40 protein-coding genes and 1 other annotated feature (1 of these 41 running past the window's edge) are annotated in these 49,845 nt (G+C 50.3%); of the genes, 3 read left to right on the forward strand and 37 right to left on the reverse strand.

Annotation, left to right across the window (positions count from 1 at the left end):
* The 20 genes from glmM to H569_RS0104160 form a co-directional block, all read right to left on the reverse strand.
* Positions 1–1,139: the 5' portion of a phosphoglucosamine mutase gene (glmM, locus tag H569_RS0104060; protein WP_027363953.1), read on the reverse strand. It extends 196 nt beyond the left edge of the window; 1,139 of the gene's 1,335 nt are visible here — the first part of the coding sequence; it begins with the start codon at positions 1,137–1,139; its stop codon lies off the left edge, out of view.
* A 282-nt stretch (positions 1,140–1,421) separates the two neighbouring features.
* Positions 1,422–4,616: an AAA family ATPase gene (locus tag H569_RS22705; protein WP_027363954.1), complete on the reverse strand. Its 3,195-nt coding sequence runs from the start codon at positions 4,614–4,616 to the stop codon at positions 1,422–1,424.
* Positions 4,613–5,899, reverse strand: coding sequence for a metallophosphoesterase family protein (locus H569_RS0104070; protein ID WP_169726446.1), 1,287 nt, complete (start codon positions 5,897–5,899; stop codon positions 4,613–4,615). Before H569_RS0104070 ends, H569_RS22705 begins: the two co-directional genes overlap by 4 nt.
* Positions 5,900–6,206: 307 nt before the next feature.
* On the reverse strand, positions 6,207–7,232 hold the full coding sequence (gene gap, locus H569_RS0104080; protein WP_027363956.1) for a type I glyceraldehyde-3-phosphate dehydrogenase: 1,026 nt from the start codon (positions 7,230–7,232) through the stop codon (positions 6,207–6,209).
* Positions 7,233–7,396: 164 nt separating this feature from the next.
* Entirely contained in the window at positions 7,397–9,133 is a 1,737-nt protein-coding gene (gene pyk, locus H569_RS0104085; protein ID WP_027363957.1) for a pyruvate kinase, read from the reverse strand.
* 143 nt (positions 9,134–9,276) lie between these two features.
* Positions 9,277–9,840 carry a glycerol-3-phosphate responsive antiterminator gene (locus tag H569_RS0104090; protein WP_407638022.1) on the reverse strand — a complete coding sequence of 188 codons (564 nt, stop codon included), beginning with the start codon at positions 9,838–9,840 and terminating at the stop codon, positions 9,277–9,279.
* A 38-nt stretch (positions 9,841–9,878) separates the two neighbouring features.
* A complete protein-coding gene (locus H569_RS0104095) occupies positions 9,879–10,538 on the reverse strand; it encodes a bifunctional 2-keto-4-hydroxyglutarate aldolase/2-keto-3-deoxy-6-phosphogluconate aldolase (RefSeq protein WP_027363959.1) in 660 nt (219 codons plus the stop codon).
* A gap of 27 nt (positions 10,539–10,565) precedes the next feature.
* Positions 10,566–11,594: a sugar kinase gene (locus H569_RS0104100; protein WP_027363960.1), complete on the reverse strand. Its 1,029-nt coding sequence runs from the start codon at positions 11,592–11,594 to the stop codon at positions 10,566–10,568.
* A 50-nt stretch (positions 11,595–11,644) separates the two neighbouring features.
* Positions 11,645–13,357 (reverse strand): FAD-binding protein, encoded by a 1,713-nt coding sequence (locus H569_RS19125; protein ID WP_081410870.1) that lies wholly within the window; start codon positions 13,355–13,357, stop codon positions 11,645–11,647.
* 76 nt (positions 13,358–13,433) lie between these two features.
* Positions 13,434–14,996 carry an acyl CoA:acetate/3-ketoacid CoA transferase gene (locus tag H569_RS0104110; RefSeq protein WP_027363961.1) on the reverse strand — a complete coding sequence of 521 codons (1,563 nt, stop codon included), beginning with the start codon at positions 14,994–14,996 and terminating at the stop codon, positions 13,434–13,436.
* A 71-nt stretch (positions 14,997–15,067) separates the two neighbouring features.
* Positions 15,068–16,363 carry a TRAP transporter large permease gene (locus tag H569_RS0104115; protein ID WP_027363962.1) on the reverse strand — a complete coding sequence of 432 codons (1,296 nt, stop codon included), beginning with the start codon at positions 16,361–16,363 and terminating at the stop codon, positions 15,068–15,070.
* A gap of 2 nt (positions 16,364–16,365) precedes the next feature.
* Positions 16,366–16,878, reverse strand: a complete 513-nt coding sequence (locus tag H569_RS0104120) for a TRAP transporter small permease (protein WP_027363963.1) — start codon at positions 16,876–16,878, stop codon at positions 16,366–16,368.
* Between the two features lie 91 nt (positions 16,879–16,969).
* Positions 16,970–18,007: a TRAP transporter substrate-binding protein gene (locus H569_RS0104125; RefSeq protein ID WP_027363964.1), complete on the reverse strand. Its 1,038-nt coding sequence runs from the start codon at positions 18,005–18,007 to the stop codon at positions 16,970–16,972.
* Between the two features lie 157 nt (positions 18,008–18,164).
* Positions 18,165–18,608, reverse strand: a complete 444-nt coding sequence (locus H569_RS0104130; RefSeq protein ID WP_051273229.1) for a MaoC family dehydratase — start codon at positions 18,606–18,608, stop codon at positions 18,165–18,167.
* A gap of 5 nt (positions 18,609–18,613) precedes the next feature.
* A complete protein-coding gene (locus H569_RS0104135) occupies positions 18,614–19,756 on the reverse strand; it encodes an acyl-CoA dehydrogenase family protein (protein WP_027363966.1) in 1,143 nt (380 codons plus the stop codon).
* 273 nt (positions 19,757–20,029) lie between these two features.
* Positions 20,030–20,482 carry a MaoC/PaaZ C-terminal domain-containing protein gene (locus H569_RS0104140; RefSeq protein ID WP_027363967.1) on the reverse strand — a complete coding sequence of 151 codons (453 nt, stop codon included), beginning with the start codon at positions 20,480–20,482 and terminating at the stop codon, positions 20,030–20,032.
* An 89-nt stretch (positions 20,483–20,571) separates the two neighbouring features.
* The gene (locus H569_RS0104145) at positions 20,572–21,753 is read right to left on the reverse strand and encodes an MFS transporter (protein WP_027363968.1); all 1,182 of its coding nucleotides are present in this window, start codon (positions 21,751–21,753) and stop codon (positions 20,572–20,574) included.
* A gap of 64 nt (positions 21,754–21,817) precedes the next feature.
* Positions 21,818–22,585 (reverse strand): enoyl-CoA hydratase/isomerase family protein, encoded by a 768-nt coding sequence (locus H569_RS0104150; protein WP_027363969.1) that lies wholly within the window; start codon positions 22,583–22,585, stop codon positions 21,818–21,820.
* Positions 22,586–22,670: 85 nt separating this feature from the next.
* Positions 22,671–23,462, reverse strand: coding sequence for an IclR family transcriptional regulator (locus H569_RS0104155; RefSeq protein WP_027363970.1), 792 nt, complete (start codon positions 23,460–23,462; stop codon positions 22,671–22,673).
* 408 nt (positions 23,463–23,870) lie between these two features.
* Positions 23,871–25,448, reverse strand: a complete 1,578-nt coding sequence (locus H569_RS0104160) for an FGGY-family carbohydrate kinase (protein WP_027363971.1) — start codon at positions 25,446–25,448, stop codon at positions 23,871–23,873.
* Positions 25,449–25,555: 107 nt separating this feature from the next.
* Between H569_RS0104160 and H569_RS0104165 the strand changes: the two genes are divergently transcribed.
* Positions 25,556–26,278: an AAA family ATPase gene (locus H569_RS0104165; RefSeq protein WP_027363972.1), complete on the forward strand. Its 723-nt coding sequence runs from the start codon at positions 25,556–25,558 to the stop codon at positions 26,276–26,278.
* Positions 26,279–26,356: 78 nt separating this feature from the next.
* On the opposite strand, the gene H569_RS19130 is transcribed toward H569_RS0104165, so the two are convergent.
* From H569_RS19130 to argH, 16 genes are all read right to left on the reverse strand, one after another.
* Complete coding sequence (locus H569_RS19130) at positions 26,357–27,349, reverse strand: CdaR family protein (RefSeq protein WP_051273231.1); 993 nt, start codon at positions 27,347–27,349, stop codon at positions 26,357–26,359.
* Between the two features lie 6 nt (positions 27,350–27,355).
* A complete protein-coding gene (gene cdaA, locus H569_RS0104175) occupies positions 27,356–28,183 on the reverse strand; it encodes a diadenylate cyclase CdaA (protein WP_027363973.1) in 828 nt (275 codons plus the stop codon).
* Between the two features lie 292 nt (positions 28,184–28,475).
* Positions 28,476–29,345 carry an ATP-dependent sacrificial sulfur transferase LarE gene (gene larE, locus H569_RS0104180; protein WP_207637517.1) on the reverse strand — a complete coding sequence of 290 codons (870 nt, stop codon included), beginning with the start codon at positions 29,343–29,345 and terminating at the stop codon, positions 28,476–28,478.
* Positions 29,290–30,909 (reverse strand): citramalate synthase, encoded by a 1,620-nt coding sequence (gene cimA / locus H569_RS0104185; RefSeq protein ID WP_027363975.1) that lies wholly within the window; start codon positions 30,907–30,909, stop codon positions 29,290–29,292. The genes larE and cimA overlap by 56 nt, the downstream gene beginning before the upstream one ends.
* A gap of 35 nt (positions 30,910–30,944) precedes the next feature.
* Positions 30,945–32,024 carry a 3-isopropylmalate dehydrogenase gene (gene leuB, locus H569_RS0104190; RefSeq protein WP_027363976.1) on the reverse strand — a complete coding sequence of 360 codons (1,080 nt, stop codon included), beginning with the start codon at positions 32,022–32,024 and terminating at the stop codon, positions 30,945–30,947.
* A 119-nt stretch (positions 32,025–32,143) separates the two neighbouring features.
* The gene (gene leuD / locus H569_RS0104195; RefSeq protein ID WP_027363977.1) at positions 32,144–32,638 is read right to left on the reverse strand and encodes a 3-isopropylmalate dehydratase small subunit; all 495 of its coding nucleotides are present in this window, start codon (positions 32,636–32,638) and stop codon (positions 32,144–32,146) included.
* Positions 32,638–33,900 carry a 3-isopropylmalate dehydratase large subunit gene (leuC, locus tag H569_RS0104200; RefSeq protein WP_027363978.1) on the reverse strand — a complete coding sequence of 421 codons (1,263 nt, stop codon included), beginning with the start codon at positions 33,898–33,900 and terminating at the stop codon, positions 32,638–32,640. Before leuC ends, leuD begins: the two co-directional genes overlap by 1 nt.
* A gap of 143 nt (positions 33,901–34,043) precedes the next feature.
* Positions 34,044–35,576: a 2-isopropylmalate synthase gene (locus H569_RS0104205; RefSeq protein ID WP_027363979.1), complete on the reverse strand. Its 1,533-nt coding sequence runs from the start codon at positions 35,574–35,576 to the stop codon at positions 34,044–34,046.
* A 16-nt stretch (positions 35,577–35,592) separates the two neighbouring features.
* On the reverse strand, positions 35,593–37,260 hold the full coding sequence (gene ilvB / locus H569_RS0104210; RefSeq protein WP_027363980.1) for a biosynthetic-type acetolactate synthase large subunit: 1,668 nt from the start codon (positions 37,258–37,260) through the stop codon (positions 35,593–35,595).
* 125 nt (positions 37,261–37,385) lie between these two features.
* On the reverse strand, positions 37,386–37,892 hold the full coding sequence (ilvN, locus tag H569_RS0104215) for an acetolactate synthase small subunit (protein WP_027363981.1): 507 nt from the start codon (positions 37,890–37,892) through the stop codon (positions 37,386–37,388).
* Between the two features lie 11 nt (positions 37,893–37,903).
* On the reverse strand, positions 37,904–39,562 hold the full coding sequence (ilvB, locus tag H569_RS0104220) for a biosynthetic-type acetolactate synthase large subunit (protein WP_027363982.1): 1,659 nt from the start codon (positions 39,560–39,562) through the stop codon (positions 37,904–37,906).
* A 106-nt stretch (positions 39,563–39,668) separates the two neighbouring features.
* Positions 39,669–41,339, reverse strand: a complete 1,671-nt coding sequence (gene ilvD, locus H569_RS0104225) for a dihydroxy-acid dehydratase (protein ID WP_027363983.1) — start codon at positions 41,337–41,339, stop codon at positions 39,669–39,671.
* 36 nt (positions 41,340–41,375) lie between these two features.
* Complete coding sequence (gene ilvE, locus H569_RS0104230; RefSeq protein ID WP_027363984.1) at positions 41,376–42,254, reverse strand: branched-chain-amino-acid transaminase; 879 nt, start codon at positions 42,252–42,254, stop codon at positions 41,376–41,378.
* Positions 42,255–42,266: 12 nt separating this feature from the next.
* A complete protein-coding gene (locus H569_RS0104235; protein WP_027363985.1) occupies positions 42,267–42,665 on the reverse strand; it encodes a hypothetical protein in 399 nt (132 codons plus the stop codon).
* Positions 42,627–42,873: a binding site (T-box leader), on the reverse strand. It overlaps the preceding gene by 39 nt.
* A gap of 169 nt (positions 42,874–43,042) precedes the next feature.
* On the reverse strand, positions 43,043–44,623 hold the full coding sequence (locus H569_RS0104240; RefSeq protein WP_027363986.1) for a DUF445 family protein: 1,581 nt from the start codon (positions 44,621–44,623) through the stop codon (positions 43,043–43,045).
* Positions 44,584–45,963, reverse strand: coding sequence for an argininosuccinate lyase (argH, locus tag H569_RS0104245; RefSeq protein WP_027363987.1), 1,380 nt, complete (start codon positions 45,961–45,963; stop codon positions 44,584–44,586). The genes H569_RS0104240 and argH overlap by 40 nt, the downstream gene beginning before the upstream one ends.
* A 328-nt stretch (positions 45,964–46,291) precedes the next feature.
* Between argH and glpX the strand changes: the two genes are divergently transcribed.
* A complete protein-coding gene (gene glpX, locus H569_RS0104250) occupies positions 46,292–47,269 on the forward strand; it encodes a class II fructose-bisphosphatase (protein WP_027363988.1) in 978 nt (325 codons plus the stop codon).
* A 30-nt stretch (positions 47,270–47,299) separates the two neighbouring features.
* Here glpX and H569_RS23785 read toward each other — a convergent pair whose 3' ends face one another.
* Entirely contained in the window at positions 47,300–47,443 is a 144-nt protein-coding gene (locus H569_RS23785; protein ID WP_456072953.1) for a zinc ribbon domain-containing protein, read from the reverse strand.
* Between the two features lie 230 nt (positions 47,444–47,673).
* On the opposite strand from H569_RS23785, the gene H569_RS0104255 reads away from it, so the two are divergent.
* Entirely contained in the window at positions 47,674–49,287 is a 1,614-nt protein-coding gene (locus H569_RS0104255) for an Eco57I restriction-modification methylase domain-containing protein (RefSeq protein ID WP_027363989.1), read from the forward strand.
* Positions 49,288–49,845 lie beyond the last annotated feature (558 nt).

Below are 49,845 nucleotides of genomic sequence, written 5' to 3' on the forward strand. Positions count from 1 at the left end.
TCTGCAACCCGCACATTTTCCAGCAGCTGCGGCAGCCGTTCCATCCGGGCGGCCAGTTCGGCCAGGCTTTGCCCGGTGGCTTTTACCACGGAGAGCAGCTGCAGCGCGGTTAAAACACCGTCGCCGGAAGGGCTGTGCTCCAGGAATAAGATGTGCCCGGATTGCTCCCCGCCGAAAACGGCACCGGTGCGCAATAGTTCCTCCACCACATACCGGTCTCCCACCTTGGTCTGCAGCACCTCGATGCCGGACTCGCGCATAGCCAGGTGCAGCCCCAAATTGCTCATCACTGTTACCACCACGGTGTTTTTGGGCAGGCGGTTTTGGGCCTTTAAATGGTTGGCGCAGATGACCATGATCTGGTCACCGTCCACCAGGTTGCCTTGGTGGTCGACAGCTATCAGCCGGTCGGCGTCTCCGTCATTGGCCAGGCCAAGGTCGGCTCCCTCGCGCACTACCGTTTCCCGCAGCTTGTCAGGGTGGGTGGAACCGCACTTTTCATTAATGTTGACCCCGTCAGGGGTGTGGTTTATCGGTATAACCTCGGCGCCAAGTTCCCTTAACACCCGGGGCGCCACCCGGTAGGAGGAGCCGTTGGCGCAGTCCACCACGATTTTCAAGCCTTTAAGGTCCACTGAAATGGTGCTTTTGAGGAAGTTGACATAGCAGTCTTCAGCGTCCTCCACCCGGTTAATCCTGCCGACAGCCGGCCCCACCGGGGATGGAATTTCGGCACCGGCGCCGGTAACCAGCTGTTCGATCTGCATTTCTTTTTCGTCAGGCAGCTTATAGCCGCTGGGCCCGAAAAATTTGATCCCGTTGTCCTCCACCGGGTTGTGGGAAGCGGAAATAACCACGCCGCCGGCGGCGCCCAATTCCCTGGTCAAATAGGCCACGGCCGGGGTTGGTAGAAAACCGACACTGAGTACATCCACACCGGCGGAGCAGATACCCGCGGAAAGCGCCGCCTCCAGCATATCACCGGATATCCTGGTATCACGGCCCACCACCAACCTTTTACTGCCGCCGTTTTGCGCCAGCACGTGCGCCCCTGCGCGGCCCAGTTTAAAGGCCAGTTCCGGGGTAAGGTCTTTGTTGGCTACGCCGCGTACGCCATCGGTGCCGAATAACCGTGTCATTTGCCTAATACCTCCTGCCTGGTTTAACCAGATAAATTATAGCTTTTATTGACCGGCAATGTCAATTTTCTTGGTTACTATTCAGGTATTCAGAATTCGTAAATGCGGATAAACGATAAACCGCAAGCACGAACAAATGCGCCTTCTGCCATACCAGTAAGTCTTCAAATGTTTTCGCCGGTTTTCTTATTCTGACTCCTGTCTCCTGTGTAGTTACTTTTCTTGTTTCTATTCCATATTATGCCCCGGCCCGCGCCGCGGTTAATAAACCGTCATATGCAATTATTGACTTGGGGCCGTTTTCCTGCCGCCGTCCATCAATACCAGGTTTAATCCGGTTACAATTTCTTTGGCGGCTTCAACGATATGGTTGTGGCAGGTGAACAGCAGCACCTGGTGCTCCCGGGCAATCCGGCCCAGCGCTTGTAACGAGCCCCGCAGCCGGTGGCTGTCGAAATCCACCATGACATCATCCAGTATTACCGGCATGGGGACTGCCACCGAACAAAAGTGACAGGCCAGGGCCAGCCTTAAAGCCAGGTACAGTTGGCCGGCCGCACCCCTGCTTAACGCGGAGGCGCCGACCCGGCGACCGGCCGGCTCTTCCACCTCCAGGGCCGCCGGTGAACCCACCGGGGACAATACCCGGTTATAGCGCCGGCCGGTCAACGGGCTGATTAACCGGGAAGCGTGGGCCAGCACGGCAGGCTGGCGCTCCCGCTCGTGCTTTTCCCGGGCCAGGTCCAGCAAGGTGGAGCAAAGCACGGCAACCTGCCATTCCCTGGCCCCTGTCGCCAGGCTTTCACGCAGCATTTCCCTCTTTTGCCTGGCCCGGGCCAGTTCTTCGCCGCTCTCCAGTATTTTCATCTCCTGTTTGACGGCCGCCAGTTCATCGCCCAAAACTGCCAGCTGCTTTTCCCCGCTTTCCAGCTCAGCTTTGATTCTGTCATACTCTTCTTCGTGACTTGATTTTTTGGTTTGTTCCAGCTCTCGCTCCAATTCGGCCAGTTCCGCCGCCGTGCCGGCAATATTGAGCAGGTGCCCGCGCAGGTCCTCCGCCTTTCCGGCCAGCTCTCGGCGCTCACGGTAGGCCGCGGCGCGATGACGGAAGTCTTCATGGTCCACGGCGCCGCCCATATCCAGCAGCTCTTTGATTTTTGCCCGCACCAGCTGCAGTCCCTCACCGGCGGTTTTCTGACCGGCCAGCGCCAGTTCCAGGTCTGCACGGCACCTGTCCAGTTCCGCCTTCATTTTTTGCTGCTCCCGTAGATATTCCACCATTCCGGCCACGCGCCCCGCCACTTCCTCCCTTGGCACCATACCACGTCCAAGGGCCGCGGCCAGCCCGTTAACCCGGTCCTCGTAATCTGTTACATAGCGCCTGGTCTGCTCTGCGGCCCGCCTTTCCAGCCGTAATTTTTTCAGTTCATCCGCCGCCTTTTCGGCCAGGGACAAAAAGCCGGCCGCCCCGGAGAGGGTCAGCCCGGACAATCCCATGCCGTTAAGCCATTTTTCCCATTCTATTTGCACCTGGTGCAGATTTCTTGTTATTTGTTCCAAATCGGTTTCCGCCTGCCGCAGTTCCCTTTCTGCCGCGGCCAGGCCTTTTTCGTTATTTTCCAGCCGGGCTGCCAGTTCCAGTTTCCGGCGCAGGTTGTCCCGTTCTTCCATAAAGCGGCGCCTGAGGGCGGGAATCTCCTCCCTTTGCAGCTTTTTCCCGCCTTTAAAAACCGCCTCGGCCCGGCTTAATTGTTCTGAGGCCGTTTTGATGCTCCGGTCCAAACGCTCTATTGCCCTGGCCAGGTTTTCTCTCGTTCTTCCCAGTTCCTCCGCTTCCACACTTAGTTCTTTCAACTTATCCCGGCGTTCTTTGGCCTGCATCCAGTTCAGGCCGCCCAGCAGCAGGAGGGCGCACAGGCCGGCACTACCGACCCATAGGCCATAGGGCAAATTGGAGTAAATCATCCAAAACCCCGAGCAGCCCATCAGTACAGCCGCAATCACGGCCACGACAAGCACTTTGTTTTGTGCGGCCTGTTTTTGCTGCAGCAAATTGCGCTCCAGGCGGTGATAAATTTCCTGCAGCCTGTTTTGCTGTATTTCCCTCAATTCCTGCCCGTGGTTGAGCTGTTCCAGCCCGGCAACCGCCTGATCCAGGAGTTCCATTTTCTCTTCAATTTTAACCTTGTTCCCGGATGCCGGCGGCAAGCCGGCCAGCTGAGCGGCAGTATTTTCCTGCTCCAGTCTGGTGCGGTCATATTCCTTTCGGCAGGTTTCCAGGCGGTTGGCGGCAATTGCTTTCTGTTGCTCCAGTGCCGCAGACCGCACCGCCAGATCCTCAACCCGCCGCCTAGCCGCCAGGGATGTGTCCAGTGCCAGCACCCTTGCCTCATCCCAGCCCGGGCCCAGCATCGCCATCCTTTCCCGGGCCGTTTTCTCTATTTCAGCAATACGGGCGTCCAGTTCAATCAGACTCTGTTTCTTTTCCAGGTAAAGGGACCGCTCCTTGTCAAGTTCATCAATGCTATGGGCGGCGGCAACGATCTGTTCTTCCACCGTAATTGAAGCCAGCTTTTTCTGCAGGGCCTGGATTTTACCGGACCAGCCGAGGACTTCTTCCTGCTTGGCGTTAAGCCTGGCCTCAAGCTCGCCAAGCCTTTCCGTACCGTGCTCGGGAAAGGCCGGGATCACAGGCAGACGCTCCATTTGGGCCAGGCATTGCCGCAGGTCGTTCCAGGGCGCCCGGGCTTTGAGCAAATAATCCAGGCGCCGCAGCCTCGCCTGTCGTTCAGACTGCAGTTCCCGCAGCCGGTCCCGGTCCCGCTCCAACTGCCGCTGCTCTTCCAGCAGCTTAAAGTAGCGCTCGGGCTGCTGCTCCAACTCTCTTATCTTGCGATCCAGCTCTTCCAGTTCCAAAATCAACTTATTCAGCCGTGGGGTTCTGCCCCGCGGTTTATAAAGTTCTCCGGCGGTCTTTTCCAGGGCGGCGGCGGCATCCGCCAGCCGCCGGGGACTTGTTCCCGTCCCGGCGCCGTAAATGTAGGCGCTGATTTCATCCCTTTCCAGTTCCTCCAGCCTGCGCAATTCATCGATGCCAAAGGCAAAGACGTTTTTAAACAAAACGGGGCTGAGGCCCCGGAGCAGCCGTGTTTTCAGCAGTTCTTCACCGGCCCTGCCGCCGCCGGGCAGCTCAACCGCGACACTGCCGTTCCCCTTGCCGCTGCGCTCAACCCGGTAAATATCTCCGTTGTCCTCCAGTAAAAGGTAGCCGCCGGCTTCCCCGCCCCACACAGGTTTGGCCAGGTTGCCTTCGGTTTTAAAACCGAACAGTACACCCCTGATAAAGGAAAGCAATGTCGATTTGCCGGCCTCGTTCAGCCCGAATATAATGCTGAGGCCACCGGATAGCTGGTTATCTGTCAGTGAAAAACCGGTTAATACACCGTAGTTGTATATGTATAAGCCACTCAGCCTCAACGCGCATCTTCCTCCCAGAGCAAGTCCAGCGCCATTTCTTCGGCAGCCTCGATTAATTCATCCAAATCCTTTCCCTGCGGCAGTTGAATAAACCGGGCAGCCCGTCCCTGCAGCGGGGCCAGCGCTTCCGCCAATTGATCCCGCAGCCGGCCGCCACAGCGGGCCTCCCGGGCTATTTCCAGCAGGTCTCCCAACAGGGTCCGGCTGCCCCGCAATGACTCCTTGTCCACTTCCGGCGCGGTACGGAGCCGGATCGACTCCGGCCAGACAAACCTCCCGCTTGGGCCGGTAAACCGGCGCCGCAATTCCTCCAGCAGTCCATCCAGGGCGCCGGGGCGCTGCAGCCTCCGGTGCAGCGGGCCCCGGCCCGCCAGTTCCAGCCGCGCCACCAGGGAACGCTGCCCGTGGGCACGGCTAAGCTCAGCCAGGCCGGCATCAAGGCTTTCCAGCAGCTCCTGCTCAGTTCCCAAGCCTTGTATCGACACCCGTTGAGTGGCCCAGCGTACTGTGTCGGTTTCCAGGAAACTGAGCTCAGCCAGGCCGCCTGGTTTAACCCGGACCAGATAGCAGCCCCTGGCCCCTGTTTCATGCGGCCCCCGCCCCTGCAGATTGCCGGGGTAGACCACACAGGGACCGTGTTCTTTGAGGGTCAGCCTGCGGTGCACGTGCCCCAGCGCCCAGTAGTCGAAACCGCCGGCCGCCAGGTCTTCCAGGCTACAGGGGGCGTAGTCGGCGTGCTCGGAATTGCCTCCGACGTTGCAGTGCAGTACGGCCACGGCAAAGGGCGCGGACAGGTCCCGCCTGAACATTGAGGCGTAGTTTTGGGAAACGTCGCGCCGCGGGTAGCTGATGCCGTAGACCCGGGCTATTTCTTTGCCGCCGCGGGTCACCGGCCGGGCCTCAACCTCGCCCGGTGCGAAAATGTGTACATTGTCCGGCCAGGCCAGCGCGGCCTGAAACCCTTCGCTATGGTCGTGGTTGCCGTGAGCCACAAAAACAGGAATCCCGGCCGCAGCCAATCGTGCAAAGGCGTCCCGCAGGCGCAACTGTGCCCGCAGGCTGCGGTCGGCCTGGTCGTAAACGTCACCCGCCAGCACCAGGAAATCCACCTGGTTTTGAATGCAGGCCCGCACCAGGTTATCCAGGGCCAAAAATGTGCCGTCCCTTAGCTGCCGCAGAATGTTTTCCCTTGTTTCTTCTTCACAGTCAATGCCGGCATAGCCGCGAAAAGGGCTGTCCAAATGCAAATCGGCAGCGTGAATGAAAGAAAAGCCCGTGTCCACCATACCACTTCCTTTAAAACTGTTATTAAAAGGAAAGGGGACACACCTCCTTCATATGGTCGCAGATTAGGGTCGGAAGAATGTCCCCAAAATATAGATTATATTTGGTAACTGTGGATCTACTTTTAGAATCAAGAGGAATCTCCCAAATAATGTTTTAATAAAGGATAAGATAAAGCAGGGGGAATGGCAATGGTTTTTCTCAGTTTTATGCTCAATCTTTTAGCTTCCGCATCACTTTATTTTTATTTTGCCAGCTTTACCAATGATTCTTAAACAACCCTGGATCAAAATAGTTTGCAAGGACTTAGCAACCTCTTTCGGCAATCATCAGTGTCAAATCAAGTACACGGTTAGAATAACCCCACTCGTTATCATACCAAGAAACAACCTTGACCATATTCCCTTCAATTACCATAGTGGACAAGCCGTCAATAATGGATGAATGAGGGTTACCGTTAAAATCTTTGGAGACCAGCGGTAGTGAATTGAAATCCATGATTCCCTTTAAAGAGCCTTCGGCAGCTTCCTTTAAAACAGCATTAACCTCTTCGGCAGTGACCGTCTCGGCTAACTCAGCCACCAGGTCCACAACTGATACATTGGGTGTGGGGACCCGCATAGCTAAACCGTTGAGCTTACCTTTCAATTCAGGTAAAACCTGTGCTACTGCCTTAGCAGCACCGGTTGTGGTAGGAATGATAGACTGACCGGCGGCACGGGCACGCCGCAGGTCTTTATGAGGTAAGTCTAAAATGCGCTGATCGTTGGTATACGAGTGTACAGTTGTCATAAGGCCCTTAACGATACCGAATTTATCATGAAGTACTTTGGCAAGCGGAGCTAAACAATTAGTGGTACAAGAAGCATTGGAAATTATATGGTGGCTGGCTGGATCATAGGTATGATTGTTTACCCCCATAACAATGGTAGCGTCCACTCCATTACCAGGTGCGGAAATAACTACTTTTTTAGCCCCGGCCTCAATATGTTTGAAAGCATGGGTGCCTTTAGTGAAACGACCCGTCGATTCAATTACAACCTCAACGCCAAGATCGGCCCAGGGTAAATTTGCGGGGTCAGTCTCTGCACAGACTTTAATTTCGATATTATTAACCCGAATGCTGGTTTTCGTACATGCAATCTCTGCATCCAATTCACCATGAACAGAATCATATTTCAGCAAATACGCAAGAGTTTGCGGATCGGTGAGGTCGTTGACAGCTACAATTTCGATGGGAGAACCCTCACTTAAATAACCTCTTTTTAGCATTGCCCGGAATACATTCCGGCCGATACGCCCAAAGCCATTTATTGCAATTTTAGTCGTCATCTGATATTCCTCTCCTCCTATAATTCATTTCTTTTGTAAAAGACAAAAACGAACCAGAGATAGTTTATATAACTACCAACTGGCCCGCTCCAATTCTCCTGGGCTTCTATATAATTTTCTAATAATTATTATATCATAAATTCTATTACAGGTAACGAACTAATTTATAAAACCCGGGCAAACCCCCTATAAATTAACCCTCTCTGACCATCCACTGTAATAAGTTCCCCTGATTTAAATAAGGAAGTAGCTTGAGCTACCCCCACAACAGCTGGAATTTTAAGCTCCACCGCCACAATAGCGGCATGGGATGTAAGACCACCCTCTTCGGTTAAAATAGCGCCGGCATTGTTTAGATAAGGAACAAAGTTTGCATCAATACCGGTTGTAACAAGTATCTCGCCAGGCTCCAGCTTAGCAGCTTCCTCCGCATTTTGGCATATCCTTGCCACTCCAACAACTGACTGCGCCAAAATACCGGCCCCCCTGGCTACGGGCGTCCCGACGGTTTGAATCTTCATTAAGTTGGTTGATCCCTCTAAGCCTACGGGCACACCGGCAGTAATCACAACCAAATCTCCTCCTTTAATAACCTCGTGGTCCATCGCTATATTTACAGCCTCGTTGATCATCTGGTCGGTAACCGTTAACTTGGCTGACGGCAAAGGAATTACCCCCCAAACCAGTACCAACCTACGCATAACTCCAAGATCGGATGTCACAGCTACAATTGAAGATTTAGGACGATAACGTGAAATCATTCTTGCAGTATAACCACTGGCGGTAATAGTAACAATAGCGGCTGCATCCAACTGACCTGCCACAACACAAACTGCCTGGCCAATCGCATCGGTTACACTGGTGCACCGATTGTATTGATTGCTATCCTTAACCGAAACCTTTTCCGCACGCCGGGCGATTCGATCCATTGTCTTCACTGCCTCTATAGGGTGTTTCCCACTTGCTGATTCCCCTGATAACATAACCGCATCGGTTCCATCAAAGATAGCGTTCGCTACATCACTAGCCTCCGCCCGGGTGGGACGGGGGTTATTTATCATAGAGTCTAACATTTGGGTGGCTATAATAACCGGTTTGCCCACAAGATTGCATCTGGCAATTATTTGCTTTTGAATGATCGGTACCTCTTCGGCTGGAATTTCTACCCCCAGGTCACCTCTGGCAACCATGATGCCATCAGCAACTTTAATAATCTCATTTAAATTATTAATAGATTCCCTGCTTTCAATCTTGGCAATAATATCAATTTTAGCACCTTCAGCTTCCAGTATACGCCTAATAGCCAGTACATCCGATGCCTTACGCACAAAAGATGCAGCTATAAAATCCACTTGCTGAGTAATACCGAATTTTATATCGTCAATATCTTTTTCCGTTACCGCAGGCAAGTTAACCTGAATCCCCGGCAAATTAACTCCTTTATGGTCGGACAATTTGCCACCGTTAACAACCCGGCATAATACTTCTGTACTTTCAACAGCCTCAACTATTAACTCAATCAAGCCATCATCCACCAGGATACGATCCCCTTTTTTAACATTCCGTGGTAAGTCCCGGTAGGTTACCATAACCCTTTTCTGATTACCCAGCACTTGTTCAGTGGTTAAACTAAACTGTTGACCTGTCTCTAACATTACAGGAGACTTTGAAAATTCACCTAATCTAATTTCCGGCCCTTTAGTATCAAGTAAGATAGCAATGTTCTGACCTAATTCTTCTGCTGCCTGGCGGATAGTAGCAATCTGTTGCCTATGTTCCTCATGGGAACCATGAGAAAAATTAAGTCTTGCTACATTCATACCCGCTTTTATCATTTCTTTAATGACCTCCAACTTTTGGCTGGCAGGTCCAATGGTACAAACAATTTTTGTTTTACGCATGGGATTCCTCCATAGCTATAAAGTAATTACCAAAGATTGTGACACTGGTAAAAACTTACCCTAATAAAAAAGTCGCACAAAAAATACAAAAACCAGTTTCTGTATTTTGTGCGGCTTTCTCCATTTCTCTGCCTATATAAAAATTATAGGTCCAGGTTCCATAAATCCCTGCGGCTTGTACTAATTGCACTGATCCCTTTACCTAATGCTTCACGGACATCTTCCTCAGTTTTTACTAACCCTCCAGCTAAAATTGGAATACGTAAGGACTCCTGCAACTCACGAATTACATAACCGGGCACCGTAGAAGGCAAAACTTCTATAACATGTGGTTGCACCTGACTTGCTACTTTGATCGCCGTCTTCAAGGATTCAGAATCCATGATAAATACCCGTTGTACTGTTAATAAACCTTCTTCCCTGCTGATTTTTGCCAGGTGGGACTTTGTTGTCGCTATTCCTCTTACACCCAATCTTGTCAGAAAGTGAAGACCTGCCCGGTCTTTACCAATCCCCTCAAAAAGGTCCAGGTGTACCAACAGTAACTTGCCGGCTTCCTGGGCTTTTTTAATTAGATTTGGTAAATAATTGATATCCCCGCTTAATACAAAAATTGTCTCGATGTTTTTGTGTGCTAATGCTTCGGTTAAATCTTCCCAATTACGAATACAAGCAGCTATTTTTCTACTTAATAACAGTTCTTTCATATGTGGCATCACTACACTAACTTTATCCACTTAATTATTTAATTGGTCAGCATGCTGCGGGTCTGAGCGATTTTTTCAACAAAGGCCCGCGCTGTTTCTTTGATTAGATTAAAATCTCCGGAGGCCAAGCCTTGCTTGGTAATGTCGCTGCCCACACCAACAGCCACCGCACCGGCTTTAATCCACTGATCAACATTGTCCAGATTAACACCGCCTGTAGGCATAATATTAACGTGAGGAAGAGGACCCCGGAAGGACTTGATGGACCGTGGCCCAAACAATTCACCGGGGAAAAGTTTTACCACGTCAATCCCCAATTCCATAGCAGTCAGCATTTCGGTTACTGTAGCACAACCGGGCATACAGATTTTTTGATAACGGTTACACAAACGAACGGTGGCAGGATTTAAGCCGGGGCTGACGATATATTGAGCTCCGGCCAGGATGCAGGCCCGGGCTGTTTCGGCATCCAACACCGTACCTGCTCCAATCAACATTTCTTCTTCTTTAAAATTCCGGGATAATTCCTTAATGACATCAATGGCTCCCGGCACCGTCATCGTTACTTCTATGGCGGGAATACCTCCCTGGCGCACTGCTTCAATAACTTTAATGGCCTTATCGGCGGATTCCGCCCGAATAACGGCGACAATTCCCACGTCTAAAATTCTTTTTAATTGTTCATGTTTTTTAAGCATTTACCAAAAACTCCTTTAAAAGCTTATTTACCTTTGCACCCGGCCGCTCGCATCACCCCTGGCCAGCAGCTCAACTTCATCAACGGTAATTAGATTAAAATCTCCCGGAATTGTATGTTTTAGACAAGATGCCGCCGCCGCAAAATCAATGGCATCTTGTGGCTCTTTACCAGTTACCAAGGCATAAATAAGACCGGCGCAAAAAGAATCTCCGCCGCCTACCCGGTCGACAATGGGATTGATATCATACTTACGGGATTGGTAAAAATCATTGCCGTCATATAACAATCCGGACCAGCCATTATGTGAGGCGGAAAAACTCTCCCTTAAGGTTATAGCCACATATTTAAAATTAAACTTTTCCATCAATTGCCTGGCTGTATCTTTGTAGCCTTCGGCATGCAATTTCCCTTTGGTAACATCAGTATTCGCCGCCTTGATACCAAAAACATCCGCCGCATCTTCTTCGTTGCCGACACATACATCGACGTATTCCATCAGAGCGGTCATCACCTTGTTGGCTTTGTCCCTGGTCCACAACTTCTTACGGTAGTTCAAGTCGCAGCTTATGGTAACGCCCATTTCCCTGGCTATTTTGCAGGCTTCCCGGACACAGCAGGCAGCACTGTCGCTGACAGCCGGGGTGATACCTGTCCAGTGGAACCAATCCGCCCCGTCAAAAATTTGCCGCCAGTTAAAATCTTCCGGAACAGCCTGGCTAATTGATGAATTGCTGCGGTCATAAACTACTTTGGAGGGACGCTGCGCAGATCCGCTTTCCAAAAAATAAATACCAAGACGTTCGCCACCCCTGACTATATAATCCGTGTTTACGCCAAAACGGCGCACATGGTTTATGGCACATTGTCCAATGGGGTTATTGGGAGCTTTTGTCACATAACAGGTATTAAGGCCGAATTGAGCCAGTGAAACAGCCACGTTGGACTCTCCGCCACCGTAAGTCACGTCAAATGAATCAGCCTGTATAAATTTGGAATGGCCTGGTGTTGACAGGCGAAGCATTATTTCACCAAAAGTCACTACTTTCTTTAACATAATATTCCTCCGTTGAGCACTGAATTTATGTTATTAACAGATTTATTATTTCACTGACAGTTATTCAAATTTAAAAATTTAGGTTCGGGCTTACCGTTCACCCCAGTGATAACCAAGGGCAAGTTAAAGCTTACATCATCACGCTTCGGGAAATCGGTACGGAAATGGCTACCACGGCTTTCCCTGCGTGCAAGGGCGGCGCAGGCCATTATTTCCCCGGCGCAAAGAAGGCTTAAAAGCTCCCATACATCACGGCTCAGGTATGGTGCGGTTGTAGCACTTAATATTTCATCACGCAATTCGTTAACCGTATTCATAAACTGCTCAAGCCCGGCTTGACTGCGCCTTACCAATAGGCCGTTTTGAGCGCTGGCCTGGAGATTTTTCTTGAGAGCGGAAACATCAACAGACCTGCCTATCCGTTCTTGGAGCCGGGCTTTTTCCCGGTTTATCAAAGAAGCAGGAATTTCGGCGGTTTTTTTCTCCAGCGCCGTCAAAGCCGCAGAACGACCGGCCCGGGCGCCAAATACCTGGCAGGTCACCATCATATTTCCGCCCAAACGGTCGGCGCCGTGGGGCCCGCCGGCCACCTCCCCGGCTGCGTAAAGACCTGGAACTGAAGTCCGCCCTTGCTCGTTAATGCGTAAACCACCGTTAATTGCATGCCCGAAGCAGGCTATTTGTACCGGTTCCCGTAGCACATCCACTCCTCGAGATAACAGATATTCGCGGGTGATGTTCCACATCTTGCAAAAAGCGCTATCAGGCGGAAGTGCTTTCAGGTAATCCTCGTTTAACCGGGTAAAATCCAGGTTGACCCCGCCTTGATCGGTTCCGCGTCCTTCTGCAATTTCGGTTTGGATAGCAACTTCAATGTACCTTGAGCTATCCGATGAACTAAAGGGGAAGTGATGGGAATGGGTATCCATTACCTCCTCCGCTTTAATCCCTTCCGGCAGGTAGCTGGACAAAAACTCCTCACCGTATTTGTTTGTCAACAGTGGATGAGCAGACCAAACCCAGCCGTTTAAAATATTGACCACGGGATGAATTATACCGATTCCGGCCTGCATGTACTCCATGTTGATCAGTTCCGCCCCGGCTTCATATCCCAGCGTGTAACCATCACCGCAAATGTCCGGTGGATTAAGATTCCTGTCAAAAAGCTGACCGGCCCCACCTGTCGCCATGATCACCGCCCCTGCGGCAATGGCCTTATATTCGCCGCCCTGATCAATAAAGCCGGCACCTATGCACTCGCCGTCTTGAATAAACAGGTTCGTTACCAAGCATTCTTCATAAACTATAATGTTGCGTTTTTTTAGCTGAGGAATTAAGGCCTGAATAATTGGTTCGCCATGTCCTTTAATTACATGGGTGCGAGGACGACTGGCAAAACAACTCAGGAACTCAAGGTAATTATCCCCGTCCCGCTCGAAACGCACCCCCCAGCCCTCCAGGGTTTTTAAAGCCAGAGGCGCTTCTTCCGCCACCAAACGCGCCAATTTTGGGTCGGCCATACCATGTGCGGCAGTCATAATATCTTTATAATGTTCTTCCGGCGTATCATCAGGATCCACCTGGCCGTCTGCCACGTTAAAACCGGCCATTTCGGCCACCTTGTAGGCCGTTGCCCCGCTTGCCCCCAGCTTGCCCTTCAACAGCATTATCACCCTGGCCCCGGCATCCGCCGCTTCTATTGCAGCCCGGCAGGCTGCGCCGCCCCCGCCAACTATTAATACGGTCTGCTCTGTCATCTGCATAATTGAAATCCCCTCTTATATCTCCAATATCCAGTACGACCTTAGACAAACTGGAAATGAGAAATTAATCCAAACTTTATAACTTAAATTGCATCGGTTCCGGACGAAACAGACGAGGGTCCATTGTTCTGAGGTCCGCTGCAACCCGAACCGGAATGGTCAATTTGTCGAGCACGTTCTTTTGCACATCAATCCCGGGAGCAACCTCAATGATTTCCAGCCCTTCTTGCACCAGTTTGAAAACAGCCCTTTCCGTTACATATAACACTTCTTTTTGTTTTTTCCGCATCATGTCGCCGCTATAGGTTATGTGTTCAATTTTATCGGTAAACTTATTAAATTTCCCTTCTTGAAGTATTTTAAGCCTGCCGTCTTCTATCTCCACCTTCAAACCACCGGCGGTGAAGTAACCGCAGAAAACCACCCTGGGGACGTTATTGACGATATTGATAAACCCGCCGCAACCGGGAATCAGTAGCCCCAACTTGCTAACATTCACGCTCCCGTCAGCGTCGGCCTCTCCAAAAGCCAGACAGGCCAGGTCGAACCCTCCCCCGTCGATGAAATCCATCTGGGCCCCAGAATCTATAATGCACTGCGGGTTGGCGGATGCACCGAATTGCAAGCCGGATACCGGCAAACCGCCCCACGAACCTTGTTCGATGATAAAGCTTACCTTATCCGTAAAACCTTCTTCCACGGCAATCTTGGGTATGTTACCCGGAATGCCGAAACCAAGGTTGATAATCATTCCTTGCTTAAACTCCATTAACGCCCGGCGGGCAATTACCTTATCCGCAGAAAAAGGCATCGGCTCAACGCGATCCAGCGGCTGCCTTACCTCGCCGGACAACCAGGGATCATACATTGTCTGCGTTCCCTGCATCTGGTTGGGATCAACCACTATAGCGTCCACCAGCATGCCCGGAACCTTGACGGCGTGGGGGTTCATGCTCCCTTTTTGAGTTACCCTTTTTACCTGGGCGATTACTTTTCCCCCATTGTTCTTGGCCGCCATGACCTGAGCCAGTATCCCCAGGGTAGCTGGCTCATGCTCGAAGGTAAGATTGCCGTTCTCATCGGCAGTGGTAGCCCTGATAAAAGCAACATCAATGGGTACCGGCTTGTACCATAACCATTCCCGGCCTCCCAGTTCAATTAGCTCAACCAGGTCTTCCTTGGTAATATCGTTCAATTTCCCCCCCTGCTGCCGCGGGTCCACAAAGGTATTCAACCCCACCTCGGTAAAGGTACCGGGCTTTTTCGCCGCCGTATCGCGTAACATTTGCATCATAGTACCCAGAGGCAGGTTATAAGCTTCAACTTCGTTGTTCAACACCATCCGGGCAATTTTATTGCCGCTGCCGTCGGAACGCCCCAAAACATATGACCCGCCGATCAACCGTTTAATTAACCCCTTGTGCGCCAGGTGGTCCAACCCGGGCAGACTGATCCGATCGCCTATGGCGATCGGGAAAAACACTGTCAAGTTTCGTGGTGAACCGGTAGATAAAAACCGCTTTTCAATGGCATCCAGCATAGCTTCCGGCACCATCATCCCCGCCGAGGCACAGGCGGTAATGGTATCCCCGTCCTTAATCAAACCTGCAGCCGATTCAAAATCTAATATTTTACTCAATGTCGATCCCTCCGGTTGTTGTGTTTCTCACTTATATTTAAATTTTTATTATTAGCACACCTCAGCAAGGTCTATCCGCCTACAGCTGTTGGAACCAGTAACCTGGGCAGGAACAAGACAACATCAGGCAAAAAAATTAATATGGCAATAACCAATAACATCACCAGGTAAAAAGGAACCAGGGTTCTAACAACCTTCAATACCGGAACATTGCCAATGCCGGCGCTCAATAATAATGTTAATCCATAAGGGGGTGTCAAAAATCCAAAACAGAGCACTACCGTAACCAGTACGCCAACATGAACGGGATTGAGTCCCGCCTCAGCAATCATTTTTTGAACTACGGGAAGAAAAATTACTACTGCGGGAATAGCATCCATGAAGGTTCCCAAAACCAAATATAAAACAGCAATAAAAATTAAGGTCGCATAAGTGCTGTCGGTTACGGGCCCCGCCAAATCAACGATTAAATTTGGAACCTGCAGGTAAGCCATGATATAACCGAAAGCACCCGCCCCTGCCACTGCCAGCAGGGGATTGGCCAGCGCCACCAGTGATTTTTTAAAAGCTTCATAAGAGATCCGCCAGTTCAATGTACGATAAATAAATACTGAAACTAAAAGGGAATATACTACCGCAATCATGGCACTTTCCGTGGCGGTAAATAATCCGCCAATAATACCAAATACAATAATAAACGGTACAAGTAGCGCCCAGATGCTGTCCCAAAAGCTGGTAAATACTTGTTTCATCGTGGCTCTGGCGGTAGTTGGAAACTTTTTGGCAGTTGCCCAAAAATATATGACAAGCATTAGCGTTATTCCAACGATTATGCCCGGAAGCGCGCCACCCAGAAACAAACCGGCTATGGAAACACCACCATATGCACCGTATACCACCATGATGATACTGGGCGGAATAATCGGACCCATGGTAGCTGCCGATGCATTTACCGCCACAGCCATTTCACTTGGGTAACCTTCTTTTTTCATTGCCGGAATTAAGATGCTTCCTAAAGCCGCAGCATCCGCGGTACCTGATCCGGAAATACCAGACATCAGCATATTCGCAAAAACAGTAACGTGTCCCAAGCCGCCACGGATGTGCCCCACCAAACTGCGGGAAAAAACAACCAGACGCTCAGTTATGGATCCTTTATCCATAATCTCGCCTACAAGCATAAATAGGGGCACAGCCAGTAGGGTATAACTATCAACGCCTGTAAACATGTTTTGCACCACCACCAGGGGTGATATTCCTGCCAACAGGCCGGTAACCATCGCCGAGAGGGCTAGGGAAAAGGCAATTGGGACTCCCAGCAAACACAAGATAAAAAATCCTGTAAAAAGAACAGAAATTAGGAACATTCTTATCCTCCCCTTTGCACTTTAATCCAATCTATAATGGATTCTACCAGGTAATACATCATAAAAATGCTCGCCAAGGGGATGGAAACAGCCGAATAGAATATTGGAATACCGGAGGGCATGGCCACCCTTTCCAAACCCATCATGGCAAATTGATATCCGTAAACGGTTAAAACAAGGATAAAAACAGCTTGACAGAGGAAAACAAATGGCGTTAGAAACTTATTCCCAATAAACAACTCAATACGATAGTGCGTTCCCTGACGCAATCCAATAGCCGCTCCGAAAAAAATCGTCCACATAAAGGCAAATCGTGCCACATCCTCCAGCCAAACAACGGGATGACCCGATTCACGCATAATTACGTCTACCAGGACAACAGTTAAAAAGAAAGCCAGTAAAAAAATGCCTATTGCCGTTTGCATTTTTTCCAGGATGTCACCTAAAGCAGTTAACTTGGCTACAGCCTGTTTCGCCTGTCCCCGTGGTGTATCGCTCTTTTTATTAATTCCCATACCGTAAACCTCCCTTCCCCAAAGAACTGGGTTTTGAAGGGCGGCTGGTGCCACCCTTCAAGCGCAAATTACTAGTCAGCTTAACCCTGGCTTACTTGCCCAATTCCTGAATCCGGGCCAGAACATCCTCACATTTCAGTTCCTTTGCTATTTGCTCGTGTAGCGGTTTAACTCTTTCTTTAAAAGGAGTCACATCCACCTTGATATCTTTTACCCCGTATTTACTTGTTAATTCCTCCAACGCCTTGTTGTCGTTTTCAAGTTGCTTGTCCAAACCATATCGAGCCATCTCGACTCCGGTTTCCATAATTATTTGCCGGATATCTTCGGGGAGTTTCTCCCAGGTCTTGTTGGAAACCCATACCTCGGACATCAGCCATTCATGTCCCGTTTCAATAAAATAGTGGGCTACTTCATAGTGTTTCGCCGTCAGGTAGGAAGAAGGGGTGTTTTCAGCTCCTTCCACCAGGTTAGTTTGAAGCGCGGTATATACTTCATTAAAAGGCACTGTGGTGGGTTTGGTGCCAATGGCCTCCCAAACCTTGGTTTCAATGGGGGATGACATTACACGAACTTTCATGCCCTGTACATCATTAATCCCCTTGATTTCACGGGTAGCATAAAGGCTGCGCAAACCGTTCGGCAGGAAAGTGATTAGCTTAAACCCCAAGTTCTTTTCCGATACCAGCTTATCGAACTTGTTAATAATTTCGGGGTCCGTAGCTACTTTATACAAATGGTCCTCATCATTAAACAGGTAAGAAGTACTCAGCAGTCCCATCTGAGGCACGTGGCTGGAAGCATTTGATGTTGACGTAATGCAAAAATCAAGTGTGCCCATCTTCAGGCTGTCCAGCATAGTGGATTCTTCACCCAACTGAGCATTGGGGAAGACGTCAATTTTAACCCGGCCATCGGTTCTTTTGTTCACTTCCTTGGCAAACCATACCGCTGCCTGGTTATAAGCGTGATCCGGCGCCTGGTCATGTCCAAACTTTAAAACAAACTCAGGTTTATCCCCACTGCCTTGATTAGATTGTCCTGAACCGCCGCTGCTGCAAGCCACCAAACTTAAAGTTAACAGCAAAATCAAGAAACCCAGTAAAATTGACTTACTCTTATTGTGCATACACTTTTCCCTCCTAATTTATGCGGTATTTTTAGAAAAATTTCAAACCCTTGTGCCCTCGGAAGGGCTTTGTCTTTTCACCCCCAATCTGTCCCCGATTGCACTCCTCAACATATATAGGAGTAAACATCTTGATTAAGCTCATTGACTCAACCGCTTAAATAGCTTCCGTTAAGAGCACCTTCATGTAAGTTTTACCTTCTGCAACCACTTCTCCGCGCTGGTTAACACAGCTAGCCTTAAAAATACAACGCCTTTTATCCTCTTCTTTTTCTGCCAATTCTAATTTGGCTGTTATGGTATCGCCAATAAAAACCGGCTTGACAAATTTAATGTCATAACGATAGGAAACTGCCCCCGGCAATGGAAACCTTTTGGCCATGTACCCCATCACGGTGGAGATTAACCCCACACTTAAAGCACCTTGGGCTATCCGCGTCCCGTACTGAGTTTTTTTAGCAAACTCTTCATCCAGATGCACACCGTAGAAATCACCGACAATACCGGCAAAACCATAGACATCATACTCAGAGATAGTTTTAGTGAATGTCTCTATTTCACCTATGTTAATGTACTTTAACGGACTTTTATTTTCGGACATTATTATCACCTCGCTGAATAAAGCTTCCGTGCCAGAATCATCCTTTGAATCTGGTTCGTGCCTTCATATATTTGGGTCAACTTGGCGTCACGGAAAAGCCGTTCCACCACGTAATCCCGGGTATAACCGTAGCCGCCGTGAATCTGAACAGCATCGGTTGCAGCCCGCATCGCCAGATCGGTTGCCAGAAGTTTGGCCTGGGAGGCAGCTGTTGAATAATCCATGCCGTTATCCTTTTGCCAGGCTGCTTTATGTATCAACAAGCGAGTGCTGCTGATTCCGGCATCAATATCAGCCAGCATAAACTGTACCCCCTGGAAATCCGCAATGGGCCGCCCGAACTGCTGACGCTGCCCGGCATAAACAACTGATTCCTCCAGTGCCCGCCTGGCTATTCCCAGGGCCAGTGTAGCAATCACTACCCTTCCTGTGTTCAGGGAAAGCATCGCCAGCTTAAATCCACCGTTTTCAGTTCCAATCAATCTCTCCGCAGGCACAACACAGTCTTCCAGGACAAATTCACAGGTCCCTAAACCACGTATACCCAGTAACTGTTCTTTTTTACCCTTGCTGAAACCGGGTGTATCGGTGTCGACCAGAAATACGCTTATTCCTTTACTGCCCTTTTCCTTATCGGTTTTAGCGAAAATTAATGCCATATCGGCCATAGCCCCGGCGGTAACAAAAACTTTTTGACCATTCAGCACATATTCATCCCCCACCCGGCGCGCCGTTGTCTGCATTGCCGCCGCATCGGACCCGGCCATGGGCTCAGTAATCGCTATGGAACAAATTTTTTCTCCATTTAGCAAAGGAGGGATAAACTTTTTTTTCTGTTCTTCGGTGCCAAAACGATATAAAAACTCGGCCATCTGCATGGTTAAGAGGTTTAAGTTTGCCGTAGCCGCCGAAGCATATGCCAGTTCCTCAAGAGCCAAACAATAAGACACCATATCAGCCTCCGGCCCGCTGTATTCGGCCGGGATAGTCATGCAGAGCAAGCCAACTTCCGCCATATTTTGATATAGTTCATCAGGGAATACATCTTCTGCGTCAATTTGTGCTGCAAGAGGTTCCACTTCATTTCGGGCGAAATCCCTCGCCATTGTTTGAATCATTTTTTGTTCTTCACTAAGATTAAATTGCATTGTGACTACCTCCAATTTTGCATTATGAAACTGCGTTTTGCATTTAAATACCAATCATTCAATATTTCCAAAGCACATCCCAGACCTTCACAAAGGCCTTGTAGTTTCCCTCACCCGAACCAATGTTTCACCAGTATTCCCGGTTAATCTGATTTACAGAACAATAATACTCATTGTTTTTTCTATAAACTTCACCACACTCCTAATGTAATGTTTTATTGCATTTTAGTTTTTGATTGTAAAACCGGGTTTTATTTGTATCACAAATAAATTCTACCGGCTTTTTTGCTTAATCATTAGTGTTTTAATGCCTTCCTGGGTGATTGTACCGTCCTGTTTAATCAACTGAACTAAGACCTTAATGATTCCTCGATCCGGTTTGCTTTTACTTGGCCTTTTTTCAACCACTTTTACCTTGACATAAACGGTATCACCGAAAAAAATTGGAGCTTTAAATTGCCAGGATTCTATACCCAAAAACGCTATTCCGGTCCCTTCAAGAATGCCGGTACGAAACAAAAGGCCATGTGATATCGCCAGTCCCAAAAGGCCATGAACAATCCTTTCCCCAAACTCGCTCTTTTTCATATATTCCTTGCTAGTGTGCAACTCGTTATAGTCACCGCTTAAGGCTGCAAACATTACTACATCGGTTTCCGTGATAGTCCGCCCTGGAGTGATATACTCATCTCCAACCACCCACTCGTTAAAAAGTTTTCCAGCCATGTTCTCCCTCCTAACCGCTATCCAAAATTTAAGAACATACTCCCCAACTATAACCGCTCCCGAACCGGGATATTGTGCAAAATATAGAACTACTCGCCCTCCCCGGAAACGGTCGTCCCCTTTACATCAGGCAGCAAAAGTGACGTAGCTATAGCAACCACCGGCAGCAGGCAAATAATTCCCATGGCTGCAACCAGACCCCACCGGTCGGCTACCACACCCAAAACGGCCACCCCTATACTACCCATGCCCACCGAAAATCCCAGGGTAAGCCCCGATGCCAATCCCAGGTTATGAGGCATAAGGTACTGCCCGAAAACAACGCCCGGTCCGAAGTTAGCCGCAAGACCGGCTCCGGATAAAGCCGCAAAAACAAATACGGGCCAGCCTTCAGTCCAGAGAAAAGGGGCTGTAGTAAACAACGCTACGGCCATGGAACCAATAAACAATGACCGCGGGCCCCATCGATCGGCTATTGGACCGCCGATAACAGTTCCCACCGCTCCTGCTACCAGATAAAGACTTAATACACCCCCGGCATAATCTTCTGAACCCCCTTTAACCTGCGTAAAATAGAAGGGAAGGTAACTTAACATCACGGATTGGATCCAGGAACGAACGGTAATATAAAGCAACAGTAATAACAATGATAGTAAATTGGTTTTCTTTACCTTGTTAATTTGAACCTTTAAAGTTGTCGGTCCACCATTATCATTGGTGACGCATTTTATCCCGGGCATAAGGAACAAAAAAGGCAAAGCGATTAAAAGTCCCGGAAATACCAAACCCCAAGTTGATCTTAGCCCTCCAATTCCAAGAATAAAGATCGCTAACGCGGGACCAATTCCAAGGCCAAGATTGCCGCCGGAAGAAAATATAGCCATGCCCAGACTCTTTTGCCGTCTTGGGCTGCAACGGTTAGTAAGTTTCGACCCTTCCGGATGATATATTGCAACTCCCAAACCGCACATTAACACAACAAACAGCAACCAATTATAGGAGGGAACCAACCCTGTCAACGATAGGCCGATGCCCGATAATATCAAACCCGCCGGTATTAGCCAAGGGATGGAAAAACGATCGCTTAATGCTCCAAACAACGGCTGCGCAATGGCCGAACTCAACGTAAACGCCATTGAAATCAGACCTACTTGGAAATAGCTTAAATTAAAATTTTCAGCCAAGCGCGGCATGAGAATGGAAAGAATACCCTGACAGAGGTCCACCACAGTATGTCCGAGGCTGATCAGCCAGATCAGGGAGTTAATCATTAACTTGTTCCTCTCCAAAGTTTAAACTGTGAACCACCCCAAAAAGCTTATAGGTGTTGGTTGGTTAACAATGACGGAATTTAGGGTCCCTTTTTTCCAAAAAGGCATTGATGCCTTCCCGCATGTCCCAGGTCACAAACACCTTTTCATACTCTTCAATTTCCATCTCTTTCCCCCTGACTGAATCCACGGCGCCGGCATTCACGCAACGCTTAATAGCCTTTAATGATTGCCACGGAAGGTTAAGGAGTTGTTTAACCCAAAGGGAAACCTCTTGTTCCAGGTTTGCTACAGGAACAACCTTGTTCACTAGACCCAACTTTTCTGCTTCTCCAGCGGTAATTTGGTGCCCCAACAAAAGCAATTCCTTCGCCTTGCTGATTCCAACCAACCGCAACAATCTTTGAGTCCCTCCCGAACAGGGGAATCCCCCCACCTTTACTTCCGGGAATCCAAAAATTGCATCCTCAGAAGCAATTCGCAAATCACAGGGCATCATTAATTCACACCCACCACCCAACACGAAACCTTTTAGAACTGCTATAGTAACCTGAGGCAAAGATTCTAGAAGATCGTGTAGTTGCTGTTCAAAAATAACCTTGGCCCTCCCGCCGGCTACACCCTGTTCCAGGGGAAACTCCCGTAAATTTGACCCTACGGAAAAAGCCCTTGAACCTTCGCTTTTGATTATAAGAACACGTACGTCCTTTTTTTCCTTGACCTTTTCGAACAAATGCATCAATTCCGTCCGAACAGCTTCATCCAAAATATTTAAGGGAGGATTGTCAATAACTATCTCAGCCACGGCTTCATGTTGTTCAAATCTAAGCATTGATTAAGAACCTCCTAAATATAATTAAATACTAGGTTTTATAATATAAAACGTGGTTTTATATTATAAATAATAAAAATAAATATCAATTTAACATTTCAATCGAACATCCTAATCTTCTAGAAATCAAATTAGCAGCTTCCCTGACCTGATTCGCCATTTCTGAAATCCGTTCCCTGGAAAGACGATTAACAGAGCCAGTAATGCTCAGGGCGGCAATTACCTGACATCTGTAATCCCTGATGGGAGCAGCTACGCACCGAATACCGATCTCATGCTCTTCATCATCAATTGCATAGCCGCGTTTACGAATCTCCTCCAAATGATTTAAAAATTGATTTACATCCACAATAGTACGCTCCGTTTTTGCCGTCAGGCCCTTCTTACTGATAATATAACGCATATCATCTTCCGCAAAGTGAGACAATATCACCTTTCCTACAGCCGTACAATGTACAGGTGCTCGCTTCCCTATCTGGGAGTACATGGGTATAGAGCTTGTACCTTCCACTTTCCCTATATATACAACCTCATAGTCATTAATAATAGCCAGGTGAATAGCCTCTCCGGTGGTATTTGCAAGACGCTGCATATACGGAAGAGCCTCTTTCCAAACATCAAGGCTACTCAGCATTTTATTGCTCAGTTCTAACACTTTGACACCCAGCTTGTAGCGCATTGTTAACGCCTCTTGTTGAACAAAGCCCTTCGATCCCAGGGTGCCCAACAGTCTGTGGACTGTACTTTTATGAAGGCCCACCTGTTCACTGATTTCATTGATACTCATACTGCCACCGCTATCGCCCAACGCCTCTAATATTTTTAAAGCACGTTCTACAGACTGCACGATTCTATCAGAAGATTTCGAGGAATTCATTTACAAACCAACTCCGTTTTACAATATAAAACTCAATTTTACATTACACAACTACGGTATTTAACATTCTTCACTGAACCTAAAAATCCTTTTAATTTTTTTTATCAATTTTCATTTTTTTAAAAAATATTTTATGCAAAAGAATGAATTGTCATTACGAGCGCAGCGAAGCAATCTCAAGTGTGAGATTGCCACGTCGTTTCACTCCTCGCAATGACAGGCGCTGAAACTTGAGCTTTGTCCTGCTTCAAGTTAAAATATAAGCGGAGGTGTTTGCTGTGTCGGAAAGGGTCAGACTCACCATTGCTTTCACTTTTTTAGCTATCGCTGCATTGATTTATTACTTTAAAGTTCCGCACTAAATCCATTCGGCTTTTAATACTTACGCTTTTCTTACACTTTTACAGTTTACCGTTTACCTGAAGGCGTTTCAGGGTAATTGGTAATATCGCAGATATCCTTATACGCGGGAAGCAGCTTACGATACATGCGGCTGTATACCTTACGGTAAAGCTGGTCATATATTTTGGCTGATTCCCGGTTGGGCTGGTATACCCTACCTGGCCTGGTCATCTCACTGACGGCCGTTTCCAGGTCCGCATGGAGCCCGGAACCAACTGCCGCCAGCATGGCAGCCCCCAGGCCCGAAGCTTCAAAAATCGCCGGCCGGACAGCGGGCAGCCCGAAAACATCAGCAGTTATCTGCATCATTTGATCGCTTCTTGAACCGCCACCACAAACCTTAATTTCCGTTACCGGTATTTTAGTTCTCTTTTCAATTCTTTCCCGGCCTTCGCGAACCGCATAGGCCAGCCCTTCCAGTATGGCCCTGTACAGGTGGGCCCTGGTATGCGCTCCGCCGAAACCGATTACAGCCCCTTTTGCTTCCGGTCCGGGATGCCTTAAGCCGGGGGACCAGAAAGGCTGCAGCACCAGGCCCATTGACCCGGGGCGCACCTTGGCCGCCAGCCGGTCCAGCAATTCCTCCACCGGCACGCCTGATTGGCGGGATAAAGCCTGCTCCTGCCAGGCAAATTCTTCCTTAAACCAGGACACCATCCAAAACCCGCGGTATATCTGCACTTCAAGGTTATATTCTCCCGGGCAGGCACTGGGATAAGGCGGTATCAACGGAATAGGTTCAATGTATTTGGCCGAATTTACGTTAATGGTAGCCGTGGTTCCGTAGCCAATACAGCCCTGGTGGGGCTCCAGGCAGCCTGACCCCAAAACTTCGCAAGCCTTGTCCGAGGCCGCCGCTATCACCGGCAAACCTTCCGGCAGCCCGGTTACGGCAGAAGCCTCCGCTGTAATTTCCCCCAATTGCTGTCCCGGAGGCACCAGCTCGGGGAAAAACTCCCGCGGTACTGGAATGGCACGCCATTTCCAGTGGGTGGCGGGGGGCCAGGTTTGCTTGCGGTAGTCGAAGGGTATGTAACCAACCTGACAGCCTTTTGAATCAACAAATCTGCCAGTCAGTCTGTATGTAAGGTAGCCGGAAAGAAAAAGATAGTGGGCTGTTTTTTCCCAAATTGCCGGCTGGTGCTCCCGCAGCCAGTTGGCTTCGGCCTCGGCCCGCAGATAGTTCAGCGTTCCGCCCAGGCCGGCTAACCGGAATGCCAAACTCCATAAAACGCCCAACGAAGGCAATTTTCTGGCGCGGCGCTGGTCCAGCCAGACAATGGCCGGCCGCAGTGGGTCGCCGTTGCGGTCCAGGTTGACCATGGTTGCCCGCTGGGAGGTAAGGGCAACCGCTGCCAATACTGTGGGATCTACCAAGCCCTGCCCCCATAGCTTGCGGCAGGCTTCAGCCAGGCGCTGCCAGTAATAGCCGGGCTCCTGTTCAGCCCAGCCTGGCCGGGGAGACCGGTATGGTTCTGAATACAACACCCTGACCTGATCAATCAAATGACCGCCGGGATTAAAGGCTAAAGCACGTACACTTTGGGTGCCTACATCGATAGCCAAAACCGTTTCTTTGTACATTTTTTAAACTCCTGTGAAAAATGTTACAATTAACCCTTTCTTGTTACTGAAAAGCATATTATAATATGTTAAAATTACTAAATAAGGTAAAAGGAGTTTTATATTACATGAAAATAATCTCAATATATGGTGTAGCGCGGCAAAGCGGCAAAACAACAATTGCAGAAGAAATGGCGTTGATCAGCCGGAAAAAAGGTTATAAAACTCTGTTGGTAGACCTGGACATCCATGACGGCGATGTCACCAAAAGACTGCAACTGGACCCGTACCCCAATATCAGCAACTGGTGTGAAGACATCTACCGCAAAAGCAGAAAAACTTCAATTATCAACATCGAATACGATCAAGCAAACTGGCAACCGTTTTTACAAAAGCACATGTCCGGGCTTACCGTTCTGGCTACCAATACCAATCCCAAGCTGCCTTATTACGGCAACATTTTTTATGAAATTAAGATTATTTACGATTCCATCAGGCAAAGTGATTTCGAAGTTGTGATTTTTGACATGGGAAATGATTCCTCCAGCTTCAATTATATGATTCTGGAGGAATCTGATTATCCCGTTTTAGTTGTTGATACCTTTAGATATAATGTGCAGGCGCTGAGAAATTTCCTCTGGGATGCACAAGATGTGCACTTCCCGGTGGAAAAATTTAAGCTGCTGTTTAACAGAGAACCAACCGCCATAGAGGAGCTCCCGGAAAAAGTGGGGCAGGATTTTAAACTGCCGGTTATTGGTGTTTTGCCGGAAATTAATCATAGAGAAACAATGGCACCGGACGAGTTCAATAACAAGCTCAGTGCTTTGCTCGAAGCTATCATGAAATAATAAAACCCGGGTATCCACCTTATTGGGGACATTCATTATTGGGGACATTCCTCCGAAGGAGGTGTGTCCCCTTTCCTATTAGCCGCTACCGGCCTGTTTGCGATCGCCCTGCGTTTCCGGTTGGGTGCCTCCTTCACCCGGAGTCTTATTTCCGGGAGGAGGCTGTTGTTCCCCTTCCGCCGGCGATATCTTAACAATAATACGTACCCTGTCCGGCTTTAACTGTCTAACCCCGTCCGGCATCATTAATACCGCCTCTTTTTCGATATCCGAGGCAATGCCGGTAACATCAACGGCCATAGTGCTGACGGCAATGAGGTTATTTAATATCTCATCATTTGCCGTAACCTGCACGTTAAGTGGCTGTGCCGTTACTTCACTTACGGTATAACCTGCGGCGGGCTCGCCGGTTAATCGTATTCTTACCGGTATGGTTTTTGACGGCATGTTTGTGACCGGAACAGTCACGGAAACCCGGTCCGGAGTTACCGTCACACCTTCCGCTCCCGTTCCCACAGGCACCACCCTCTCCAGGGTATCTTTAGCGCCGTTAACGTCTACGGTTACTTCCAGCTGTTTAATTTGGTCGAGAACCTTACCCGGCCCCCGGATGGAAACTAGCGCCGGTTTCAAAACGGGCTCGCCCGCCTGCTGTCCGTCCGATACATCGCCTTTCAGGCTGACCACGACAGGAACAGTTTTAGTCACTATTTTATCTACCTGAACGCGGATTACCTGCGGGGTAACCTGCAGAACTTCCACCCCCGGGGGTGAAGACAGCTGTACCGGAACTTCCTGTTCACCAACTTCACTGATGCCTGAAAGATTAACGCGGGCTGTAAAATCCATTCTTTGCAGCGCGCCAACTACGGACCGGGTCCCCTTAACTCTAACGTTAATTGTTTTGGGCAGCCCTTTAATGATAAATCCTTCAGGCCGGTTAGCCTCCAGGGGAATATTATAGCTGAGGTCGGTCACGGGGTTTTGCTCGTTGGTCACATACACCCACAGTATAATGGCAATAAACAGAGCCAGTATTCTAACAGAGTTGTCTCTCCACTTAAAGGTCAATCAATATCACCTCCACTGCCAGAGGGAAGACAGGGCTCTTTTCTTGGATTGCCCCGGCTGCAAAAACTTCACCAGGAGTTCTCGCAGGCCGGTCTCGTTTAGACGCCTGTAAAGAGTGCCTTCCACAGCCATGGATACATTACCGGTTTCCTCTGATACCACCACCGCCAGCGCGTCGGATTGTTCCGACAGGCCAACCGCGGCCCGGTGCCTGGTGCCCAATTCTCTGCCAAGCTCCCTGCTTTCGGAAAGCGGCAGCACGCAGGCGGCAGCCTGCAGCCTGTCCCCCCTGATGATGGCCGCACCGTCATGCAGCGGCGATTTGGGGATAAAGATATTCTCCAGCAATTCTGCGGTAACCAGGCCATCCACCCTGATCCCGGTGTCAATAAATTCCTCCAGACCGGTGCCCCGCTCAAGCACTATCAGCGCGCCCGTTCTGGTGGCGGACATTTTTTGCACTGCCCGCAGCACCTCGTTAATCAGCGCGCTCAAGTCACCTTCGGCCATTTGGGTCAGGGGGCGGGCGAAGAAATTGCCGCCACCCAGTTTTTCCAGGGCGCGGCGCAGCTCGGGCTGGAAAACGATAGGCAGTGCGACCACCAGCGCGGTCATGGTCTGTTTTAACAGCCAGTGCACGGTGTTAAGGTTAAGCAAACTGCTCGCCGCGGTGGCAACCAGCAGCACCACCATGCCCTTGATCAGCTGAACGGCCCTTGTTCCCCGGATAAGCATCATCAGCCGGTATATAACAAAGGCCACAATTAAAATATCAATGATACTGGTAATATCAAAAAGGTTTAGATTAAATTTTAACGCTTTCAGGTATTCCATTTAACAGCCTCCATAAAGCATAACCTATCTCAATTGTAACATATTATGCCTGTAAAAAAAGCGCGCTCAATCAATTCCCTTAATGCGCGCTTTATTATACTTTAATCCTTAGTTCTGACCATAAATATGGCCAGGTATTTCCTTGTAAAGCATAAAAAAGCTGGCATTACCGGGGGAAGTTCAAAGATTTTACCACAATTACAGGTATTTTCCCTATAAACAGTGAAAAAATGTACCAACTTATTGCTTTTAGTTGTTTAAAATGGCAAAAGGCCGGTATTGCAACCGACCATTATAGCACTTCATTTAAACTGCCGCTTCTTAAACCGTGCAGATCCAATGTAACGTACTGGAAACCTAGTTCCCTGAGTTTGCCCCTGACCCGGTCCAGCACATGCCCGCCGGTGAAGTCTTGCATCAACCCGGTAGGGATTTCTATCCGGGCCAGGTTTCCGTGGTGCCTCAGCCTGGCCTCGGCAAAGCCCAGCTGCCTTAACAGATCCTCCCCGTGCTCCACCTGGCGCAATTTTTTTTCCGTTATGGCGCTGCCGTACGGAATACGGGAGCAAAGGCAGGGAGCGGAGGGTCTGTCCCAGGTGCTCAGGCCGAATTCACGTGCAAGCAGGCGGATTTCATTTTTGGCCAGCCCCGCTTGCTGCAGCGGGCTGGCCACCTTAAGCTCCCGTACAGCCCTCATGCCGGGCCGGTAATCCTTTAAATCGTCTGCATTGGAACCGTCCACCAACACGGCATTTTGATTTTGAATTACTTCCTGCAGCTTACCAAAGAGAACTCTTTTACAGAGGTAACACCTGTCGGGCGGGTTGGCGCAAAAGGCGGCGTCCTGTAATAAATCATTTTCTTTAATGATTATATGCCTGCAGTTAAAACCGGCGGCCAGTTTTTTGGCCGCCGCTATTTCATAGTCGCTGTGAAATGGAGCGTGAATGGTAGCCGCAGTCACGTTTTCCGCACCCACGGCGTCTATGGCGGCGTATAGCAAAAGTGAGCTGTCCACACCGCCGGAATAGGCCACCGCTATTTTCCCGCATGCCCTTAATTCACTTGTTAATTCCCTGTACTTTTGCTTGTATGGCATAAGTATATCAACACTTGCCGCGGAATACGCCGGTAATGGCGCCCGGCCCCGTTCCATCCTCATTTTTGTTTTCCAGCCGCAGCAGGCCATAGGCGATGCTGTCCACCAGGGCCTGCCAGCTGGCTTCGATGATATTGGAACTTACGCCCACTGTACCCCAGGTACAGTGCCCGTCCCCTGTTTCCACCAGAACCCGTACGACCGCTCCGGTACCGTCCTTTTCGTCCAGTACCCGCACCTTGTAGTCGGAAAGCTGCATTTTTTCTACTTGGGGATATGACTCCTCCAGCGCCTTGCGTAAAGCGTTGTCCAGGGCGTTAACCGGGCCGTTGCCCTCGGCGGCAGTGTGTACTACCCTCCCGTTTACATTCATCTTAATGATGGCCTCAGAATAAACCGTTCCGTCACGCATTTCAATAAGTATTTTGAGATTTTCCAAAGAAAACGGCTCAACATAACCGTGAAACGCCTTGCGCAGCCGCAGTTCAAAGGAACCCTCCGCGCCTTCAAACTGATAGCCCTGGTTCTCCAGTTCCTTTAATTCCTGAAGCAGTTTCTTGTTATCTTCTTTTTCCAGGCCCAGGCCCAGGTCCAGTTCCTGGTATTTATACAGTAAATTGCTGACGCCGCTGAGTTCCGATACCAATACCCGGCGGCGGTTGCCGACACGTTCGGGCTCAATATGCTCATAGGTTTGCGGGTTCTTCAACAGCGCGCTGACGTGGACCCCGCCCTTATGGGCAAAGGCGCTGCCCCCAACATAGGGCTGGTTGTTCATGGGATGCATATTGGCCAATTCACTGACGAACCGGGAAAGCTCCGTCAGCTCAACCAGGCTCTTTTCGGGAATACTTTCAATTTGGTACTTAAAGGCCAGGTTTGGTATGATGGAGATCAGGTTGGCATTGCCGCAGCGCTCACCATAACCGTTGATCGTGCCCTGCACCTGGACCACCCCGGCCCTTACCGCCATCAGCGAATTGGCCACAGCCAATTCGCAGTCGTTGTGGCAGTGGATGCCCAGGGGAACGTCAATTTCCCGGGCCACGGCGGAAACAATCCGGTGGATTTCGTCGGGCATCCGCCCGCCGTTGGTGTCGCATAAGATAATTCTTGCAGCCCCGCCGTCCCGGGCGGCCCGCAGTGTCGCCAGAGCGTATTCGGAATTAGCCGAGTATCCGTCAAAAAAGTGTTCAGCATCATAAAACACTTCTTTGCCCTGCTGTTTCAGATAAGCAACGGTTTCCCGGATCATGCGCAGGTTTTCCTCCAGTGTCGTCTGCAGGGCATATTTGACATGAAAATCCCAGGTTTTACCGAAAATTGTAGCCACCGAAGTGCCGGCCCGCACCAGTTGGACCAGGTTTTCGTCCAGGGAGGCTTCCACGCCGGGCTTTCTGGTGCTGCCGAAAGCTGTAATGCGGGCGCTTTTTAAGTTATGTTCCTTAATTAAATCAAAGAATTGTAAATCCTTGGGATTAGAGCCCGGCCAGCCGCCCTCAACATAATGAAAGCCCAGTGCATCCAACTTAAGGGCGATCTTGATCTTGTCTTTGGCCGAAAAACTAATCCCTTCACCCTGTGTTCCATCTCGTAATGTTGTGTCGTAAATTTCAATGCTCGGCAAGTCAATCTCCCCCAGCCAATTCAACAACTCTTTAATTAACTACCTGCGCTGACCCTTTGGGCGATTAATTGGGCCATTTCGGAGGTTCCCAGCCGGGTCATGCCGGGCTGCATAATATCACTGGTACGGTAACCTTCTTCCAGAACGGAACTTACCGCCCGCTCCACCATCGCGGCCCCTTCTTCGGAGTTCAGGGAATAACGCAGCATCATCGCCACGGACATAATGGTGGCAATGGGGTTGGCGATATTTTGGCCTGCTATATCGGGCGCGGAGCCGTGGATCGGCTCGTACAGTCCCACTTTGCCGCCCAGGCTGGCGGAAGGCAGCATGCCGATGGACCCGGTCAACTGCGACGCCTGGTCGCTCAGGATATCGCCAAACATATTCTCTGTCAGCAGCACATCAAATTGTTTGGGATTGCGCACCAGCTGCATGGCGCAGTTATCCACCAGCATGTGGCTCAATTCAACACCGGGGTATTCAGGGGCCAGCCCGGATACCACTTCCCGCCACAGGCGTGAACTTTCCAGCACATTGGCCTTATCAACGGAAGTAAGTTTACCGCTGCGCTTGCGGGCCAGTTCAAAGCCAAATCTGGCCACCCGCTCAATTTCACCGGTGGAATACTCCAATGTTTCAATAACGCGGAAACCTCCCCGGGGGAGTTGCTCCCGGCGTTTTTCTCCAAAATACAAACCTCCGGTCAGTTCCCGGATGACCACCAGGTCCAGCCCCTCCACCACTTCCCTTTTCAAGGTGCTGGCATCCACCAGGGAGGGGAAAACCAGCGAGGGCCGGATATTGGCAAATACTTCTAGCTTTTTACGCAGGGGTAGCAGCGCCCCCACCTCGGGCCGCAGGTGCACGGGCAGGTTATCCCACTTGGGCCCGCCAACCGCGCCCAGCAGCACGGCATCGCTCTCCAAACAGAGGCGCAGCGTTGCTTCCGGCAGCGGGGTGCCGGTCTGGTCGTAGGCGTTGCCCCCAAAGGGCGCCTCGTTCATTGCAAGTTCCAATCCGGTGCGTTCCCGCACCGCGTTCAACACCTGCACGGCCCCGGCTACAACTTCCGGCCCGATCCCGTCGCCGGGCAGCAATGTGATCTTGTACATGAGTTCAACTCCTGTTTAATAATTAGAAATCAGTAGTCAGTAGTCAGAATTCAGTAGGGATTTCTTGCATTCCACTTGAATTGTACCCAAAAATTATTCTGACTCCTACTCCTGGGTAGTTACGATTTCAGCCGGTTGGCAACATAATTGATCAGCCCGCCGGCGGCAATAATCTGCTGCATAAACTCCGGCACCGGGGTGGCCCGGTACTCTTCATTCTTGGTCAGGTTCTTGATTACACCCGTGCCGGGATCTACCAGCAATTCGTCGCCTTCACTTATGGCACCGGCAGCTTCGGGTGATTCAAAAATCGGCAGGCCGATATTAAAAGCGTTGCGGTAAAAAATCCGCGCAAAGGTCTTGGCAATAACGCAGCTTACCCCGGCATATTTGATGGCGATGGGGGCATGCTCCCTGGAACTGCCGCAGCCGAAATTTTTACCGGCCACGATAATATCCCCGGGCTTAACCTTTTGGGGAAACTCGGGGTCGGCGTCTTCCATGCAGTGTTTCGCCAGTTCTTCCGAATCAGATGTATTTAAGTAACGGGCGGGGATGATGGCGTCGGTATCAACATCGGCGCCGAATTTCCATGCTTTGCCCCGGTATTTCATTATGCCACCTCCCACGGTGCGGCAATTTTGCCCATTATAGCCGTGGCCGCTGCTACAGCAGGGCCGGCCAGATACACTTCGCTCTCAGGATGGCCCATGCGGCCGACAAAATTCCTGTTGGTAGTGGCCAAGGCCCGTTCGCCCTTGGCCAAAATGCCCATGTGGCCGCCCAGGCAGGGCCCGCAGGTGGGCGTGCTTACCGCAGCCCCTGCTTCCACAAAGATTTCAGCCAGGCCTTCCCGCAGCATCTGCCGGTAGATTTCCTGGGTGCCGGGGATGACGATCAGCCGGACATTGCTGTTTACTTTGCGCCCTTTTAAAATTGAGGCGGCTTCCCGCAGGTCTTCCATGCGCCCGTTGGTGCAGGAGCCGATGACCACCTGGTCGATGGCGACATTCCCGGCCTCGCTGACGGGGCGGGTGTTTTCGGGCAGGTGGGGGAACGCCACCTGGGGTTCCATTTGGCTCACGTCAAATTCATACACTTCGGCGTAGCCTGCGTCCGGGTCGCTCCGGTAAAAGCGGTAGGATCGCTTGGCCCGCCCTTCCACGTACCGGCGGGTTACTTCATCCGGGGGCACAATACCGTTTTTGGCCCCGGCCTCAACAGCCATGTTGGCCATGGTCAGCCGCCCGTCCATGCTTAGTTTTTCAATTACCGGGCCGGTAAATTCCATCGCCATATACAGCGCTCCGTCCACACCGATTTGCCCGATGGTGTACAGGATCAGGTCTTTGCCGCTGACCCATTTGGGCAGCTCGCCGTGAAAAATAAATTTGATGCTTTCCGGAACTTTCAGCCAGGTTTCACCCAGGGCCATGGCCGCGGCCAGATCGGTGCTGCCCACCCCGGTGGAAAAAGCGCCCAGGCCGCCGTAAGTGCAGGTATGACTGTCGGCGCCGATGATCAGGTCGCCGGGTCCCACCAGTCCCTGCTCCGGCAGCAGGCAATGTTCAATGCCCATGTGCCCCACCTCGAAATAATTGATCAGGTTGTGCTTGCGGGCAAATGTTCTGATCAGCAGCGCCTGCTCGGCCGATTTAATGTCTTTGTTGGGTACAAAATGGTCGGGCACCAGGACCACCCGGTCGCGATCCCATACCGTTTCCACTCCTATTTTTTCAAATTCACGGATGGCCACCGGGGCCGTAATATCATTTCCCAGCGCCACGTCTATTTTGACGTTGATCAACTGTCCCGGTTCAACCTGATCCATTCCGGCATGAGCGGCCAGAATTTTTTCAGTAATGGTCATAGGCATTTCCAGTCACCTCAAATTACAATAGTAGTCAGGAGTCAGAATTCAGGAGTCGAAAATGCCCTGAGCCCGGTTCTCTCATTCTGACTCCTGACTCCTATCTCCCAAGTGGTTACAGATGCTGAACAGTTACAATCTCTCGCAGTTTATTCACCGTTATGGTTCTTTTTTTCAAAGATCATTTTATTTACCGCGTTAATGTAAGCCCGGGCACTGGATTCCAGGATGTCGGTGCTGATGCCCCGGCCCATATATAGTTTCTCACTGTTGTTCTCGGCAATACGCAGGGTAACTTCACCCAGCGCGTCCTTGCCGCCGGTAATGGCGTTGATGCCCCAGCTGTGCAACCGGCAGTTGTAGCCGGTGATCTTATCCACGGCCTTGCAAATGGCGTCAACCGGGCCGTTGCCACAGGCCGCTTCCTCCAGCAGTTCCTCGCCGTGGTTAAGGCCCACCGTGGCAGTGGGCACCACGGTCGTGCCGCTGCTGATATGCAGGTAAGCCAGCTCATAGGTGGGGGGCACTTTGCGAATTTCGTTTTCCACGATAGCTTCCAGGTCTTGATCGGTAATTTCTTTTTTGCGGTCGGCCAGGTCCTTGAACCGGGCAAAAGCCTTGTTCAGCTCCTGCTCGTTCAGTGAAAAGCCCAGTTCCACCAGCCGGGAGCGAAAGGCGTGGCGGCCGCTGTGCTTGCCCAGCACCAGGTTGCCGTGGGCGACGCCCACCATGGCCGGGTTCATTATTTCATAGGTGGTGCGCTCTTTGAGCACACCGTCCTGGTGAATGCCGGACTCGTGGGCAAACGCGTTTTTGCCCACAACCGCCTTGTTGGGCTGAATTTCCATCCCGGTGAGCTTGCTCACCAGTTTGCTGGTACGATAAATTTCTTCCGTGTTAATGCCCGTCTCCAACCCGTAGCGGTCGCGGCGGGTGTACAGGGCCATGACGATTTCTTCAATGGAGGCGTTGCCGGCCCTTTCCCCGATGCCGTTGATGGCACCTTCCACCTGCCTGGCGCCGGCCAGCACTGCGGCCAGTGAATTGGACACCGCCAGGCCCAGGTCGTCATGACAGTGGACGCTCAAGATTACCTTTTCAATGCCCCTGACTTTGTTCATAATGCTGCGGATAAATTCGGCAAATTCGTCCGGGGTGGCGTAGCCCACGGTGTCCGGAATGTTGACGGTGGTGGCGCCTGCCTCAATAGCCGCCTCCACCACCCGGCATAGAAAGTCCAGTTCACTGCGGGAGGCGTCCTCGGCGGAAAACTCCACATCGGAGGTGTAGTCCCTGGCCCTTTTTATACCTGCCACAGCCGCTTCCACCACCTGGTCCCTGGACATGCGCAGTTTATGTTTTAAGTGAATATCGGAAGTGGCGATAAAGGTATGAATCCGGGGCTGGTCGGCGTGCTTTACCGCCTCCCAGGCCCTGTCGATATCGGTAAAATTGGTGCGGGCCAGGCCGGCCACGGTTACACCCCGCACCTCGCGCGCAATGGTTTTGACGGCCTCAAAATCACCTTTGGAAGTAATGGGAAAGCCGGCTTCAATAATGTCAACGCCCAGGCGGGCCAGCTGCCTTGCTATTTCCAGCTTTTCATTTTTATTCAAACTGACTCCCGGGGATTGCTCACCGTCCCGCAGGGTGGTATCAAATATATAAACCCTATTACTCAACTGAATCCCTCCAGATCTAGCAATCTACAGCCTCGCTGATAGCCTTGCCGGCTATTACAATGGGATTGACGTTCTCCGCAGCGCAAACCAGGCAGTTGACCAATACCGGGCCCGGACTGCCAAGGGCTTCCGGCAGCAATTGGTCAACCTCTTTTTCCGTGCGCAGGGTGTAGCTCTTGATACCATAAGCCCTGGCCAGGGTTTCAAAGTCCGGGTGGAATTTGAATTCTACCGCCATGTACCGGGAATCGCAGTAAACCTGCTGCAACTGGCGTACCATACCCAGCACGTGATTGTTTAAGATGATTATTTTTAAGGGCAGTTCCTGCTCCATGGCAGTGCCCAGTTCCTGCATGGTCATTTGAATACTGCCGTCACCCGTCACCAGGATTACCAGCTCACCGGGCAGCCCAATCTGGGCGCCCACCGCCGCCGGCAGGCCAAAGCCCATCGTGCCCAGACCGCCGGAGGAAATCAACGAGCCGGGGCGCTTAAAACGGTAGTACTGGGCCACCCACATCTGGTGCTGCCCCACATCCGTCACGACCACGGCGTTGCCGCCGTTGATTTCATTTAATTTTTCTATGACATACTGTGGTTTTAATTCACCTTCCCCGCGCCGGTAAACCAGCGGGTACTGTTTCTTCCAGGCCTCAATTTGCTCCAGCCAACTGGTATCCTGCTTTTTTTCCAGCCTTGACAGCAGTTCCCGCAGCACCTGTTTCACGTCTCCCACAATGGGAACGTGCACCTGTACGTTCTTGCCGATTTCCGCCGGGTCAATATCAACATGCACCACTGTGGCATTGGGGGCAAACTCGGCCAGTTTACCGGTAACCCGGTCGTCAAAACGTGCCCCCAGCGCGATAAGCAAGTCGCAGTTGGTTACCGCCAGGTTGGCGGCCCGGGTGCCGTGCAGCCCCAGCATTCCGAGAAACAGCGGGTGATCGCCGGGAAAGCTGCTCAGGCCCATAAAAGTATTGGTAACCGGCGCATTGATGGTCTCCGCCAGGGTCAGCAGCTCTCTGCTGGCTTTGCTGTTGAGTATTCCGCCGCCGGCGTAGATCACCGGTCTTGCAGCGCTGCCGATCAACCGGGCGGCTTCCGCTATTTTATTGGGGTGCCCCCGGTAGGTGGGTTTGTAACCCCTTAAATTCACCGAATCGGGATAATCAAATTTTATCCTGGTCTGGGCCACATCCCTGGGTAAATCAATTAATACCGGCCCGGGCCGCCCGGTGGCGGCAATATGAAAAGCGTTTTTAATAATCCTGGGCAGCTGCACCGCATCTTTGACCAGGTAATTGTGCTTGGTTACGGGTATGGTGATGCCGGTTATATCCACCTCTTGAAAGGCGTCGGTGCCCACCTGGCTGGTCGGCACCTGCCCGGTAAACACCACCAGTGGAATTGAATCCATATACGCATTGGCGATGCCGGTAACCAGGTTGGTGGCCCCGGGACCGGAAGTGGCCATGCACACGCCAACCTTGCCGGTGGCCCTGGCGTAGCCGTCCGCCGCGTGAACCGCTCCCTGCTCGTGCCGGACCAGCACGTGCCGGATGGGGGAATGGTACAGGGCATCGTATACGTCAAGTATGGCTCCGCCCGGATAACCAAAAATAACTTCAACTTGTTCCTTTTCGAGGCATTTGACCAGGGCTTGTGCAGCCGTAATCTCCATTGCAAGCCCCCCTTGTATTGTTTTTACTATAATAGGAGTCAGAAATCAGAATCAATTTTGGGTACAATTCAAGCAAGATGCAATTGATCCCCACTGAATTCCGACTACTGATTTCTGAATTTTAATTAATCACCGTTTTCCTGGAGACCGGTGTATTTTGTGCCCCTGAGCATGGCGATCTTGCCAGTGCGGACCAGTTCTTTTATTCCATAGGGCCGCAGTGATTCCTCGAAAGCATTGATTTTGCCGTCGTTTCCCGTGCACTCCAGGGTAACCGTCTTGCGTCCCAGGTCCACTATCCGGGCCCGGAAAACATCTGCAATTTGCATTACCTCGCCCCTTTGGGCGGGGTCCGCGTTGACTTTAATCAACACCAGCTCGCGGTCAACGTATTCGTCTGCCGTAATATCATTAATTTTGATTACATCAACCAATTTGTGCAGCTGTTTGTTCACCTGCTCCAGGACCCGTTCATCCCCCTCAACCACTATCGTCATCCGGGAAACATCCGGGCTCTCTGTGCGTCCCACGGCCAAACTATCAATATTGAACCCGCGCCGGCTGAACAGACCTGCTACCCGGGCCAGAACACCGGGGTTGTTTTCAACCAGCACAGCCAGGGTGTGCCGCATAATCACCCCTCCTATCCCAGCATATTATTAATTGCTTCTCCGGGGGGAACCATGGGCAAAACGTTCTCCTCCCGTTCAATTTGGAAATCCAATACCACCGGCTTGTCGACCCGGAGCGCTTCGTCCAGGGCCGGCCGGACTTCAGATTTTTTATCCACCCTGATGCCTACGGCACCATAGGCCTCGGCAATTTTGACAAAGTCGGGGTTATCCAATTCAGTATATGAATAACGGCGGTTATAAAACAGCTCCTGCCACTGTCTTACCATACCCAGAAAACCGTTGTTTAAAATGGCGATTTTTACCGGAAGTTTATGACTAACTGCGGTGGCCAGTTCCTGAATATTCATCTGAATGCTTCCGTCACCGGCAATATCGATCACTGTTTCGCCCGGACAGGCCAATTGCACCCCGATGGCGGCGGGGAAGCCAAAGCCCATCGTGCCCAGCCCGCCTGATGAGATAAAGGTGCGTGGCCTGGTATACGTATAGTAATGGGCGGCCCACATCTGATGCTGTCCCACTTCAGTTGTGATCCTGGCGTTGCCCCCGGTGGCGTTATAGATCTCCCTGATCACTTCCTGGGGTTTGATTCTGCCGTTTTCTTCAAATTCAATAGGATATTCTTTTTTCCACGTCTGGATTTTATCCCGCCACCTGCTGGCGAGCCTGGGCTGCAGGCGCCCGGCCAATTCCCGCAGGGTGGCGCGCACATCTCCCACCACGGGAATGTCAACTCCCACATTTTTACCAATTTCGGCCGGGTCTATGTCTATATGAACCACTGTGGCATTGGGCGCGAAGGCCTCAAGTTTACTGGTAACCCGGTCGTCAAAGCGCACCCCCACGCCGATCAGCAAATCGCACTCGGAAACGGCGTAGTTGGCATACTTGCTGCCGTGCATGCCCAGCATGCCCACTGACAGCGGGTGATTCCCGGGGAAGCCTCCCAGGCCCATCAGGGTGGTGGCCACAGGGGCCAGCAGCATTTCTGCAAATTTAAGCAGCTCGACATGCGCGTTGGCGTTAATCACGCCGCCACCGGCATAAATAACGGGCCGCTCGGCTTCTTCAATCGCCCGGACGGCCCTGGCAACTTGCTCGGGATCTGGATCCTTTTTAATATCATATCCCGGCAAATGCACCGGCCCGGGATCCGTGTAATCGGTCTCACCCGCTGAAACATCCCGCGGCATGTCGATAAGCACGGGGCCAGGTCGGCCTGTGGTAGCAATGTAAAAAGCCTCACGCACTATTTTGGCCAGGTCGTTAACATCCTTGACCAGGTAATTGTGTTTGGTTATGGGTAGGGTTATACCCGTAATATCAGCTTCCTGAAAAGAATCCCGCCCCAGCATTGAGGTCGGAACCTGCCCGGTAATAGCCACCAGAGGGATCGAGTCCATGTAAGCATTGGCAATTCCCGTCACTAGATTAGTAGCGCCGGGACCCGAAGTGGCCAGGCAAACACCAGGTTTGCCGGAGGCCCGGGCATAGCCGTCGGCGGCATGGGCTGCGCCCTGTTCATGTCGGGTCAGGATATGGCGTATATCTGCATCATATAAGGCGTCGTAAATAGGTAGCGCCTGCCCGCCGGGGTAGCCGAAAATGGTATCCACCCCCTCAGCCAGGAGACTTTCCACCAGGATTTGCGCCCCGGTTTTTTTCATACCCCTACACCTCCGGTAAGTTGTCGAATTTATTTATAGAAGACAGAATTCAGTAGTCAGTATTCAGAATACAAGACTATATACTGCTCTTCTGACTCCTGAGTACTTATTCAAAATCTTTTTTCAAGACCGCCCCGGTGCCGGCGGAAGTTACCAGTTTGGCGTACCGGACCAGGTAGCCTTTGCGCACCCTGGGTTCCGGTTTGACCCAGCTACTCATCCGGGCGGCCAGTTCTTCTTCACTCAGCAGCACATCCAGTTTACATTCGGGAATGTTTATTTCAATGATGTCCCCGTCCTGCAGTGCTGCGATAGGACCTCCTTCGGCCGCCTCGGGAGTTACGTGGCCGATGGAGGCGCCGCGGGTGGCCCCGCTGAAGCGACCGTCGGTTATCAGGGCTACATCCTTGTCAAGGCCAAGGCCGGCCACCGTGGCGGTGGGAGTAAGCATCTCCCGCATGCCCGGGCCTCCTTTGGGCCCTTCGTATCTGATGACGATGACATCACCTTTTTGTATTTCCAGATTATTCAAAGCCTGCACAGCTTCTTCTTCCGAGTTGAATACACGGGCCGGGCCTCGGTGCTGCAGCATTTCCGGCGCAACCGCCGATCTTTTGACCACCGCCCCGCCGGGGGCCAGGTTGCCGTAAAGGATGGCGATGCCCCCTGTGGGGCTGTACGGGTCTTCCACACTGCGGATTACATCCCGCCGTAGCACTGATGCATCGGCTACATTTTCACCCAAAGTCCGGCCGGTTACGGTCAAAGCGGTGCCGTCTATCAAACCGTGCTCCAACAGTTGCCTGAGCACAGCGGAGATACCGCCGGCCTCGTTAAGGTCCTGCATATAATGAAGGCCCGCCGGGCTTAGCTTGCACAGGTTGGGAGTTTTTTTACTGATCTGGTTAATATGATCGAGTTCTATTTTAACGCCGGCCTCACTGGCGATGGCGGGCAGGTGGAGCACCGTGTTTGTGGAACAACCCAGGGCCATATCCAGGGCCAGGCCGTTGGTAAACGCCTTTTCAGTAAGGATATCGGAAGGTTTCAGGTTTTCCCGCACCAAGTCAACCACCCGCATCCCGCTTAATTTGGCCAGGCGGCGGCGCGCCGCGGAAACCGCGGGCAGCGTTCCGTTACCGGGCAGCGCCATGCCCAGCACTTCCGTCAGGCAGTTCATGGAATTGGCGGTAAACATGCCGGCGCAAGAGCCGCAGCCGGGGCAAACCGACTCTTCATACCGGGCCAGTTCCTCTTCGGTCATAGTGCCTGCCCGCACCTGGCCAACAGCTTCAAAAATATTGCTCAGGGACAGATCCCGGCCATCAAGCCGCCCGGCCAGCATGGGACCGCCGCTGACCACAATGGCCGGAATGTCCAGCCGGGCTGCGGCCATCAACATACCCGGCACCACTTTATCGCAAGCGGTAACCAGCACAATACCGTCAAAGGGATGGGCCATGCTCATTACTTCCACCGAATCGGCAATTAGTTCCCTGCTGGCCAGCGAGTATTTCATGCCGGAGTGGTTCATGGCAATGCCGTCACAAACCGCGATGGCGGGAAATTCAAACGGGGTGCCGCCGTTCATCCTGATCCCGGCCTTGACCGCTTCTGTAATTTCCCGCAGGTGCATATGTCCCGGCACAATTTCATTGAAAGAATTGACCACCCCGATCATGGGGCGCTCCAATTCCTGCCCGGTCAGGCCCAGGGCATTGAACAGGGAGCGGTGCGGGGCCTTATCCAGGCCCTTTTTCATAGCATCACTTCGCACAATAACTCCTCCTCTTTTGCCGCATCAGAAAATAGTTTATTCAAAAATGACCGGTCCGTCCACCTTGGTCAAGGCGCGGAAATCACTTAACAGTTCCTTGAACACCGGGCCGGGCTGGCCATTGCCAATGGCCCTGCCGTCCACCCGAACACAGGGAATAAGTTCGGCCGCGGTACCGGTCAGGAAGCACTCGTCGGCAATATAAACATCATGGCGGGTGAATACCTTTTCGATAACCTCAATGCCTCTCTCCTTGGCCAGGTCCATTACCGCATTACGGGTAACGCCTTCCAGCATGCCCACATGAATGGGGGGAGTGATCAGCTTGCCGTTCTTGACGAGGAAAAGGTTATCCCCGGTAGCCTCGGCGACGTAACCTTCCTGGTTGAGCATTATTGCCTCGGGAACGCCGGCCAGGTTAGCTTCAATTTTGGCATAGATGTTATTTAAATAGTTAAGGGATTTGACCCTGGGGTTGCATGCCTCGGGGATATTGCGGCGCGTAGCCACGGTAATCATTTCAAGTCCTCTTTCATACAATTCTTCCGGATAAAGTTGAATTGAGGCAGCAATGCAAAAAATAGTCGGTTTTGCGCACTTGCGCGGGTCCAGGCCCAGGTCGCCCTTGCCCCGGGTTACCACCAGGCGGATATAAGCGTCCTGCAAATTGTTGCGCCGCAGGGTCTCCAGCACCACTTCCCGCATTTCTTCAATACTGATGGGAATTTCCATAGCCAGTGTGCGGGCTGATTCATACAGTCTGATCAGGTGTTCCTGCAGCTTGAACACGCGGTTATGGTAAGCTCTGATGCCCTCAAAAATACCGTCACCGTATAAAAGACCATGGTCGAATACGGAAACAACCGCCTGTTCCTCGGGAACGTATTTTCCATCCAGATAAATAATAAGGCCCATCTTTTCACTCTCCTATCCTAAATCTGTATTGAAAGATCCACCAATGTAAAAACAGCTATCGTTTTCATCCTTCATAAACACTCTCTCCAAAAAACGTTTCATAAAACTGCACTCGGGGTTGACAGAGGTATTGACGACTGTTTTCACCTCCTGTGGCCAAGCAGGGAAATAAAAATAAGACCCCGCCGATATTTTCCAAGAGTGGAACCTATCCGCTGGGTCTTTTATCCCCACGGTGTAACCTCCGGGGTATAAAACCCCCTCGGCCTGTACCGCTCGGTCCAGACCCTCCTGCAGGAGGCGGAACCCTAGGTACACTTCCCTCTTTATCAAGGTGTATAAAATTAAAAACCTCCCGAACCTGGTTGCACAACCAGGGACGAAAGGCATAATTTCCTCACGCGGTACCACCCTGCTTGCCTCCGCCTCACAGCGAAAGCCTCTCAGCGTGTCGTCGACACTGCAGCGATAACGGGCCTAACCCGTCTTCGCCTACGGGAAAATCCTTTCAGCGAAGCAGTTCCGGGGCGATGTAATACCCGTTCCGGGCGCCGGTTCTCAGCATCTCCGGCTCTCTGTGGCGCGGCTTCCAGGCATTGCTCCCCTTCATTACTTTTACAAATAAAACTTGTTACTATTCAGGTATTCAGAATTCAGTAGTCAGAATTCAGAATACTACGAGACGATTAACCGTTCTCTCATTCTGACTCCTGACTCCTTAGTAGTTACTAAAACTTATTTAAACAGTATACAGTATAAACATAATCCAGGTCAACAGTTTACGGGCATTATTTCGCCAAATACTGCATTCCAACCGTGACCAGTCCTAAAACGGCCCCCAGCAGTCCCCCAAGCCAGGTGATTGCCACCAGTTCGCGGCGCATGATGCCCAACAGCAGCTCTTCCACCTGCAGCACATCCAATTCCTCCACCTGCCTGCGAATCATGCCGTTGACATCCAAAAACCTGACCAGGCCGGGGACCTGTTTTTGGACCAGAAAACGATACAGGCCCAGCGCCAAATGCCCGGGGTTTTCCTTGACATTTTCCGGCAGCAATTCCAAAACACAGCTCATTTTAGCTTGCAGCACCACGTCTACACAGCGCTCTGCCAACTGCTTAACTTTTTGGGCATACTTATCGCTGCTTTGAGCTTGATTAAACAGGCGGTCGAAAAACGACTCCAGCGCCTCCCGCGGTCCGGTCTCATCGATGTGGAATATTTCCCGCCAGGTTTTAGCGCTGTTGCGTTCTGCCATTTGTTCAACAATTTCCGGTACCGACAATCCAAGGCCGGAATGACGCAGTTTTTCAATCAGCCAGGATGCAATTTCCCATGCTTTTTCCCGTTTCCCCGCCTCATCCAGTGCAGCGGAAATATCAGCCATGCTCTTTTCCATAAACTCGTCCGCCAGCTGGTGCAGGCGCCTGATAATTTCCGCCTGGTTTTGCTCGTCAGCCAGGAACATGGATATTTCCGCAGCCAATTTGTCTGCAAGGGCGTCGGAGCCGGTTCCCAGCAGGCTAAAGACTCCGTTCAGCATCCGTTTTAACGCCGTACCCTCAAAAAAGTGGTTTACTCTGTTTTTGATGGCCCGGTGCGCACTCCTGGAGGATAAATACCGGTCGATGGAGCTGATTATCCGGGGGGCTTGACCATCAATAAACTGGTGTATCCCTTCCACCATTGCTTCCGGAAGATGCTCGCGAACCGTTCGGGGACTGTTTAAGAAGTTTTCTATTACTGTAATAAACCGGCCCATAAGATTATCGCCTGCTTCACCTTCCAGCAAACCGGCGGTTAGTTGTTCCAGCCATTCCCTGAACCGTGTCCGGCCAATCATTGCTATTGAGGGTCCCACTTGTTGATCCAGGAGGGAACCGGTCAAACCAGCGGCAGCACGGGCGGCAACCCGGCGAAATTCATCGCTCTTTGCAACATTTACCGCTATGGTTGAAATCCATTGCCTTAAATCAGCTGCAGGCTGTTCGCCGGGCGACAAAGCAAAGGTTTCACCAACCGTTGCGTCCCGGCCACGCATTTCAGCGATCCGGTGATCAAGATAGCGCCGCACTTTATCCTCGGAATCCGGCCGCAGCAGGTGCTGGACTACTTTTTCTTCCGTCAGCAGCATCCCGCCCACAGCGTCACCTATACCTTTGGCCAGTCGTGTCTTACCCCGGGGAATCACACCCGGAGTAAACGGGACATGCAGTCCCAATAGCTTTTTTTCATAAAGAGGCCGGAATAACATGCGAATGGCAACCCAGTTGGTAACATAACCGATCACGGCCCCGACCAGCACGGCCAGGGCAGCTTGCTGCCAGTTCATAATAAAACCAACCTGCGGCGCATTTTGGCAATGCACTCCCGGACCGCCTCCGGGGCAGGTCCTCCCGGAACCTTGCGGGCCGCCACACAGTGGTCGATGCCAATGGCGCTGTAAACACCTTCGTCGATTACCGGTGTAAAACGTTTAAATTCCTCCAGGGTTAAATCCTCTAAATTGCATGTCCTTTCAATGCAATAGGCCACTGCCCGGCCGACTATTTCATGTGCTTCCCTGAAAGGCACGCCCTTCTCCACCAGGTAGTCGGCCAAATCGGTGGCATTGGTGAAGCCCCCCCGGGCGGCCCGGGCCAGGTTGTCTTTTTTAACCCTCATCGTTGCCAGCATGGGGCGGAAGATAAGCAGGCATTTTTTTACTGTATCCACTGCGTCAAACAACGCTTCCTTATCCTCCTGCATGTCCTTGTTATAAGCCAGGGGTAACCCTTTCAGCATTACCAGCAGGGTGGTTAAGTCGCCAAAGACTCTGCCGCTTTTGCCCTTGATCAATTCTGCCACATCCGGGTTTTTCTTTTGCGGCATCATGCTGCTTCCTGTGCTGTAAGCGTCATCCAATTCAACAAAGTTAAATTCGCTGGTTGACCATAGTATTATTTCCTCGCAGAACCGGCTCAGGTGCACCATCACCAGGGAAGCGGCCGCCGCAAATTCCACTGCAAAATCACGGTCGCTTACCGCATCAAGACTGTTCTCGGTGATGGCGTCAAACCCCAGTTCTCGGGCCACGAATTCCCGGTCCAGGGGGAAGGTGGTTCCCGCCAGCGCGCCTGCGCCTAGTGGCATGACATTAACCCGCCGGCGGCAGTCCCGTAGCCTGTCCATATCCCGGTAAAACATCTGGCAGTACGCCAGCAGGTGATGGGCCAGATTAACCGGCTGGGCGCGTTGCAGGTGCGTATACCCGGGCATGACCGTATCAATATGCTGTTCGGCCAAATCCAGCAGGGTACCGTTCAACTGTCCCAAAAGCTCCAGCACAGCGTCTATTTCATCCCTGAGGTACATGCGAACATCCAGGGCCACCTGGTCGTTGCGGCTACGGGCGGTGTGCAGTTTTTTGCCCACTTCCCCGATTCTTTCTATTAAAAGCTGCTCAACATTCATGTGGATATCCTCGGCGGATACGGAAAATTCCACCAGCCCGTTCTCAATATCGGCCAGTATCCCTTGCAGGCCGCGCGTTATTGTTTTCGCTTCTTCCACGCTGATTATGCCAACCCGGGCCAGCATTGTGGCATGGGCAATACTGCCTGTGATATCATATTTGTACAGGCGGCTGTCAAAGGATATGGATGAATGAAAATCATCCACCAGGCTGTCCGTCTCCTTTTGAAACCGCCCTCCCCATAGTTTGGACATGCTATCACTCCTAAATTAAGAATTCAGCAGTAAGAAATCAGTAGTCAGAATACACCGAGCAGGTCCCTTTATTCTGACTTCTGACTACTGACTCCTATCTCCCGAATAGTTCCAAAACATTATTATACCCGTGGATATTTTACCACATGCAAAGCCAAATATTATAGCAATCAGGTCTTTTTTTAGAGCAAATGTAATATATAGACGAATTTTGACGAAAGCGCATAAAGCATTTTTTAAAAAATGTTATACTAAATGACCCATTAATTAATAAATATGTTAAAATTAAATTGTTACATGCAAGCCTTTGACGAAGGAGACGAGTTCAATGGAAAGAGAACTGACACTGGAGCTGGTGCGTGTTACGGAAATGGCGGCGCTGGCATCAGCGCAGTGGATGGGGCGCGGGCGCAAGCATGAAGCTGACGATGCGGCCACCAACGCCATGCGGGCTATGTTTGATTCGGTATGTATGAACGGAACCGTGGTTATCGGTGAAGGGGAAATGGACGAAGCTCCGATGCTTTATATTGGCGAAAAGGTTGGCAACTCGCCAACTCCCGAGGTCGATGTGGCTGTAGATCCCCTGGAGGGCACGAATATACTGGCCAAGGGACTGCCCAACGCCATGTCGGTTATAGCTATAGCAGACCGGGGCAATCTGCTGCACGCTCCGGATATGTATATGCAAAAATTGGCCGTGGGACCTAAAGCAGCGGGTTTGATTAATCTGGATGACCCCATTGAAAAAACTTTGGAGATAGTGGCCAAAGCAAATAATAAGCGCATCGTTGACTGCACCGTAATGATTTTAGACCGGCCGCGCCACCATGAATTAATAGAAGCTGTTCGGGGCGCGGGGGCCAGGGTGCGCCTGATCGGTGACGGAGACGTGGCAGCGGCGCTGGCCACTGCCTTTGAGGATACCGGCATTGACATTTGCGCGGGAATCGGCGGCGCGCCGGAAGGAGTTATCGCTGCGGCGGCACTGAAGTGCCTGGGCGGTGACATGCAGGCCCGCCTGGTGCCTGAAGACGATGCCGAATTCCAGCGCTGCCTGAGCATGGGCATTAAAGATCCCAACCGCATCCTGACCATGGACGACCTGGTGAAAGGTGACGACGCCATATTTGCCGCCACCGGAGTTACGGACGGAGAGCTGCTCAAGGGTGTGCGTTTCCGCGGGGGCGAAATTGCCGAAACCTATTCACTGGTAATGCGGGCCAAGAGCAGAACAGTTCGCACTATAAATACGGTACATAATCTGAAGTATAAACCGCATTATTCGCTGATCAAGGAAAAGTAAACCTCCCCCACCTATTGCGGAAGGTTTTTTCTACCAGCCACAGACAAGGTATGCCTGCGTTGTGTAACTCTCATCGATCTTAATCAGGTCGATACCCGGGGCAGCTAGTTTGTATGTTAGATAGGTCAGTAATAATTCGAACGGCCATTGGCTAAATTGCCAAAACCCGCGCACTAAGGCGCGGGCATTTTCTTTTCTCTTTATTTCGACGAATGGTTTCGACGAAATAAAGGAGATCCTGTAATTGGCTCCTTTCTGTCATTATTCGACCTCTACAGGTTCATAAACTCGGATTCAAAATTGAATTACCAAACGGTATTTTTTTATAAATTTCATGGGTTATTATCTGGTATAATTTGCAACAGAGAGTAATCTTTTGAGCTTTAAGTAGGGAGGAGTAATTTTTGGCCTTTAACCCTAAATTAACAGGTTCTTTTTATACAAGTAATAATATCGCTGAATATTTAGTTAATTGGTCTATAAGGAGCACTAAGGATATATTGCTGGAACCATGCTTTGGTGACGGTGCTTTTTTAGATGCTATTTTAAATAATCCAATATTACAATCTATAAATCAAATTTATGCTGTAGAAATTAGGGAAGAGCCTTTTAAAAAATATGTACAAAAATCAGAATTACTCCCCCAAAATTGTTTTTACAAAGATTTTTTACACGTTGATCCTTTTGCGGTTGATGCAGTGATAGGCAATCCTCCATATGTAAGATTAAGAAACTTAAAAAACTTTGATTGCAACCAATATATACAAGCTATAGAAATATTAAATAACAAAGGGATTAAAATTAGTACCAATGCCAGTGTATGGGTTGCCTTTATTTTACATTCGATGCACTTTTTGAAAAAAGGTGGCCGTTTAGCATTTGTTTTGCCTTTTGAGGCTACTTATGTTAAGTATGCTATGCCATTATGGAAGTACTTGGGTGATAATTTTAATGAAATTAATGTTGCCCGAATACATGAAGACATTTTTCCGGAAGTTGATGTTGAAACAATCCTCTTTATGGCAGACGGTTTTGGCGGTAAAACGGAGTCAGTAAATTATGTATTGTGTAATAATAAGGATGATCTTTTCAATGACCATCATATAAAGAAAGTTAGTATTAATATTGATTCCATTGTCAAGGGTAACAAGCCTTTTGTGTTTGAAATATTAAATAGGGATCAGCAATTATTATTAAATAAATTAAAGATACAAGGATTAATAAGTTCAATTAATAAAGACTGTAGATTTAAAATAGGTTACGTTAGCGCAGCTAAAGATTATTTTCATCCTTCCGATGAGGTAATAGGTAAATTTAATTTACCCAAAACAAATTTTATAGGATCTGTTTGCAATGCTAAACAATTAAGTTCCACAGGGCTTTATCTGTATCCACAGGAGGAATACTCAAAATTATATTATCCTATAGATATTACGGATTATGATTTGAAATATATTCAATATGGAGAACTTTTAAGTATAGACAAACGTTACAAGTGTACTAAGCGCAACCCTTGGTACATTACACCAAATATAGAAATACCTGATATTGTCGCGACTGTTTTTGGTGAGATGCCAAAATTATTAATAAACAAAGGAAAATTTGCTGCAAGTAATAGTTTATTGTGTGGGTTTATTCAAAATCCCAATGTTACTCCCGAGAACTTAGCATGTAGATGGTATAATAGCCTTACTCTTTTATCGATAGAATTACAAATTCATTCTTTAGGAGGAGGGGTATTGGTTTTAATTCCTGGTGAAGTTGGTGCGCTATATATCCCGGATACCGGTTGTTTTTACGATTATAAACATATCCGTACCATCGAAAGTTGTTTAAAAAGCCAAAAAGTTGGTTTATCTTATGAGGCAGGCGATTATTATATATTACAAAAGTTTCTAAAAATAAATACGGAACAATTAAACTTAATTAGAGATGCAATTGATACCCTTAGATGGTGGAGAAACCCTATATATCGTAAGCATGGAAGTGAAACCAAGTCCCTATTTGCTAAAGCATAATACAGCCAACATTTTAACTTCAACAAACAACCATTCTTGAATCGGCAAGGGGCCTGGAAGTATAGTTTCATGCCCCTTGCTGCCCTGTTGGTCTGGCTATATTTGCCAGGCTGACAGGGATTTTTTGACAGGGTGCTGCCGCAGGTGTTGAATACTGCTCTTTTGCTTTGTTTAAATATACTTTACATATTATTACTATTTTTCCAATATAATTTTTACAATTAGAAACCCATGCCGCTAACGCGGCACCAGCAGAAGGATGAAAATTTATAACAGCGAATCTCTTTCTTACGGCTGGCGAAGGGAGGTCGTTTTAACTTGGTGCTGCGAGCCCGTGAGTTAGACAGATCCCAACGACCAGGTGCACCACAGATTGTTGCTCCCTATGGGAAGCACGCAGGACAGAATAACCAATGTTGGTTGTTGCACCAGCCCTTTAATTTGCTGCCGTAGAAGGAGTAAACACATGGAAGTCGTCTATAGTCATTGCTGCGGTCTTGACGTTCATAAAAAAACCGTCGTGGCCTGCATCATTACCCCTGAAGCAAAAGAGATTCG

The organism is Desulfotruncus alcoholivorax DSM 16058 (genome assembly GCF_000430885.1).
Lineage (GTDB): Bacteria > Bacillota > Desulfotomaculia > Desulfotomaculales > Desulfallaceae > Desulfotruncus > Desulfotruncus alcoholivorax.

Coding starts and splice junctions, on each gene's coding strand:
- leuB (WP_027363976.1), bottom strand. CDS start 32,024: ATGTACAAGATCACATTGCTGCCCGGCGACGGGATCGGGCCGGAAGTT.
- H569_RS0104120 (WP_027363963.1), bottom strand. CDS start 16,878: ATGGGAATTAATAAAAAGAGCGATACACCACGGGGACAGGCGAAACAG.
- leuC (WP_027363978.1), bottom strand. CDS start 33,900: ATGCCTATGACCATTACTGAAAAAATTCTGGCCGCTCATGCCGGAATG.
- H569_RS0104140 (WP_027363967.1), bottom strand. CDS start 20,482: ATGGCTGGAAAACTTTTTAACGAGTGGGTGGTTGGAGATGAGTATATC.
- H569_RS0104125 (WP_027363964.1), bottom strand. CDS start 18,007: ATGCACAATAAGAGTAAGTCAATTTTACTGGGTTTCTTGATTTTGCTG.
- H569_RS0104100 (WP_027363960.1), bottom strand. CDS start 11,594: ATGTTAAAGAAAGTAGTGACTTTTGGTGAAATAATGCTTCGCCTGTCA.
- ilvN (WP_027363981.1), bottom strand. CDS start 37,892: ATGCGGCACACCCTGGCTGTGCTGGTTGAAAACAACCCCGGTGTTCTG.
- glpX (WP_027363988.1), top strand. CDS start 46,292: ATGGAAAGAGAACTGACACTGGAGCTGGTGCGTGTTACGGAAATGGCG.
- ilvB (WP_027363980.1), bottom strand. CDS start 37,260: ATGGAGATTACGGCTGCACAAGCCCTGGTCAAATGCCTCGAAAAGGAA.
- leuD (WP_027363977.1), bottom strand. CDS start 32,638: ATGAAATACCGGGGCAAAGCATGGAAATTCGGCGCCGATGTTGATACC.
- H569_RS0104155 (WP_027363970.1), bottom strand. CDS start 23,462: ATGAATTCCTCGAAATCTTCTGATAGAATCGTGCAGTCTGTAGAACGT.
- H569_RS0104090 (WP_407638022.1), bottom strand. CDS start 9,840: ATGAAAGAACTGTTATTAAGTAGAAAAATAGCTGCTTGTATTCGTAAT.
- H569_RS0104150 (WP_027363969.1), bottom strand. CDS start 22,585: ATGCTTAGATTTGAACAACATGAAGCCGTGGCTGAGATAGTTATTGAC.
- H569_RS0104135 (WP_027363966.1), bottom strand. CDS start 19,756: ATGCAATTTAATCTTAGTGAAGAACAAAAAATGATTCAAACAATGGCG.
- H569_RS19125 (WP_081410870.1), bottom strand. CDS start 13,357: ATGCAGATGACAGAGCAGACCGTATTAATAGTTGGCGGGGGCGGCGCA.
- gap (WP_027363956.1), bottom strand. CDS start 7,232: ATGACGACTAAAATTGCAATAAATGGCTTTGGGCGTATCGGCCGGAAT.
- H569_RS0104165 (WP_027363972.1), top strand. CDS start 25,556: ATGAAAATAATCTCAATATATGGTGTAGCGCGGCAAAGCGGCAAAACA.
- ilvE (WP_027363984.1), bottom strand. CDS start 42,254: ATGGGCCTTATTATTTATCTGGATGGAAAATACGTTCCCGAGGAACAG.
- H569_RS0104145 (WP_027363968.1), bottom strand. CDS start 21,753: ATGATTAACTCCCTGATCTGGCTGATCAGCCTCGGACATACTGTGGTG.
- argH (WP_027363987.1), bottom strand. CDS start 45,963: ATGTCCAAACTATGGGGAGGGCGGTTTCAAAAGGAGACGGACAGCCTG.
- larE (WP_207637517.1), bottom strand. CDS start 29,345: ATGAGGATGGAACGGGGCCGGGCGCCATTACCGGCGTATTCCGCGGCA.
- pyk (WP_027363957.1), bottom strand. CDS start 9,133: ATGCGTAAAACAAAAATTGTTTGTACCATTGGACCTGCCAGCCAAAAG.
- H569_RS0104115 (WP_027363962.1), bottom strand. CDS start 16,363: ATGTTCCTAATTTCTGTTCTTTTTACAGGATTTTTTATCTTGTGTTTG.
- ilvB (WP_027363982.1), bottom strand. CDS start 39,562: ATGAAAAAAACCGGGGCGCAAATCCTGGTGGAAAGTCTCCTGGCTGAG.
- H569_RS0104130 (WP_051273229.1), bottom strand. CDS start 18,608: ATGTCCGAAAATAAAAGTCCGTTAAAGTACATTAACATAGGTGAAATA.
- cdaA (WP_027363973.1), bottom strand. CDS start 28,183: ATGGAATACCTGAAAGCGTTAAAATTTAATCTAAACCTTTTTGATATT.
- H569_RS0104160 (WP_027363971.1), bottom strand. CDS start 25,448: ATGTACAAAGAAACGGTTTTGGCTATCGATGTAGGCACCCAAAGTGTA.
- H569_RS0104095 (WP_027363959.1), bottom strand. CDS start 10,538: ATGCTTAAAAAACATGAACAATTAAAAAGAATTTTAGACGTGGGAATT.